General features: G+C 57.5%; 52 protein-coding genes and 4 pseudogenes (1 of these 56 only partly in view). 42 read left to right on the top strand and 14 right to left on the bottom strand.

The features are described from left to right. Nucleotides 1-464: 464 nt before the first annotated feature. Complete coding sequence (locus tag RHM59_RS05950) at nt 465-806, bottom strand: FKBP-type peptidyl-prolyl cis-trans isomerase (RefSeq protein ID WP_322169621.1); 342 nt, start codon at nt 804-806, stop codon at nt 465-467. Nucleotides 807-929: 123 nt separating this feature from the next. Between RHM59_RS05950 and RHM59_RS05945 the strand changes: the two genes are divergently transcribed. The 4 genes from RHM59_RS05945 to mnmH all read left to right on the top strand — a co-directional run bounded on the left by RHM59_RS05945 (nt 930) and on the right by mnmH (nt 5,343). Continuing rightward, the gene (locus RHM59_RS05945; RefSeq protein ID WP_322286177.1) at nt 930-2,120 is read left to right on the top strand and encodes a DUF2252 family protein; all 1,191 of its coding nucleotides are present in this window, start codon (nt 930-932) and stop codon (nt 2,118-2,120) included. 105 nt (nt 2,121-2,225) lie between these two features. Beyond that, nucleotides 2,226-3,131 carry a bifunctional Delta(1)-pyrroline-2-carboxylate/Delta(1)-piperideine-2-carboxylate reductase gene (gene lhpI / locus RHM59_RS05940; RefSeq protein WP_322286176.1) on the top strand — a complete coding sequence of 302 codons (906 nt, stop codon included), beginning with the start codon at nt 2,226-2,228 and terminating at the stop codon, nt 3,129-3,131. Nucleotides 3,132-3,202: 71 nt separating this feature from the next. After that, nucleotides 3,203-4,237: a selenide, water dikinase SelD gene (gene selD, locus RHM59_RS05935; protein ID WP_322169629.1), complete on the top strand. Its 1,035-nt coding sequence runs from the start codon at nt 3,203-3,205 to the stop codon at nt 4,235-4,237. Beyond that, entirely contained in the window at nt 4,237-5,343 is a 1,107-nt protein-coding gene (gene mnmH, locus RHM59_RS05930; RefSeq protein WP_322286175.1) for a tRNA 2-selenouridine(34) synthase MnmH, read from the top strand. The genes selD and mnmH overlap by 1 nt, the downstream gene beginning before the upstream one ends. A 114-nt stretch (nt 5,344-5,457) precedes the next feature. Here mnmH and RHM59_RS05925 read toward each other — a convergent pair whose 3' ends face one another. Then, nucleotides 5,458-6,513, bottom strand: a complete 1,056-nt coding sequence (locus RHM59_RS05925) for a permease (RefSeq protein ID WP_322286174.1) — start codon at nt 6,511-6,513, stop codon at nt 5,458-5,460. 200 nt (nt 6,514-6,713) lie between these two features. On the opposite strand from RHM59_RS05925, the gene RHM59_RS05920 reads away from it, so the two are divergent. From RHM59_RS05920 to RHM59_RS05895, 6 genes are all read left to right on the top strand, one after another. Continuing rightward, nucleotides 6,714-8,210, top strand: coding sequence for a helix-turn-helix transcriptional regulator (locus RHM59_RS05920; protein WP_322169638.1), 1,497 nt, complete (start codon nt 6,714-6,716; stop codon nt 8,208-8,210). 152 nt (nt 8,211-8,362) lie between these two features. Beyond that, nucleotides 8,363-8,614 carry a DUF1652 domain-containing protein gene (locus RHM59_RS05915; protein WP_322169641.1) on the top strand — a complete coding sequence of 84 codons (252 nt, stop codon included), beginning with the start codon at nt 8,363-8,365 and terminating at the stop codon, nt 8,612-8,614. Between the two features lie 84 nt (nt 8,615-8,698). Next, nucleotides 8,699-10,510, top strand: a complete 1,812-nt coding sequence (locus tag RHM59_RS05910) for an ABC transporter ATP-binding protein (RefSeq protein ID WP_322169643.1) — start codon at nt 8,699-8,701, stop codon at nt 10,508-10,510. Nucleotides 10,511-10,933: 423 nt separating this feature from the next. Further along, complete coding sequence (gene rbsK, locus RHM59_RS05905) at nt 10,934-11,872, top strand: ribokinase (RefSeq protein ID WP_322183938.1); 939 nt, start codon at nt 10,934-10,936, stop codon at nt 11,870-11,872. Nucleotides 11,873-11,911: 39 nt separating this feature from the next. Further along, nucleotides 11,912-13,243: an L-fucose:H+ symporter permease gene (fucP, locus tag RHM59_RS05900; protein ID WP_322286173.1), complete on the top strand. Its 1,332-nt coding sequence runs from the start codon at nt 11,912-11,914 to the stop codon at nt 13,241-13,243. 11 nt (nt 13,244-13,254) lie between these two features. Beyond that, entirely contained in the window at nt 13,255-14,322 is a 1,068-nt protein-coding gene (locus tag RHM59_RS05895; RefSeq protein ID WP_322286672.1) for an aldose 1-epimerase family protein, read from the top strand. Between the two features lie 129 nt (nt 14,323-14,451). On the opposite strand, the gene deoR is transcribed toward RHM59_RS05895, so the two are convergent. Next, on the bottom strand, nt 14,452-15,216 hold the full coding sequence (gene deoR, locus RHM59_RS05890) for a DNA-binding transcriptional repressor DeoR (protein ID WP_322169649.1): 765 nt from the start codon (nt 15,214-15,216) through the stop codon (nt 14,452-14,454). A gap of 105 nt (nt 15,217-15,321) precedes the next feature. Beyond that, nucleotides 15,322-16,083, bottom strand: a complete 762-nt coding sequence (locus RHM59_RS05885; protein WP_322169652.1) for a thioredoxin family protein — start codon at nt 16,081-16,083, stop codon at nt 15,322-15,324. A gap of 186 nt (nt 16,084-16,269) precedes the next feature. Here RHM59_RS05885 and RHM59_RS05880 point away from each other — a divergent pair. Then, nucleotides 16,270-16,980: pseudogene (locus RHM59_RS05880) on the top strand (CatB-related O-acetyltransferase); the annotation flags it as partial. A 23-nt stretch (nt 16,981-17,003) separates the two neighbouring features. Here the strand turns inward: RHM59_RS05880 and RHM59_RS05875 are convergent. Further along, nucleotides 17,004-17,966, bottom strand: a complete 963-nt coding sequence (locus RHM59_RS05875; RefSeq protein WP_322286172.1) for an alpha/beta hydrolase — start codon at nt 17,964-17,966, stop codon at nt 17,004-17,006. Nucleotides 17,967-18,252: 286 nt separating this feature from the next. On the opposite strand from RHM59_RS05875, the gene RHM59_RS05870 reads away from it, so the two are divergent. The 3 genes from RHM59_RS05870 to RHM59_RS05860 are packed head-to-tail and all read left to right on the top strand — an operon-like array spanning nt 18,253 to nt 20,444. Continuing rightward, nucleotides 18,253-18,603 carry a metalloregulator ArsR/SmtB family transcription factor gene (locus tag RHM59_RS05870; RefSeq protein ID WP_322169656.1) on the top strand — a complete coding sequence of 117 codons (351 nt, stop codon included), beginning with the start codon at nt 18,253-18,255 and terminating at the stop codon, nt 18,601-18,603. Between the two features lie 28 nt (nt 18,604-18,631). Next, complete coding sequence (locus RHM59_RS05865; protein ID WP_322286171.1) at nt 18,632-19,927, top strand: arsenic transporter; 1,296 nt, start codon at nt 18,632-18,634, stop codon at nt 19,925-19,927. A gap of 46 nt (nt 19,928-19,973) precedes the next feature. Further along, the gene (locus RHM59_RS05860) at nt 19,974-20,444 is read left to right on the top strand and encodes an arsenate reductase ArsC (protein ID WP_322286170.1); all 471 of its coding nucleotides are present in this window, start codon (nt 19,974-19,976) and stop codon (nt 20,442-20,444) included. A gap of 4 nt (nt 20,445-20,448) precedes the next feature. Here RHM59_RS05860 and RHM59_RS05855 read toward each other — a convergent pair whose 3' ends face one another. After that, nucleotides 20,449-21,318 carry a LysR family transcriptional regulator gene (locus RHM59_RS05855; protein WP_322286169.1) on the bottom strand — a complete coding sequence of 290 codons (870 nt, stop codon included), beginning with the start codon at nt 21,316-21,318 and terminating at the stop codon, nt 20,449-20,451. A 98-nt stretch (nt 21,319-21,416) separates the two neighbouring features. On the opposite strand from RHM59_RS05855, the gene RHM59_RS05850 reads away from it, so the two are divergent. After that, the gene (locus tag RHM59_RS05850; protein WP_322286168.1) at nt 21,417-22,352 is read left to right on the top strand and encodes a DMT family transporter; all 936 of its coding nucleotides are present in this window, start codon (nt 21,417-21,419) and stop codon (nt 22,350-22,352) included. A 361-nt stretch (nt 22,353-22,713) separates the two neighbouring features. After that, the gene (locus tag RHM59_RS05845) at nt 22,714-22,962 is read left to right on the top strand and encodes a hypothetical protein (RefSeq protein ID WP_322286167.1); all 249 of its coding nucleotides are present in this window, start codon (nt 22,714-22,716) and stop codon (nt 22,960-22,962) included. Nucleotides 22,963-23,140: 178 nt separating this feature from the next. On the opposite strand, the gene RHM59_RS05840 is transcribed toward RHM59_RS05845, so the two are convergent. Next, a complete protein-coding gene (locus tag RHM59_RS05840; protein ID WP_322169669.1) occupies nt 23,141-23,698 on the bottom strand; it encodes a recombinase family protein in 558 nt (185 codons plus the stop codon). Beyond that, a pseudogene (locus RHM59_RS05835) lies at nt 23,692-23,913 on the bottom strand (DUF86 domain-containing protein); the annotation flags it as partial. The pseudogene RHM59_RS05835 and the gene RHM59_RS05840, both read right to left, overlap by 7 nt. Here RHM59_RS05835 and RHM59_RS05830 point away from each other — a divergent pair. After that, a pseudogene (locus RHM59_RS05830) lies at nt 23,913-24,215 on the top strand (Tn3 family transposase); the annotation flags it as partial. The pseudogenes RHM59_RS05835 and RHM59_RS05830 sit on opposite strands and share 1 nt — an antisense overlap. 377 nt (nt 24,216-24,592) lie before the next feature. Here RHM59_RS05830 and msrA read toward each other — a convergent pair. The 3 genes from msrA to msrB are packed head-to-tail and all read right to left on the bottom strand — an operon-like array spanning nt 24,593 to nt 27,716. Beyond that, nucleotides 24,593-25,312, bottom strand: a complete 720-nt coding sequence (gene msrA, locus RHM59_RS05825) for a peptide-methionine (S)-S-oxide reductase MsrA (RefSeq protein WP_322286166.1) — start codon at nt 25,310-25,312, stop codon at nt 24,593-24,595. 33 nt (nt 25,313-25,345) lie between these two features. Beyond that, entirely contained in the window at nt 25,346-27,142 is a 1,797-nt protein-coding gene (locus RHM59_RS05820; RefSeq protein ID WP_322286165.1) for a cytochrome c biogenesis protein DipZ, read from the bottom strand. A gap of 52 nt (nt 27,143-27,194) precedes the next feature. Next, a complete protein-coding gene (gene msrB, locus RHM59_RS05815; protein ID WP_322286164.1) occupies nt 27,195-27,716 on the bottom strand; it encodes a peptide-methionine (R)-S-oxide reductase MsrB in 522 nt (173 codons plus the stop codon). A gap of 169 nt (nt 27,717-27,885) precedes the next feature. On the opposite strand from msrB, the gene RHM59_RS05810 reads away from it, so the two are divergent. After that, on the top strand, nt 27,886-28,608 hold the full coding sequence (locus RHM59_RS05810) for a response regulator transcription factor (protein WP_322169679.1): 723 nt from the start codon (nt 27,886-27,888) through the stop codon (nt 28,606-28,608). Next, nucleotides 28,605-30,071, top strand: a complete 1,467-nt coding sequence (locus RHM59_RS05805) for a HAMP domain-containing sensor histidine kinase (protein WP_322286163.1) — start codon at nt 28,605-28,607, stop codon at nt 30,069-30,071. Before RHM59_RS05810 ends, RHM59_RS05805 begins: the two co-directional genes overlap by 4 nt. Before the next feature lie 78 nt (nt 30,072-30,149). Here RHM59_RS05805 and RHM59_RS05800 read toward each other — a convergent pair whose 3' ends face one another. Next, nucleotides 30,150-31,097: a LysR family transcriptional regulator gene (locus RHM59_RS05800; protein WP_322169683.1), complete on the bottom strand. Its 948-nt coding sequence runs from the start codon at nt 31,095-31,097 to the stop codon at nt 30,150-30,152. A gap of 137 nt (nt 31,098-31,234) precedes the next feature. Between RHM59_RS05800 and RHM59_RS05795 the strand changes: the two genes are divergently transcribed. The 8 genes from RHM59_RS05795 to dctM all read left to right on the top strand — a co-directional run bounded on the left by RHM59_RS05795 (nt 31,235) and on the right by dctM (nt 40,125). Beyond that, a complete protein-coding gene (locus RHM59_RS05795; protein ID WP_322286162.1) occupies nt 31,235-32,062 on the top strand; it encodes an FAS1-like dehydratase domain-containing protein in 828 nt (275 codons plus the stop codon). 32 nt (nt 32,063-32,094) lie between these two features. Further along, nucleotides 32,095-33,258, top strand: a complete 1,164-nt coding sequence (locus tag RHM59_RS05790; RefSeq protein WP_322286161.1) for an acyl-CoA dehydrogenase family protein — start codon at nt 32,095-32,097, stop codon at nt 33,256-33,258. Nucleotides 33,259-33,268: 10 nt separating this feature from the next. Continuing rightward, nucleotides 33,269-34,618, top strand: coding sequence for an MmgE/PrpD family protein (locus RHM59_RS05785; protein WP_322286160.1), 1,350 nt, complete (start codon nt 33,269-33,271; stop codon nt 34,616-34,618). Nucleotides 34,619-34,723: 105 nt separating this feature from the next. Then, nucleotides 34,724-35,926, top strand: coding sequence for a CaiB/BaiF CoA-transferase family protein (locus RHM59_RS05780; protein WP_322286159.1), 1,203 nt, complete (start codon nt 34,724-34,726; stop codon nt 35,924-35,926). Nucleotides 35,927-36,171: 245 nt separating this feature from the next. Beyond that, entirely contained in the window at nt 36,172-36,999 is an 828-nt protein-coding gene (locus RHM59_RS05775; protein WP_322286158.1) for a CoA ester lyase, read from the top strand. Between the two features lie 143 nt (nt 37,000-37,142). After that, nucleotides 37,143-38,135 (top strand): TRAP transporter substrate-binding protein, encoded by a 993-nt coding sequence (locus RHM59_RS05770; RefSeq protein WP_322169699.1) that lies wholly within the window; start codon nt 37,143-37,145, stop codon nt 38,133-38,135. A 74-nt stretch (nt 38,136-38,209) separates the two neighbouring features. Next, nucleotides 38,210-38,842 (top strand): TRAP transporter small permease, encoded by a 633-nt coding sequence (locus RHM59_RS05765; protein ID WP_322169701.1) that lies wholly within the window; start codon nt 38,210-38,212, stop codon nt 38,840-38,842. Beyond that, complete coding sequence (gene dctM, locus RHM59_RS05760) at nt 38,842-40,125, top strand: C4-dicarboxylate TRAP transporter large permease protein DctM (RefSeq protein ID WP_322169703.1); 1,284 nt, start codon at nt 38,842-38,844, stop codon at nt 40,123-40,125. The genes RHM59_RS05765 and dctM overlap by 1 nt, the downstream gene beginning before the upstream one ends. Before the next feature lie 30 nt (nt 40,126-40,155). Here dctM and RHM59_RS05755 read toward each other — a convergent pair whose 3' ends face one another. Continuing rightward, complete coding sequence (locus RHM59_RS05755; RefSeq protein WP_322286157.1) at nt 40,156-40,944, bottom strand: response regulator; 789 nt, start codon at nt 40,942-40,944, stop codon at nt 40,156-40,158. Between the two features lie 353 nt (nt 40,945-41,297). Between RHM59_RS05755 and RHM59_RS05750 the strand changes: the two genes are divergently transcribed. From RHM59_RS05750 to RHM59_RS05740, 3 genes are read left to right on the top strand one after another with little or no spacing between them, the layout of a single operon-like run. Next, nucleotides 41,298-41,798, top strand: a complete 501-nt coding sequence (locus RHM59_RS05750) for an Hcp family type VI secretion system effector (protein WP_322286156.1) — start codon at nt 41,298-41,300, stop codon at nt 41,796-41,798. Nucleotides 41,799-41,852: 54 nt separating this feature from the next. Then, nucleotides 41,853-42,380, top strand: a complete 528-nt coding sequence (locus RHM59_RS05745; RefSeq protein WP_322169708.1) for a hypothetical protein — start codon at nt 41,853-41,855, stop codon at nt 42,378-42,380. After that, a complete protein-coding gene (locus RHM59_RS05740) occupies nt 42,377-43,180 on the top strand; it encodes a hypothetical protein (RefSeq protein ID WP_322169709.1) in 804 nt (267 codons plus the stop codon). Before RHM59_RS05745 ends, RHM59_RS05740 begins: the two co-directional genes overlap by 4 nt. A 1,061-nt stretch (nt 43,181-44,241) precedes the next feature. Here RHM59_RS05740 and RHM59_RS05735 read toward each other — a convergent pair. Further along, nucleotides 44,242-45,215: pseudogene (locus RHM59_RS05735) on the bottom strand (hypothetical protein). A 405-nt stretch (nt 45,216-45,620) separates the two neighbouring features. Between RHM59_RS05735 and RHM59_RS05730 the strand changes: the two are divergent. The 12 genes from RHM59_RS05730 to RHM59_RS05675 form a co-directional block, all read left to right on the top strand. Next, on the top strand, nt 45,621-46,118 hold the full coding sequence (locus RHM59_RS05730; RefSeq protein WP_322286155.1) for a GNAT family N-acetyltransferase: 498 nt from the start codon (nt 45,621-45,623) through the stop codon (nt 46,116-46,118). Nucleotides 46,119-46,445: 327 nt separating this feature from the next. Beyond that, the gene (locus tag RHM59_RS05725) at nt 46,446-46,718 is read left to right on the top strand and encodes a DUF1652 domain-containing protein (protein ID WP_322169715.1); all 273 of its coding nucleotides are present in this window, start codon (nt 46,446-46,448) and stop codon (nt 46,716-46,718) included. A 413-nt stretch (nt 46,719-47,131) separates the two neighbouring features. Then, nucleotides 47,132-47,788, top strand: a complete 657-nt coding sequence (locus tag RHM59_RS05720) for a cytochrome c3 family protein (RefSeq protein WP_322169717.1) — start codon at nt 47,132-47,134, stop codon at nt 47,786-47,788. Then, complete coding sequence (locus RHM59_RS05715; protein WP_322286154.1) at nt 47,785-50,751, top strand: TAT-variant-translocated molybdopterin oxidoreductase; 2,967 nt, start codon at nt 47,785-47,787, stop codon at nt 50,749-50,751. The genes RHM59_RS05720 and RHM59_RS05715 overlap by 4 nt, the downstream gene beginning before the upstream one ends. After that, nucleotides 50,705-52,120 carry an NrfD/PsrC family molybdoenzyme membrane anchor subunit gene (nrfD, locus tag RHM59_RS05710; protein ID WP_322286153.1) on the top strand — a complete coding sequence of 472 codons (1,416 nt, stop codon included), beginning with the start codon at nt 50,705-50,707 and terminating at the stop codon, nt 52,118-52,120. Before RHM59_RS05715 ends, nrfD begins: the two co-directional genes overlap by 47 nt. Beyond that, nucleotides 52,113-52,646 carry a DUF3341 domain-containing protein gene (locus RHM59_RS05705; protein WP_322286152.1) on the top strand — a complete coding sequence of 178 codons (534 nt, stop codon included), beginning with the start codon at nt 52,113-52,115 and terminating at the stop codon, nt 52,644-52,646. The genes nrfD and RHM59_RS05705 overlap by 8 nt, the downstream gene beginning before the upstream one ends. After that, nucleotides 52,643-53,164, top strand: a complete 522-nt coding sequence (locus tag RHM59_RS05700; RefSeq protein ID WP_322286151.1) for a cytochrome c — start codon at nt 52,643-52,645, stop codon at nt 53,162-53,164. Before RHM59_RS05705 ends, RHM59_RS05700 begins: the two co-directional genes overlap by 4 nt. Then, nucleotides 53,161-54,186 carry a hypothetical protein gene (locus tag RHM59_RS05695; protein WP_322286150.1) on the top strand — a complete coding sequence of 342 codons (1,026 nt, stop codon included), beginning with the start codon at nt 53,161-53,163 and terminating at the stop codon, nt 54,184-54,186. Before RHM59_RS05700 ends, RHM59_RS05695 begins: the two co-directional genes overlap by 4 nt. Further along, entirely contained in the window at nt 54,179-54,598 is a 420-nt protein-coding gene (locus RHM59_RS05690) for a hypothetical protein (protein ID WP_322169730.1), read from the top strand. The genes RHM59_RS05695 and RHM59_RS05690 overlap by 8 nt, the downstream gene beginning before the upstream one ends. Continuing rightward, the gene (locus RHM59_RS05685; RefSeq protein ID WP_322169732.1) at nt 54,588-55,427 is read left to right on the top strand and encodes an SCO family protein; all 840 of its coding nucleotides are present in this window, start codon (nt 54,588-54,590) and stop codon (nt 55,425-55,427) included. Before RHM59_RS05690 ends, RHM59_RS05685 begins: the two co-directional genes overlap by 11 nt. Next, nucleotides 55,420-56,379 carry a cytochrome c oxidase subunit II gene (gene coxB / locus RHM59_RS05680; RefSeq protein WP_322169734.1) on the top strand — a complete coding sequence of 320 codons (960 nt, stop codon included), beginning with the start codon at nt 55,420-55,422 and terminating at the stop codon, nt 56,377-56,379. Before RHM59_RS05685 ends, coxB begins: the two co-directional genes overlap by 8 nt. After that, nucleotides 56,376-57,278, top strand: partial view of a cytochrome c oxidase subunit I gene (locus RHM59_RS05675; RefSeq protein ID WP_322286149.1) — the 5' portion only. 717 nt of this gene lie beyond the right edge of the window; the window shows 903 of its 1,620 coding nt (coding positions 1-903); the start codon lies at nt 56,376-56,378; its stop codon lies beyond the right edge, outside the window. Before coxB ends, RHM59_RS05675 begins: the two co-directional genes overlap by 4 nt.

The raw sequence follows: 57,278 nt of genomic DNA, 5'->3' as shown, positions 1-57,278 counted from the left end.
CCACGTGATGTTCTTCGCCAAAACACTTTTTAATCTTTTAAAAACAATGGATTTTGAGTGTATATCCGGCCTTTGTGGTTGCTGAAATTATGGTTTCGCTTTTACAGCGAGTCACCTTTTTCAAACGTCGGAACGCCGAACCGCAAAAAGGTAACCCAAAACGCTTGCCCCACCATGCAGGCCTTCGCTTAGGCTCGGTCGTCCCTCACTCCGGCGTTGCTCCGGGGGTCGCCGTGAGCGGCCGTCCCTGGCCGCGCACGGCTTTCTCGGCATCCTTGCCTCGTTACCCCCTACGCAACGCCTGCGTTCGGCCGCATGGTTTCACGGGGCCTCTTTCCGCAATTCGGCATTCGATTCACAGGAGACGGATGGGCGGGCAGCCATCTGTAGCCAGCTTGTTGGCGAAGGTCCTTCGGCCCTTATCGCTGCCTTCGCAGCTCCTAAGGAGGTCTGTAACAATGCCTTCAATCATCCCGCGTCAGCACTTCCAACAGTTCGATCTCAAAGGTCAGGTCGGAGTTCGGTTTGATGTGCGCGCCCATGTGTCGTTCGCCGTACGCCAGGTGGGCGGGCACTGACAGCTTGCGCTTGCCGCCGACTTTCATGCCCATCAGTCCTTGATCCCAGCCTTTGATCACCCGTCCGGTGCCGATCACGCATTGGAAGGGTTTGCCGCGTTCGTGGGATGAATCGAATACCGTGCCGTCTTTTAGATACCCGGTGTACTGGGTGGTGATCAGTGCACCTTTGACCACCTCCTTGCCATCACCCAGCTGGATGTCGATGACCTCTAATTCAATGCTCATGGGGTGTTTTTGTCCTTCTGGAAAGCGTGATGAGGCCCTTATGGCACTTGTCGATAGCAAAATGAAACCAATGCTTGAACGTTTCAGTCTATTGAATTCAAGACCACTCAGAAAGAAGCCGCCATGAAACTACCGCGCCCCCAGGATCGGCTTGAGCTACTCGACAGCCGTCGTAATGAAAAAATGGCCCGCTCGGCCCATGCCTACGTGCGCGGCAATACGGTTCAGTTTTATGAATGGCTGCACAGCCAACGCGGAAGACGCTTGCCCCACGGGCCGAATGTGTGGATTTGTGGCGATTGTCACGTGGGTAATCTGGGGCCGACCGGGGATATCCACGGCCGTATAGACATCAATATTCGCGACCTGGACCAGACGGTGATTGGCAACCCGACCCATGACCTGGTCCGGTTGGCGTTGTCGCTGGCCATGGCCGCCCGTGGTTCGGACCTGCCGGGTGTGACTACCGCGCGCATGCTCAAAGAAATGATGCGCGGCTACGCACAGGCGTTCATCAAAGGGCCGGGCGAGGATCCGGAACGTCCAAGCCAAGTAAAAGGTGGCATGCGCACCGCCGTGCAGCGCACCTGGAAGCATTTGGCGCGTGAACGTATCGAAAACGAACGCCCGACGATTCCGCTGGGCAAAAGTTTTTGGCCATTGTCCCGCGCTGAAAAAGCCGAAATAAAACTGCTATGCGCCACACCCGACATTCATAAATTAGTGACGTCCCTTAAAGGCCGACCTAATGATGCAAGTGTCGAGTTGCTCGATTCGGCGTATTGGGTCAAGGGCTGCAGCTCCTTGGGGTTAATGCGCTATGCGGTACTCCTCGGGGTTGGCGGTGACGAGGAGCAGGATTACTGCCTGATTGATGTCAAAGAAGCCATCGCTGCCGCAGCGCCCCGGGCCCCCCGCGCTCATATGCCACGGGACAATGCCCGCCGGGTCGTCGAAGGGGCGCGTCAGTTGTCTCCGGCCTTGGGCGAGCGGATGCTGGCAACCCGTTTTCTCGACCACGGTGTGTTCATTCGCGAACTGCTGCCGCAAGACATGAAGCTGGAGCTGGACACGCTGAATGAAACCGACGCCATGCGTGCGGCGGGTTATCTGGCGCGAATAGTCGGTATCGCCCATGCCCGGCAGATGGACGATGACCTGCGCAAAAGCTGGCTGGCTGATTTGCAGCTCAACCGCTCCAAGAACCTGGATGCGCCGTCATGGCTGTGGACCAGCGTGGTGCAGTTGGTGGGCAGCCATGAGGAGGGCTATCTCGAACATTGCCGTCGCTACGCGCTGGAAACCGGGCGCTAACCACTGGTGTTATTCAAACTCCAGCAATCGATTGACGGCATACAGGGGCAGGCGTAAAAAAGCCCCTGCTAACGGCCCAGGGTGCAGTCAAGGTGCAGTCACGACATGAAAGTATTCAACGAAACTGAAACAGCCGCACTTTTGCCCATCCGTGAATTGATCGCGGCATTACGCGTTGCCGCGCAGCAAGTCGTCGATGGCGACATTGTGAGTCCCGAACGCTTGGTGGTGGCGCTCAAAGACGGCGGCGTGATGCTGTCGATGCCTGCCACGTCGGATGACATCGCCATTCATAAGCTGGTGAACGTCAATCCCCGCAACCGCAACGAAGGGCTGCCAACGATTCACGGGCAAGTGGTTGCCTGTGATGCGTTGAGCGGTGTCATGTTGTTCCAAGTGGATGGCCCGACCGTCACCGGCAGAAGAACCGCCGCTGTGACCCTGCTCGGCATCAGTTGCCTGTTGCCACAGGCGCCGCGTTCGGTGCTGATCATTGGCGGCGGCACGCAAGCGGGCAACCACGTGCAAGCAATTGCCGAGGTCTACCCCTACGCGGTGATTCGGGTGCGTGGCAGTTCGGTGCAGAGTGCCCAGGCGTTCGTTGAACGGTTCAAAGCCAGCGCGCCCAACTTGGTCGTTGAAGACCCCGCCCATCCATCGGACACAGAGGTGGTCATCACGGTGACTACCAGTAAAACCCCGGTTCACTTCGAGCCGGCCCGCCCCGATTGTTTGGTCATCGGCGTCGGCGCGTTCACCCCGGACGCGGCCGAAATCTGCGCTGACGTGATCAACGCCAGCACGGTTTATGTGGATGACCCTTTGGGCGCCACCCACGAAGCGGGTGACTTGATCTTGGCCAACATCGAATGGGCGCGGGTGAAATCCTTGGCCTCTGCATTGATCAACAAGCCTGACTTCTCCCGGCCCATTGTCTTCAAAACCGTGGGCACCGGGGCCTGGGATCTGGCGGCCTGCCGAGTGATCAAAGCCAATCTCGAAAAGCGCTGACCGGCGCCAAGTCGGCACTCGTCTCGGCCCGCTCTGGTAGTATCGGCGCATTTGAAATTCAGAGGTGCACCATGAGCGAGCCGATCCGCCTTACCCAATACAGTCATGGCGCCGGTTGTGGCTGCAAAATCTCTCCCGAAGTATTGGAAGTGATCCTTGCCGGCAGCGGCGCGCAGAACCTCGATCCAAAGCTCTGGGTTGGCAATGCCTCGCGTGACGATGCGGCGGTGTATGCCATCGACGAAGAGCGCGGCGTGGTCTCGACCACCGATTTTTTCATGCCCATCGTCGATGACCCGTTCGATTTCGGTCGCATCGCGGCTACCAACGCCATCAGCGACATTTATGCGATGGGCGGCGATCCGATCATGGCGATTGCCATCCTGGGTTGGCCGGTCAACCTGCTGGCGCCGGAAGTGGCCCGTGAAGTGATTCGCGGCGGCCGAGCCGTGTGTGATGCGGCAGGTATTGCGCTGGCGGGCGGGCATTCGATTGATGCGCCTGAGCCAATTTTCGGTCTGGCGGTCACCGGCTTGGTGGAAAAGCGCTTCATGAAGCGTAACGACACCGCCACCGAAGGCTGCAAGCTGTACCTGACCAAGCCGCTGGGCATTGGCATCCTTACCACTGCCGAAAAGAAAGGCTTGCTGAGGGCCGAGGACCAAGGCGTCGCCCGGGACTTGATGTGTACGCTGAACAAGCCCGGCAGTCGTTTCGCCCGGCTTGAAGGGGTCAAGGCCATGACCGATGTCACCGGGTTTGGTCTGCTAGGGCATCTGGTTGAAATGGCCGACGGCGCCAAGCTGACCGCGCGTATCGATTTCGCGGCCGTGCCGCGTTTGCCCAGTGTTGAGTTCTACCTGGAGAAAAACTGCGTGCCCGGTGGCACACACCGTAATTTCGACAGCTACAGCGCTCGCCTCACGCCGCTGGCCCCGATGCAAAAACTCCTGCTGTGTGACCCACAAACCAGCGGTGGGTTATTAGTGGCCGTCGAGCCTGCGGGACAGGAAGCGTTCTTGGCTATGGCTGAAGAGCTGGGCCTGAATTTGTCGGTGATTGGCGAATTCATCGGCCGACAGAGCCACGCGGTAGAGGTGTTCTGATGCGGGACAACAGCGCCGACTACCGCCACATCTTTCTTAACGACATCCCGCTGATGGACGTCCGCGCCCCGGTCGAATTCGACAAGGGCGCTTTTCCGTTGGCGCGCAATCTGCCGCTAATGAACGATCTAGAGCGGGAGAAGGTTGGCACCTGTTACAAGCAACAAGGCCAACAGGCGGCCATCGAGCTGGGCCATCAATTGGTCTCTGGCCAGACTAAACAAGACCGGATCGACGCGTGGGCCGCGTTCGTCCGCTCTCAGCCGCAGGGTTTTTTGTATTGCTTCCGAGGCGGACTGCGCTCGCAACTGACCCAACAATGGCTCAAAAACGAGGCCGGGATTGAATACCCACGGGTGCTCAACGGTTACAAGGCCCTGCGGACGTACCTGATGGAGGTCACTGAAAGCGCGGTGTTGGAGTGCGATTTCATATTGGTGGGCGGGCTGACCGGGTCGGGCAAGACGGAGGTGCTGACCAAACTGAGCAACGCCCTGGACCTGGAGGGCCACGCGAACCATCGTGGATCCAGCTTTGGCAAGCATGCGACCGGGCAACCGGCGCAAATCAGCTTTGAAAACGCGTTGTCTATCGACATCCTCAAGAAGCGCGCCGCGGGCGTGAAGCAATTCGTGATCGAAGACGAAGGCCGTGCTGTAGGCAGTCGCGCGGTTCCGTTGACCTTGTTTCAGGGCATGCAGCACTACCCGCTGGTATGGCTTGAAGAGCCGTTTGAGAACCGGGTCGAACGGATTTTGAAAGACTACGTGGTCGACCTGTGCGCCGAGTTTATTGGGGTGCATGGGCTTGAGCAGGGTTTTGGTATGTTTGCCGCACAACTGCGCCAGAGCCTCGCCAGCATCGTCAAACGCTTGGGCGGCGAACGCTATCAGCGTCTCTCAGCGGTGATGGACAGCGCGCTGGCCGAGCAGGAAAAATCCGGTGCGGTGGACCTGCATCGCGAGTGGATAAGCGGGATGTTGGGCGAGTATTACGACCCCATGTACGCCTACCAACGCGACAGCAAAGGGCCGCGCATCGAGTTTTCCGGCGAACATGCGGCGGTGATTGAGTATTTGAAAGACCGTCAGCATCGGCAGGGCTGAGGCAGCGTGTAGGCGGGCGCCTGTCTGCAGAGCCAACTTGTTGGCGAAGGGCGTGGCGCGGTGTATCAGGCCCGCCGCCTTGCCAACATGTTGGTCCCTACACAGGTTTTGATCTTACAAAACCGCCACGCCCACCAACCCGCTGATAACCCCGACTAACATCGTTAATACACCCACGGTCACCAGCACCTTGGTGTCGAACGACTTACGCAGCATCAGCAACGACGGCAAGCTCACGCTCGGCAAGGTCATCAGCAGCGCGACGGCGGGGCCGGTGCCCAGGCCCAACGACAGCATGGTTTGCACGATTGGAATCTCGGCAGCGGTCGGAATCACGAACAGCGTACCCACCACCGCCAGCGCCGCGATCCAAATCAGGCTGTTGCCCATGGACGGGTCGACGTGGGGAAACAGCCAAACCCGGGCTGCGCCCAAAACCAGCACCGCTACAACGTAAACCGGAATCGTGCTCCAAAACAGCTGCCACAGGGTCTGGCCCCAGCGAGTGAAAAAATTGCTCCGGTCAGTCGAGCTTGCGTCGGCAACGGCTTCCAGCGCCTGTTCAGGCACTTGCTCCGGGCTGGCGATATGTTGAGCGATCAACGAAACACCCATCACCAATATCACCCCGGCTACCAAGCGCAGCGCGGTGAATTCCCAACCCAGCACAAACCCCATGAACACCAGTGTCGCAGGGTTCAATACCGGGTTAGCGATCCAGAACGCCAGCGCCGCGCCGACCGAGACCTGTTGCCGGCGCATGCCCGCAGCCACTGGAGCGGCGCAGCAACTGCACATCATTCCCGGCAATGCGAACAACCCACCGCGCAACGTCGAACCAAAACCGGCGCGACCGAACACGTTCAACAGCCAGTCACGCGGGATCAACACCTGCAGCAGCGAACCGAGAATCACCGCCAGAACAGCGGCTTTCCAAATGGCCAGAAAATACACTTGGGCATAGGCCAGTGCGGCGCTGAAAGGGCTGTCTTGTGGGGCGCCGAGGATTGAGGCGCCAATGCTGTGATTGTCGGCAGCGATGAACGACTTGAGGTAGTAGGGCGACCACTTGACGTAGTAGAGGCCGATGACCGCCACCAACAAAAACAAAAGAGGCTTCCACCAGAACGACAAGCCCCGTGGTTGGGCGACGGTAGGCATTGTGGACATGAGCAGTTTCCGGGGAGTTGGGGGAATTGGCGCATGATAACCCAGCTTGTCTCGAACTTGAGCTTTAGCACAGGCGATCAGTTTTGCCGTTGTTCATTAAAGAGGGTAACGCTGCGGTCTGCACAACAGCGGCACGATGACATTCACTCGCTGTCGTAATCCCAAGGCGCACCCTGTGGCGCTGCATTTTGGGTGAAGCGATGAGCCAGGACGTATTTGCCACCGACACCAACAGACTCCAGTTGCAGCAGATTATTTCAGGTCTGTCGGACGGTGTGATTCTGATTGACGTAGACCAAACCATCGCGTGGGCTAACGAAGCCGCATTAACTATGCATGGGGTCAGTAAAGTCAGTGAATTAGGCGAAAACGCGAAGGCATATGCCGAGCGATTCACGCTGCGTTATCGCAACAATCACCCGTTGTCTGAGGAAAGCTACCCCATTAGCCGAGCGGCGGCCGGGGAGGCGTTCAGTGATGTGGTGGTTGAAGTCAGGTCGGCCAATGATGAAGCACGAAGCTGGGTCCACCGCGTTCGCAGCATGACGCTCACCGATCTTTCGGGCGAACCGGAGTCGTTGGTGCTTATTCTGGCCGATGCCACTGAGTGGGCCAGTGCTGAGCAGCGCTTTGAAAAGACGTTTAGTGCCAACCCGGCACCGGCCGTGATTTGCCGGCTGAGCGATTTGCGCTACATCAAAGTGAATGCAGGCTTTCTGGAAATGACCGGCTATGCAAGGGAGCAGGTTATTGGCCGTTCGGTCTATGAAGTAGACGTGCTGGAGGGCGCCGATAACAAGGAGTTGGCGATTAAGCGACTGGGTGAAGGCGTGACCGTCCCACAGATGCACGCGGAGCTTAAACTTCCTGAGGGCGGCAGCAAGTTGGTGATCGTTGCGGGTCAGCCGCTCAGTATCAACGACGAAGATTGCATGCTGTTCTCCTTTGTTGATCTAGAACGGCGTCGCAAAGCCGAGGTTGCGTTGCGCCAGAGTGAAGAGCGTTTTGCCAAAACCTTCCGCTTGAATCCAGTGCCAACGCTGATGTGCAGCGCACAGAGCCAGCAGGTAGTAGACGTCAATGAGGCGTTCTTCAAGGTGACCGGATTTACCGCTGAAGAAGTGCTCGGCAAGACTGCGGCTGAAATCGGCTTTATCGATGGCACCGGCGTCTGCAATCAGTTATTCGCCACGCTGGAGAAGGCCGGCAGGGTTGAGGAGCTGGACCTTAAAATCCGCAAAAAAGATGATGAGCTTATCGACTGTGTAGTGTCGGCGGACACGCTCAATATTCAGGATGCTCCCTGCTATCTGCTGGTATTGATGAACATCACTGAGCGCAAGCGATCCGAGCTGGAATTGATTGCGGCCATTGAAGAAGTGATGCGCGACGCGTCTTGGTTCAGTCAAACCTTGATCGAAAAACTGGCCAACGTAAAAAACGCGAAGGCGCTTAATCGGCCCAATGCCTCTTTTACCGAGCTGACGGCCCGGGAGCGTGACGTACTGGGGTTGATTTGCGAAGGGCTGGCAGACAAGGAAATCGCCGCGCGACTGAAGCTTGCGCCCAATACGGTGCGCAATCATGTGGCGACGGTATATTCAAAGCTTGATGTTCATAGCCGCAGCGAAGCCATCGTCTGGGCCCGAGAGCGTGGACTATTCAGCGGTGAACGTAGACCCAACGGTAACGCATAAGGTGCAAATGCACTAAATCATCCAGTGCAAATTCGGGTTTTGTCTGCGGGCGCCATTTCTTATTCTCTGGCCCATAGCAACACGACGATTGCATGCATGGATGCCATTCCACTTGCGAGTCCCTAAACCTCCTTTCAAGAGGAGCACGCCCCGTGTTTGCTCTGTCCTATTTGCGCCGCTGCCTGGAAAAAAGCTTTATGCCCTTGGCTTGTGAATGCACGCTGGGTGCCGATGCATCCCTTACCGTTAAGATTTTTGACCGCAAGACCGGGCGGGTCGATCTGGTCGTGACCGGGATTGTCATGGAGAAGCTCAAAAACGCAGACGCCATTGCCCGGATGATCGAGGAACTGCACGACGAGATGCAGAGCAACACATTCAGGAGGGTTCAGGTGAGCGATTAGACGGATCGGCTCTGTGTTGCGCGACTGGATGTCCCCGCGCAATGACGACACAATGCTCCACGTCTTCCCGGAGCTCTATGCCACATGCCAGTTGTTAGCCGCTTCGCCTCATTTTTCGACCAAGCGAAGCGTGCCTTGGATCTGGTCTGGAGCACCTCACGCGGGCTGTTTATCGGTCTAGTCGTGGCAACCCTGGTCGCCGGGATATTACCCGCCTTGGCAGCATGGCTCGGGCAGCGGATCGTCGATGCGGTGGTTGCGGCCATGCAGTTGCACGCGAGCCAAGGCAGCGCGCCGCTCTGGCCGGTGTTACGTTACGTGTTGTTCGAAGCAGGGGTGTTGGCGATATTGGCGGGTGCGCAACGGAGTCTTTCCGTTCAACAGTCGTTGCTGCGGGTGCAGTTGGGGCAGAAGGTTAACACCCTGATCCTGGAAAAGGCCCAAACCCTTTCGCTGGTGCAGTTCGAGAATTCCGAGTTTTACGACAAATTGGTCCGCGTGCGCCGTGAAGCCTCCACTCGGCCACTGGCCTTGGTCACCAAATCCCTGGGCTTGATTCAAAATCTCATTTCGCTGATCAGCTTCGCCGTGCTGCTGGTGCATTTCTCACCGTGGGCGCTGGCGATATTGATTCTCGGCGCATTGCCCGTGTTCTTCGCCGAGGCGCATTTCTCCGGCGATGCCTTCCGTTTGTTTAGCCGCCGCGCCCCGGAAACCCGCCACCAAAACTATATTGAAACCTTGCTCTCCCACGAGACCTACATCAAGGAGGTCAAGTTGTTCGGCTTTGCGCCGCTCCTGCTGCAGCGTTATCGAGATACCTTCACCAAGCTCTACAGCGAAGACCGTCGAATGACCCTGCGCCGCGATGGTTGGGGCTTTCTCCTCGGTTTGCTGGGCACCAGCGCGTTTTATCTAGCCTACGCCTGGGTCGTGATTGATACGGTGGACGGTTTGATCAGTCTCGGGCAAATGACCATGTACCTGGTGTTGTTCAAACAAGGGCAAAGTGCAGTGAGCAGCAGCCTCAGTGCCATCAGCGGTTTATACGAAGACGGGCTTTACCTGTCCAATCTCTATGAGTACTTGGCGCAACCGGTGATCGTAGAAGCCGGCGGTCTTACTCAGGGCTTATTGCCGGGCGACGGGCTGCGTTGCGAAGGTGTGGGCTTCACTTATCCAGACGCCCAACTCGCTACCCTGGAGAACATTGACCTGCATTTGCGGCCGGGCCTCAGCGTGGCGCTGGTGGGAGAAAACGGCTCGGGCAAAACCACCTTGATCAAGCTGTTAACACGCCTTTATCGCCCCGACCAAGGCCGCATCCTGCTCGATGGCAGCGACCTTAACGACTGGAGCGAGGACGCATTACGCCGGCGCATCGGGGTAATATTCCAAGATTACATTCGCTATCAACTGACCGTCGGCGAAAACCTTGGGGTCGGCGACATTGACGCGTTTGGCGATGAGGCCCGCTGGCGCGAAGCCGCGACCCAAGGCATGGCCGCGCAATTCATCGACGCGCTGGACGGTGGCTTTGGCACTCAGCTCGGCCGCTGGTTTGCCGGAGGTCAAGAGTTGTCGGGCGGTCAGTGGCAGAAAATAGCCCTGTCCCGGGCGTACATGCGCCGCAACGCTGACATCCTAATCCTCGACGAACCCACTGCAGCCCTCGACGCCGCTGCCGAAGCAGCGGTGTTTGAGCACTTTCGAGAACATGCAAAAGGCCGGATGACGCTGTTGATTTCGCATCGGTTCTCCAGCGTGCGCAACGCGGATCAGATCGTCGTGCTGGATCAGGGCAGAGTGCTTGAACGCGGCGACCACGCCAGCCTGGTGGCGGCGGGCGGTCGCTACGCGCAGTTGTTTGACTTACAGGCGCGGGGGTATCGGTAGGCGATGCCGCAACAGCTCTGCGCTTCATCGGCGCACAAAGCTCATGCGTGGGAGCAGGCTTGCCTGCGAAGAGGCCCGTAATCGCGCCGCTGATGTTGACCTGAAACCTGGGTCGTCTGCCTTGACGCTTTCGTTGGCAAGCCCACAGAGATTTTGGCCAGGCACTGAACATCTGATCGCAGCCTTCGGCAGATCCTACAGAAGTCTGTGCATCGCCAAAACCGTGGGACCGAATTCATTCGGGAAGCATCCTAACTGACACCCCACAAAAATCGCCGCCTCCGGCATCTCACTGGGATTGCAGCCAGCGTTGATCGCCCAACTCAAAAAAAAGATTGGATAATCACAAAATATGTTATTAAAGTAACAAAAATAATAGCGCATCGGGTGATTGCCCCCGGCGTAAACAAGGTAGCCAGAACAATGAGCAAGATCGCGGTCATTGGCAGCAATATGGTGGATCTGATCACCTACATCGATCGAATGCCCTTGCAGGGCGAGACCCTCGAAGCGCCTGGTTTTGCCATGGGCTGTGGCGGTAAAGGCGCCAACCAAGCGGTGGCTGCTGCCAAGTTGGGCGCCGACGTGGTGATGGTGAGTAAAGTCGGTGACGATGTTTTTGCTGACAACACCCTGGCCAATTTCCAGCTGTATGGCGTCAATACCCAGCACGTGACCCGTGTCCAGGGGGTGTCCAGTGGCGTTGCGCCGATCTTCGTCAAAAGTGATTCCCATAACAGCATCCTGATCATCAAAGGCGCCAACGCGCACCTCAAACCTGCCGATATCGACGCCGCCCACGCGGCCTTGCGTGATTGTGCGTTGATCGTCGTGCAGCTGGAAATTGAACTGGAAACGGTTTATCACGCCATCGCGTTCGGCAAGCAGCAGGGCATTCCGGTGTTGCTCAATCCGGCCCCGGCGCTGGCAGGGCTTGACCGTTTACAGCTGGCGCAACTCGACTTCCTGATTCCTAACGAAACCGAACTGGCGCTCATCAGCGGTCAGCCCGTGACCTCGCCCGAATCCGCCTTGATCGCGGCACGGTTGCTGGTGGCGGACGGGATTCGCCATGTCATCGTGACCCTGGGTGAACAGGGCGCGTTGTATGTCGGTGAAGACGGCGAGTTCCGGGTCAACGGGCATGCGGTCTGCGCAGTCGACACCACCGGCGCTGGTGATGCATTCATCGGTTGTTTCGCCCATCACTGGACACAAACCCGCGATATCAAACACGCCATGACCTTGGCCGTGGCCTATTCCGCCTGTTCTGTCACCGGGCTGGGCACCCAGACTTCTTACCCTGACGCGTTGAAGTTCGCCGAATTCCTGCAAAACCACCTGTCGGAACGCCACGCCTGAATGGGCTGTTTCGATCCCTGCTTTTTACGGAGAACAATAATGATTAAGCCTGCGCTCCAACAGACGTCTGACGGGTTTTACCTCAACCGAACGCCCTGGTTTGCCTTCCTGCTGTTGTGCAGCATTTTTGCCCTGTGGGCGGCAGCCGCCAGCATGAACGACGTGTTGATTGCTCAGTTCAAAAAGGCTTTTTTACTCAGTGATTTCCAGACTGCCTTCGTCCAGTCGGCATTTTATCTGGGCTATTTTTTTGTTGCGATCCCGGCCGCTTTGGTGGTTCGGCGGTTCAGTTACAAAACCACGATTCTCGTCGGGTTGCTGCTGTACATGTTTGGCTGCTTGCTGTTTTTTCCGGCTGCATCCACCGCCAAGTACGGAATGTTTTTGCTGGCGTTGTTTGTGATCGCGGCCGGCCTGTCGTTCCTGGAAACCGCCTGCAACACCTACTCCACCTTGATGGGACCACGTGAAACCGGTACCCGGCGTTTGAACATTTCCCAGACCTTTCACCCGTTCGGCGCCATGGCCGGGGTGTACGTCGGCAGCTTCGTGATGTTCAAGGATACCGACGCCAGCCATGCGCAACTGTTGCAAATGAGCCCCGCCGACGCGGCAGTCCAACAGCTGCAGATGATTCAGTCGACCTTGCTTCCTTACAAATGGATGATCGCTGTTCTGGTACTGATGTTCATTCTGGTCGCAGTCACTAAATTCCCGGCCTGCAAGGGCATCATCAAAGCCAAAGTCAAACAGAGCAGCCTGGGCCAAAGCCTGTCGCGCTTGCGCCGTAATCCGCGCTTTGTGTTCGGTGTGCTAGCGCAGTTCCTGTACGTCGGCGCGCAAGTGGGGGTTTGGAGTTTCACCATTCGCCTGGCGATGCAGATGGGCGGGATGAACGAGCGCAGCGCGTCGTGGTTCTTGCTCACCACCTTCGCCGCTTATTTCGTCGGTAAAGTGATTGCTAACTTACTCATGCGCAAACTGCACCCAGCCAAGGTCTTGGCGTTGTACGGCGTGCTGTGCATTGTGTTGCTGGCGTACACGATTCTGGTGCCAAACATTTCTGCGGTGTACGCCGCCGTGGGCGTCAGTATTTTCCTTGGCCCGTGCTGGCCGACCATCTATGGCCTCACCATCGACGGCTTGGGCGAAGACACCGGCGTCGGCGGTTCGCTGTTGGTGATGAGCATCGTCGGCGGCGGGGTCATTCCGATCTTCCAGGGCCTGCTGTCCGACTACACCGGCGGCAATATGCAACTGGCCTATAGCGTGCCGTTGGTGTGTTTCGTGGTGATCGTCGGCTATGCGATGCACTGCCTGCGTCATTCGAAAAGCGAACACCTGCCAGTCGGCGCAGTGGCGGTCTCATGACTGCCGGTTCGATGAAAAAAACGACCATTGCGCTGTTTCCGGCGCTGTTCGCCGGGGCTGAGAAGACCTTGCTGGCGTCAGCTGATTTCAACGTCAGCGCTTGGACTTACCCATCCGGCGTGTTGGCCTTGGCCTTGGATAACAGCCGTGGGCGAGTGGTGGTGTTGCCGTATCAGGGGCAGATGATTTGGTCAGCGGTGTTCGATGGGTGCGATCTGACCATGCGCAATATGTTCAGCCAGCCGCGACCAAGCCCCACCGTGATCGGCACCTATGGCTGCTTTATGTTCCACAGCGGTCTGCTGCGCAACGGCTGCCCCGGCCCGGAAGACGATCACCCGCTGCACGGCGAAATGCCTTGTGCGCCGATGGACAGCGCGTGGCTGGAAGTCGGTGAAGACAGCGCAGGAACCTTCCTTCGGCTTGGCGGCGAGTATGAATACGTGCAAGGGTTTGGTGACCACTACCAGGCACGTCCCAGCGTCACCTTGCGCGCGGATTCGGCACTCTTCGATATCGGCATGCAGGTCACCAACCTGGCGGGTGTGCCGATGGAGTTGATGTACATGGCGCACATGAATTACGCCTACGTGGAAGGTGCGCGCTTTGTCGAACCGTTGGGTGTTGAGCAGACGAGGGTGCGCAGCAGTGTGCCAGCGCATGTCCGTCCGACACCGGCGTGGACGCGCTATATGGCGCAACTGACGGCAGAACCGTCGCGCTTGCAGGTGCTTCATTCCCCCGAGCTGTACGACCCGGAGATCGTCTGTTTTTTCGACGGCGCGCGGGCGGACAGCCAGGGTGATGCGCATTTTTTACTGGTACACCCAGAGGGTCCGGCGTTTTACACCCGCTATCGACCCGAGCAGTTCGAACATGCGGCCCGCTGGATACTGCACAACGCCGATCAGCAAGTCGCGGCCTTCATATTACCCGCGACCTGCGAGCCGGAGGGTTATAAAGCGGAATCTGCCAAGGGCAATATTCGCTCATTGGCAGCCGGGGAGAGCGCCCAATTCAGTGTCACCACCGGGTATCTGACTGAGGCTGAGCGGCGGCAGCTTGAGAGCGAACTCTGATTCCCGAAATGTAGAGGGTGCCTACAGAAATCTGTGCATCGCTAAAATCTGCGGGACCGAATTTATTCGGGAAGGCTTCAGTCCTGACACCCTGCGATCTCAAATCACACAGGTGCCGCCCTTCACCCCTCACACCACCAGCTGCATGCCGCTGCTGCTTACCAAGTCGCGGTAAAGCTTGGGGATTTTTTTGTCGCTGATGACGTAATGAAAATCTTCCAGCGAGGCGAAGTGCGCGGTACGTACGGCGTCGAACTTGGAATGGTCGGCCAGCAGCATGCATTGTTGGGCTTGGCGCAAGACCTTTTGTTTGACCTCGACTTCGTTGAGGTTAAAGCAGGTCACGCCGAATTCCTGACTGACCCCGGCGGCGGAAAGGAAGGCCCAGGTCAGCCGAACGCTGTCGAGGATTCCGCTTTCGGCACGGTTTTCAAACACCTGGTTTTTACGGTGATACGTGCCGCCGCACAGGACGATGTTGCAATTGGGTTTTTGTTGCAGCTTGAGCAGGACGTTCAGTGAGTTGCACACCGCCGTGAACTCCAACTCGTCAGGAATGAAGTCCACCACAAACGGAATGGTGGTACCGCAGTCGAAAAATACCGTGTCGCCCGGCAGGATAAAGGCGGCGGCCAATTTGCCGATTCGGCGTTTTTCCTCCACGTGCCGAGTGTCTTGTTCGGTGACCCTATAATCGCTGGCCTCGTTGGTGTCGAACACCCGGGTAATGTGGCCGCCTAACAAGCGAAATTCGTCGGTGTGACGACCGAGGTCGCGGCGCAGGGTCATTTCCGACACGTCCAGCAAGGCCGCCATTTCTCGCAAGTGGATGGCTTTTTGATCCTGTAGCGCTTGTTGAATCAGTTTGATGCGGTCGGATTTTTTAGTGTCCACGGGTGTACCGGCAAAGAATGAGAGTGTCACTAGTACAACATGCTTTGTTAGCAATCGTGACATTTTGATTTGCCGGTAGTTACCCGTCGCCGCATTTCTTCGGTATTAACGGTTCGATGTTTCAGCACAGCTACTTGATGCTTCTTTCACGGGCGCACCGTCATAGCGGTCGTGATGGCGAACCCATCCCATCGTGCTTTGTTCATCCCGGCCTTTGGGCGTGAGGTCAAGCAAGTTGTGGGTGCCGAGCAATATGTCCATTCCCCGTGCATACGTCGAATAGGTATGAAAAACCTCACCCGCTGGGTTTTTGTAAAACACGCTCAATCCGGGCATTTCCTCAGCGGGATCCTGGCTAAGTTCGTAGTTGTAAATGACGTCGCCAGCCTCGATGTGCTCGGGCGTGGCCGACACCTGATAGTCCTCGTTGAAGTCACTGCCCGCCGAAGACACCCAGTCGAAATCCCAGCCCATGCGCTGTTTGAACGGTAGAAATTCCGCGAGCGGGGCGTGGGAGACTACCACCAGCGAAACGTCATGATGGGGCAGATGCAGGTTGGCGCCGTCGAAGTGGTCGGCCACGAATGAGCAGCCCTTGCAGCCTTCCTTCCAGCCAGCCCCAAACATGAAGTGATAGATCAACAACTGACTGTTGCTGCCGAATAAGTCGCAGAGGGTCTGGGTGCCTTGGGGTCCTTTGAATCGGTAGGTTTTCTCGACCTTGACCCACGGCAAACCGCGACGCTCGGCGTTGAGTTGGTCGCGTTGCTGGGTGAGGGCTTTTTCATGCTGAAGGTGCTGCATGCGCGCTGTAAGCCACTCTTCGCGTGACACGATCTTGGGTGGTGCAACCAGGTAGGTCTTCATGGGGGGTGTTCTCCCAGGGTGAAGTTATTACTGAAACTTACGTATCAGTAATAGTCGCTTGGACTAAGTCCAGATCGACAGCACGTCGAAATAATCTTAGTGAGGCGACGGCGGTTTTTTTTTACGAACTCTTGTTAGTTGTAATGTGCCAGTATTGGGCCACTTATGAGGCGAGTGGATTTCAGGATGAATCTCTTCAAACGAGCGCTGCTGGATAGAAAACTAAAAAAGACGCTCTGGAAAAACAAATGCCGATTTGACAGTGGCACCCGTGGTTTACGTTGCGACACTGAGTTGACGCTGGAGGAGGGGGTAAAACTTCATCAGGTCAACGTGCGGTCGAGCAAGCTGAGGATCGGCGCCTACACCGATATTGTCAGCGGCTCGGAACTGCATCATGTGTCGAGCATTGGGCGCTACTGCTCCGTGGCCAAGAACGTCACCATCGGCCAAGACCGCAAGTCCCATCCGTTGAGTTGGTTGACCTCGCACACGGGGCTGGTTGGTCTTCGTCAGAAATTCGGCGGCGCGGCGCCCCATCATTCAGGCGCGGCGCAAACCACGATTGGACACGATGTGTGGATCGGCATGGACGTGCTGATTCTCGAAGGTGTGACTATTGGCACCGGCGCGGTGATTGGTGCGCAATCGCTGGTCAGCAAAGATGTGCCCCCTTACGCCATAGTGGCCGGCTCACCGGCCAAGGTCATTCGCTATCGTTTCGACCAACCGACCATCGACGGTCTGTTGGCCAGTCAATGGTGGAATATGCCGTTGAAAGAGTTGGCCGAGCTACCCATCGAAACGCCTGACGGTGTGATTAAGCACCTGCAAGGGCGCGTCGTTTCCGACTGCAATCCCGGCACGGTCGTGATTCGCAGCAAACCGTTTAGTGTGACTCAGACGCAGCCGTCGTTTAGTCAGCCCGAGACGCTGCTTTCTGCAGGCTCCGCTGGTTTTGCGGTCGGTATCACTGCGTGGACTGCCGTATTGTCTGATTTCAACAGCGCCTTGATTGCTTGGCTGTAGGCCTCTCGCCCCAAGCTCATGCTGTTGTTATGCGTACCGCCCTGAACCAGCAGCAAGTTTTTCGGTTCCTGCGCGGCGTGGTAAAGCTCCTCGCTGAAGCGCGACGGCACAAACGGGTCGGCAGTACCGTGGACAATCAGCACCGGCATATGGATGTCGGCGATTTTGTCGATGGAGTCGAACTTCTGCGACAGCAGCCAACGCACTGGCAGCGATGTCTTGGCGACGGCGGTTGCCACGTCGGCCAGTGAGGTGAAGGTGGATTCAATAATCAACCCACGCGCCTGCTTACCGCTGCCGTCGCTCTTTACGTCATTGCCCAGTTCTTTCGCCAAATCAATCGCCACCGCACCGCCCAATGAATGACCGTAAATCAGACGTTTGTTGGCGTCAGGCTGCAAGATTTTAAAGCGCGCCCACGCGATGCGTGCGTCTTCATAGACCGTACTTTCCGATGGCAGCGCACCTTGGCTTTGGCCAAAACCACGGTAGTCGATGGCCAGAATGGAAAAGCCCATGGCGTGCAGTTGTTCGATGCGGAACAACTGGCCCGTCAGGTTCCAGCGTGTGCCGTGCAAATACAGGATAGAGGGCGCCCCGGCCTGTGCCGCAGGCCACCACCACGCGTGAATATTTTGCGATGTGCCAAAGGCCGAGGTTTTGAGCTCCAGCTCCTGAACGTCGGCGGGCAAGCCGTGATACCAACTGGCGGTACCGGGCTCGATCTGGAACAGCAATTTGCGTTCCTCATGCTTGAGCAGCGCACAGCTCGCGGGCAGACCGACGACCAGCAACGCCATGAGCAACAGGATCAAACGGCGTGCCTTGACGCGGGAAAGAAATGAAGTGGGCATGTCTGCTCTCCGCGCAGCGGGTCGTGAGTCAATGGATCGGGCATGTTACGCGGGCTCTACGTGTTTTGCGCCGGTAGAGACGGCGCAGGGGGGTTGTCTGTTGAGTGAGTAGCGCTTCGACGCAGGCCTTGGCACTCGGAGCCTTCACCGCCAGTCTGCCGGTCGCAACCCATTTAATGCAAAGCTTCTCATCGGTTTTCTGTCAGGCATCAAAAATGGGTTCTGTTTTATCGTTCATATATCTGTATATTCGAATATCCATATATAAAGAGAAGGCCGCAGGTGTATGAACATCGAGCCCCCTGTGTTTTTCAAGTGCCTGGGTGATGAAACCCGTGTACGGATCATGCTGTTGTTGTGCCGTGAAAACGAGTTGTGCGTGTGCGAACTGATCTGCGCCCTTGACGACAGCCAGCCAAAAATTTCTCGTCACCTGGCGCAGTTACGCGCATGTGGCCTGCTGGAAGACCGTCGTCAGGGTCAATGGATTTATTACCGCCTGCACACCGCGCTGCCCGAATGGGCGCGTGAGGTGCTGCGGGTAACGCAAGAAGCCAACACGCCCTGGATCGCCAGCGACAGCAAACGTCTGGCCGCTATGGGCGAGCGACCTGTTCGTATAGCGGCGTGCTGCTGATCTTCAACCCCTTGTTTGAGTGCCTCGGATGTTATTGGCTGCATTGATTTTTGTGTTCACGTTGGTATTGGTCATCTGGCAACCCAAAGGCCTTGGTGTCGGCTGGAGCGCCGCTGCCGGAGCGGTGTTGGCGTTGTTGACCGGGGTGGTCCATTTAGGGGATATCCCAACGGTATGGGCCATTGTCTGGAATGCGACGGCGACGTTTATTGCGGTGATCATCATCAGTTTGCTGCTGGATGACGCGGGATTTTTCAGATGGGCCGCATTGCACGTTGCCCGTTGGGGCCGGGGCAGCGGTGTTCGGCTGTTTGCCTTGATGGTGTTGCTGGGAGCGTTGGTTTCCGCGCTGTTCGCTAACGACGGTGCGGCCTTGATCCTGACGCCAATCGTCGTTGCCATGCTGACGGCGTTGCGCTTTTCTCCTGCTGCGACCTTGGCGTTCGTCATGGCTGCGGGGTTTATCGCAGACACCGCGAGCCTGCCGTTGGTGGTGTCAAACCTGGTCAACATTGTCTCGGCGGACATTTTCAACCTGGGTTTCGGTGAATACGCGTCCGTGATGTGGCCGGTCAATGTGGTCAGCGTCGCGGCGACGTTGCTGATGCTGTGGCTGTATTTTCGCAAAGACATCCCCGGTAACTACGACCCCGAGCAGCTAGAAGACCCCGCCGCAGCGATTCGTGATCGGGCCACATTCCGTGCTGGCGGTTGGGTATTGGGTTTATTGCTGATAGGGCTGTTTGCCTTGGAACCGCTGGGGATACCCATCAGCGCGGTAGCAGCGGCCTGTGCGGTTTTACTGTTGATGATTGCTGCACGTGGGCAGGTGATCTCGGTGCGCAAGGTGATCAAAAATGCCCCGTGGCAAATCGTCGTGTTCTCCTTGGGGATGTATTTGGTGGTTTACGGCCTGCACAACGCCGGGCTGACCCACGCCCTGACTGCATTGCTTGGGCGTTTTGCTGAACACGGGGTTTGGGGCGCGGCGATGGGCACAGGAATAACCTCGGCACTGCTGTCCTCGATCATGAACAACATGCCGACGGTACTTATCGGGGCGCTGTCGATTCAGGGTACGGAAACCACCGCAGTGGTTCAGCAGGCGATGATTTACGCCAACATCATCGGCAGTGACCTCGGCCCAAAAATCACACCTATTGGCAGTCTGGCAACGCTGTTGTGGCTGCACGTCCTGGCCGGCAAAAACATCCGCATCAGTTGGGGCTACTACTTCAAAGTCGGCAGCCTCCTGACTGTGCCGATTCTCATCGTCACATTGGCCGCGCTGGCGCTTCGCTTGAGCTTTCCCGTGGCGTTATAGAGGCGGCATCTCCTTTAGTTGTTGTCATAAAATTCATGAGGCTCCGATGAAAATCCTGTTCATGTGTACCGCCAATAGTTGCCGCAGCGTGCTGTCCGAAGCGTTGTTCAATCATATGGCCCCAGCGGGTTTTCAGGCGGTTAGCGCTGGCAGCTTTCCCAGCGGGCAGCTGAATCTTCGCGCGCTGGCGACGTTGGAAAAAGCGGGGGTTTCAGTCCACGGGCTGTACAGCAAAGGCTCAGAAGTGTATGCCGATTCGCCGCCCGATATTGTAATCACGGTCTGTGACCAAGCGGCTGGCGAGCCGTGTCCGGTGTACTTTGGCCCGGCGATTAAAAGCCACTGGGGACTGGCCGATCCGTCGGATGTCCAAGGCAGCCTAGACGCCATCCAAGCGGCGTTTGATGCGACCTTGGAAATAATAAAGCGTCGCTTCACGGCATTATTCGCAGCGGAAATCCAACAGCGTTCACCACCCGAGCAGAAAGTGGTACTGGATGAAATTGGGCGTCTGTAGCCGCTTACAGCCGGAAGTGTTCGCTTATCAACTGAACCATTACTTCAACGGCCGCACTGGCGTTTCCCGGTGCTTTCATCAGCTTCAATTCGTGCAGCGGCAGTTCTGGGAAACCATCGTCAAGTGTCAGTTCGCGCATATCAGTGCCGATCCGGGCGCGGTCGATGATGCCGATGGCGAGCCCAGCGCTAATGGTCATCTCCAGCGCCATTCCCCCCGCACTCATGACCACCGTGCGCCATCGCCGCTGGGCGTGTGCCAAAGCATCAATAGCCACTGCGCGATAGGGGCAACCTTTACCGTGCAGCGCCAACGGCACGGGTCGGGTGCTGTCGATCCGGTACTGATGCGCCGCGACCCATATCGGTTGGGTCGTGCCAAAGGTTCGTGCGGGTTGGTGGTCGGGCGAGGGCACGCCCATAGGTTCAACGACCAGCGCCAGATCCAGTTGGCCCCGGGTCAATCGTGTCCGCAAACGCCCGCTGGAACCGGTCTCGATTTCCAATTCAATGTGCGGAAAATGCGTGGTCAGCGACGGCAACGTGCAGTGCAGCAAAGCCCCGGCGTACTCCTCCGATATCCCCAAACGCACCCGGCCGCTGGCAACCGGATGGCTAAAGCTGTCGAGCACCTGATCATGCAGCCTTAGCAGTTGCGCCGTGTGCAGCGCGAAACGGCGCCCCAGCGGGGTCAACGCCACGGTCTGGTTGTCGCGCTCAAATAATTGCCCACCGACTACATCCTCCAGACGCCGCACATGCAGACTCACCGCCGACGGGCTGCGATTGAGAAAAGCCGACGCCGCCAGAAACTGCCCGAACCGGACAACGGCGTGGAAGGTTCGCAAAAGATCGATGTCCAGGGTGTTGGCCATGGTTGAGGATTCCTGCATCACTGCTGCTAATCGTATCGTTTGATTGCATTACCGCTCTATTCATACCCTGTTGCAGACACCCTGCACAGGTATTGCCCATGATTCTCCGACAAACCGTCCCCTTGGCGACGCCCTGCGCCCGGCGACCTATCAATCTGCTGAGGTTTACCCCCGTTCTGCTGCTGGCAGCCATGGTGCTCAGCTGGAGTTCGGGTTTCATTGGCTACCGCTATGTGGCTGAGCAAAGTGGGGTATTTTTGGCGACCTTCTGGCGCTTTGTACTGGCTGCGCTGGTGTTGCTGCCGTTTGTGATGGGCGAATTACGGCGGCTGGAGTGGCGAGATGGTGTGCGCCAAGCGCTGATGGGCCTGTTTGCGATCGCCGGTTATATCGCACCCATCGCCAAAGCGATTGAGTGCGGAGTGGCACCGGGGATGACTGCGCTGATTGCCAACCTGTTGCCGTTGATGATCGTGCTGATGGCCGCGTTTTACCCCGATCAACGCACTCGCGGGTGGCAATGGTGCGGGCTGGGTATCTGCGTGCTGGGGATGATCATTGCCAGTGGCACAGGCCTTGAACTCGGAACCGCAGCGGTCTGGGCTTATAGTTTGCCGTTAATCGGCGTGCTGTCATTGGCTGCCGTGACCCATTACCAGAAGCAACGCCCCAGTCAAATGCCGCGACTGCTGGCGCTGTTTATTCAGGTGTGTGCGTCGTTGCCCGTATTTGCGCTGTTGGCACTGTACGAAGGCAGCCTGCGGCCGATTGCTTCCCTCAGCTTCGGGTTAGGCGTGGGTTGGTTGGTCATCCTGTCGACACTGGGCGGGTATGGATTTTATTGGCTGTGCTTACAACGCTACAGCCTGCAACGCGTCAGCAGCGCCCTGTTCCTGACACCGCCGGTCACCATGCTCTGGGCTTATCTGCAATTTGGTGATGCCCTGACGTCACTAAGCGTGGCAGGCATCGGCCTGACCTTGGTGGGGTTGTGGGTGTTTAATCGACGGGTGCGCTTACGCCAGGCAACTTGATTCTCTGTGGAATGAATTCATTCATGCCCTGGGGCGAAGCCGGGACGGCCCTGGGATTTGATGGGCCAGTCTCAGAAAACGGAATTTAAAGCACGCTAAGCGTGCACAGTGACGGGCAGCCGGAACCTCCGATTTTTCCGGCGATGCCACAAACCTCGTAAAGGAGGGGCCAACGGTGGGGCCGTTGTAAAAGATTGTTTACTGACGGAGTTTTCGGCATACCTCTCACGACCGCCGATCAAAAAATAGCCCTACCTGTTTTGCTACCGGTGGACGGTTGTGGGGGGGATGGCCTACTGTTAGTAAGGGCACGCGTTCTTTGAGCGATGTGGCTATTACTTAATTCAATGGATGAGGTGTAATGATGGCTGCTAAGGAAATCCGTATTTCAATTGAAGATCTTGACCGTGATGGTAGTCCTGAAGTTCTGCTCGAATTCTACTCTGGAAAAGAACTTGAATTTTCTACCTCCGTGTCTTCTTCAGGGAAGAATGGAAATTACGACAAGGTAGACGTAAAAGGAGATGCTGACGGCGATGGCGATTTTGATGCGCAGGATGACGAGTTGTTCATTAGTCTTGCTCAAGCAGCAGTGAAACTTCTAAAGTAACTCATTGTTTGACAAGTAAGATTTTTTAAATTTTATTCACCCTGAATCAATTTTGATTCAGGGCTTTTTATTTCTGTGTATTATTAGTTTCCATCTATTTTTCTCAGGAAAGCCGTGAGCTTTCTGTTAAAAGCCCAATCAAGGACGGTAGTTATGATAGTTTCATAAAAAAGAACTCTTAAGCATGTTCTGACGCTGGAATCCAACGGTATAACGTAGAAACTGAAACCCCGAGGTTCTTGGCTACATCCTTGGGCGGAACGCCACTTGCCAGCAACTTTTTGGCGGACTCGATTTTGCTTTCGGTCATCTTGGGCTTGCGGCCACCTTTACGGCCAAGTTGGCGGGCAACGTCAACCCCCGCACGGGTTCGCTCAACGACCAGCTCACGCTCCATTTCAGCGAGACTGGCCATTACATGAAAAAAGAACCGACCTGATGAGGTGCCGGTATCGATGGCGTCGGTCAGGCTCTTGAACTGGACACCTTGTTTGTGCAGCTCGCCGACCAGGTCGACCAACTGCTTGACGCTACGCCCCAGGCGATCCAGCTTCCAGACCACCAGGGTGTCGCCCTCACGCAGTATTTCTTGCGCCTTACCCAGGCCTGGCCGGTCTGCCCTCGTACCACTTACCTTGTCCTCGAAGACCTTCTGACACCCTGCCAGGGTCAAGGCTTCACGTTGTAGTTCCAGGTTCTGATCTTGCGTCGAGACACGTGCATAGCCGATTAACATGGCGTGTCTCTTGTTGGATTGTTTCTTTTATCGTCGGCGTCCTGGAGAACGGTGGAGAGCTGCGTCAACAACTCTGGCAACGCCGTTTTAACCGTCTCCCACACGACATCCAGGTTGATATCGAAGTAACCGTGAGCAATGCGGTTGCGCATCCCACGCATGCTGCGCCATGGCACTTGCGTGTGTACCTGGATGAACTCGGCGTAACCGTCCATTGGCTCGGGCTGTATTCTTTAACCGGCTAGGAGAGATCCGCGACCGTAGCTTCGAGCAACAGCGCTACCGGGCCAGCGGCCTCAATCTGGTGACGGCGGCTATTGTGCTGTGGAATACCGTCTATCTGGAACGAGCCGTGAACGCCTTGCGCAATCACGGCAAAAGCATTGACGCGCTGTTGCAATACCTATCCCCGCTGGGCTGGGAGCACATCAATTTGACGGGCGACTACCTGTGGCGCAACCGCACCAAGGTCGGTGCGGGGAAGTGCAGGCCATTACGAGCGCTGCCACCCGCTTAACGTGCTTTAAATTCCGTTTTCTGAAGCGACCCCTTGATTGATACGGTTGATAGCAAGTAACCGCAGATACTGTGGGAGTAGGCTTGCCTGCGAAGAGGTCCGTAGTCACGCCGCTGATGTCGACCTGAAGCTTGGGTGGCCTGGATTGACGCTTTCGTTGGCGAGCCAACTCCCACAGAGACTTTCGGCAGACACGGAATAGTAGGCACTGAACATCTGAATCGCAGCCTTTGGCAGCACCTACAGAAATGTGTGCATCGCCAGAAACCGTGGGACCGAATTCATTCGGGAAGGCAACAATACGGTCTTTCAGGCCGCTTCCCGATTGAATTCGGTCCCACCGATGTGTTATCTGCCGATTGTCTCGGTGTGACCAATTAAAGCTTCCCCACCAACACCGGATTGGCCCGATAAAGCGTTGGCACCAGTTCTTTCAAACTCTGCACTTTGGGTAAATCGTTCATGGCGATGTACGGGCTGGTCGGGTGCAAGGTCAGGTAGTTCTGGTGATAACCCTCCGCCGGGAAGAAGTTCTTGTGGTCTTCGATCTTGGTCACAATCGGCGCGCTGAACGCTTTCGATCCCTCCAACTGCGCAATGTATGCCTGAGCGACTTTTTCCTGCTCTGGATTCTGCGGGAAGATCGCCGAGCGGTATTGTGTGCCGCGATCAGGGCCTTGGCGGTTCAGCTCGGTCGGGTTATGTGCTACCGAGAAAAACACCTGAAGCAATCGCCCATACGTCACCTTCGTCGGGTCATACGTCACCTGCACAGATTCCGCGTGCCCGGTGTCGCCGGAGCCGACCTGCTCGTACTCGGCGGTGTTCGCCGCGCCGCCGGCATAACCGGACAGCGCATTGTCGACGCCGATCACGTGCTGAAACACGCCTTGAACGCCCCAGAAACAACCGCCAGCAAATACCGCGACTTCGCTGTGGGACGTGCCGACGGCTTCATCCAGTGTCGGTGGGGCGAGGGCCACCACCGGTTCGGCAGAGTTGGCCGATTGCACGGACAAGCCCAATATCAACGCCACAGCACCTGCGCAACTCAGTGCCAGGGTTGCTTTCTGTTTGGCAAAACTGAACATACTCATAGGTAATCCTCACGTGTTAAGGACAGGCTGTGATCAACCAAAGGTGAACGCATACGCCTGTACGCCGGGGTCAAGAAATTCAATAGAGAAAAGGTGATCGGTCACTGGACCGTTTTGTCGCACCAACTGATAAAGCCGTTGCGCGGTCACCGTGCCGCTACCGTCGGCGGCAATGTCGGTGCCGTGATTGTCGCCCGGCGCTGCGCCATCGACGCTGACTCGGAAACGCACGGGTTTGCCGTCTGCGCCAGGCCCGAGCACCAAGTGCAAGTCCCGCGCATGAAAGCGATAGACGATGCGGCCGGGTGCGTGTTCAAGCACGACTTGCTCGGGTTTTGCAGTCCAGTTACCCGTTAGCCCCCACTGGTTGAGGCGTGGCTGCAGCGGTGCTGCGTAGGTATGCGCTTTGTTCATCACTTGCTCACTGGCCGAGGCGAAGTTTTCAGTGCGGTCATAACCGAGGTAGGTCTCAGGCGACTGCATTTGGGCATCGTCTGCGCCCTTCTGCACGCCTTGGGCGTCCGCCACCACCACATCGCTTGAGACGTTTTTCTGACCGGCCTCGTTCAACAGTTGCTGAATAACCTGTTCAGATTGCGCGTAATCACCTTCGCCAAAATGGTGATAACGAATTTGCCCTTTGGCATCGACAAAGTAATGCGCGGGCCAGTATTGATTGTTGAACCCCTTCCAAATAGCGAAGTCGTTATCCAGCGCTACCGGGTAGTTGATGCCCAAATCGTGGACCGCTTTTTTGACGTTATTAACGTCACGCTCGAAGGCAAACTCCGGGGCGTGCACCCCGATGACCACCAAGCCTTGGTCGTGGTATTTCTTCGCCCAGGCGTTGACGTAAGGCAGGCTGCGCAGGCAGTTTATGCAGGAGTAGGTCCAGAAATCGATGACCACCACCTTGCCTTTCAATTGCTCGGCGGTCAGTGGTGCGGAGTTCAGCCAGGTCACCGCGCCGGAGAGATCGGGCAACATGCCTTCTACCGGTAACGACAACGGTGTAGTGGCGGTGTTCTGCAAGCCGACGTTGAGCATGCCATTACCCTGTGCTTCAGGCGATGGCGATGGCGATGGCGATGAAGAGGCGACCCGCGAGGGCGACAGCGTATCCAACAACTTTTGTTCGATCCCCGCAGTGGCCACGGTAGAGACCTTGGTCAGCAAACCGGTGTCCAGCCCCAACGCAATGGCGGCCACGCCGCACAACATGGCAACGCCCAAACCCCGACGCAGCCATTCCCCAGCGCCCAACGAGCGTTTCATTGCGGTGAACAGCTTGCCGCCGATCAACAACGCCAACGCCAACGAAGTGGCCGCACCGGCGGCATAAGCCAACAGCAGAAAACTGGTGCCGACACTGGCACCGTGCAATGCAGCGCCGGTCAAAACCAGGCCGAGAATCGGGCCGGCACACGGCGCCCATAACAACCCTGTCGCAACCCCCAACACAAACGAGGATTTGACGCTGGATTTACCGGGCTCAGTGCGGGCCGAATTGGACAGCCGGTCCCCCATGGACACCAGTGGGCGGGTCAGGCGATCGGCCAAATGCGGAAACAACAAGGTCACGCCGAAAAAAGCCATCAGCGCGATGGCCAGCCAGCGCCCATATTGGTTGGCTTGCACCACCCAGCCACCGCCGACAGCGGCCAAGGTGGCGACCAGCGCGAAGGTCAACGCCATGCCGCACAACAACGGCAAACCACTGCGACGGAACGGCTCACCGGAGCGGGCGAAGACGAACGGCAGTACCGGGAGGATGCAGGGGCTGAGGATCGTTAGCACGCCGCCCAGGTACGACAAAATGATCAGTAACATCGCTTCAATTCCTTATAAGTGACCGTTCAGTTGCCGCAAGTCATGGGCTGACTCACGCCTGCCCTGGTGTAAAAGTCATGGCCACACCGTTCATGCAATAACGCAAGCCGGTGGGTTCGGGGCCATCATCGAAGACGTGGCCCAAGTGACAGCCGCAACGCCGGCAATGCACTTCGGTGCGCTCGACGCCGAACGAAGTGTCACGGTTTTCCGCGACGGCGTTGGCCAGCGGCGAAGTGAAACTCGGCCAGCCGGTGTGGCTCTCAAATTTGGTGCTGGAAGAAAACGCCTCTAACTGACACCCGGCGCAGGCAAACCGACCTGTGCGGTGTTCATTGTTTAGCGGACTGCTACCAGGCCTTTCAGTGCCGCTGTTACGCAGTACGTCATATTGAGTTGGGGTCAGCAGTGTGTGCCATTCAGCGTCGCTGTGGGTCACGTCGAACACTTGCGTGGCGCGGGCCGTTGTTGCTGGCAGCGGCGACGCAGCGAAGGCACGTAAACCGAGTACACCGCTGGCGGCGAGGGCTACGCCGGCGCTGCCGTATAAAAGAAACCACCGTCTGGATTGCATAACGTTCACTTGGAGGGAGTGGGTGTGCTGCTATTCTTTGGCGCAGACGGTCCCCAAGTCTTCACGCAAAGTTAAATTAATTGTGAAGATTGGCCCCGCCAGAATCTTGCACAATGGCTGTCCTGTCGCATGCCCCGTGCGCCAAGCCACTGACCCCTGAAGGCTGACAATGGATGTGCCCAAGCGCGTATTAATCGTCGAAGATGACCTGCACATTGCCGGCCTGCTGCGCCTGCATTTGCAAGACGAAGGCTATGCCGTGACCCATTGCGCCGACGGCGATGCCGGTCTGGCGCACCTGGAACAAGGCGGCTGGGATGCGCTGATCCTCGATTTAATGCTGCCGGGCGTAGACGGCTTAGAGATTTGCCGCCAAGCCAGGGCCATGGCGCGTTACACGCCGATCATCATCACCAGCGCCCGCTCCAGCGAAATGCACCGGGTACTTGGCCTCGAACTCGGCGCCGATGATTACCTCGCCAAACCCTTTTCGATGCTGGAGCTTGGTGCTCGGGTCAAAGCGTTGCTGCGCCGGGTGGACGCGCTGGAAAAGAACCTGCGTACCGTCGCGGGCAAAGTCGAGCTCAACGGCTTGGCCCTAGACCCGGTGACCCGCCAGGCAGAGGTTGACGGCAAATACATTGAGCTCACGCCGCGTGAGTTCGATTTGCTGTACTTCTTCGTCAAGAACCCCGGCAAGGTCTTCTCGCGTATGGACCTGCTCAATCAGGTTTGGGGCTACAAACACGACGGGTACGAGCACACGGTCAATACCCACATCAATCGCCTGCGTTCCAAAGTCGAAGCCGACCCGGCCGAACCCACACGGATCCTGACGGTGTGGGGCAAAGGCTATCGGTTCTCCCCGGACCGTGCGAGGTCGGCGGGATGAACCTGACGCTGCTACAGCGCCTGTCGGTTGCATTCGCCATCCTGTTGCTCGCCTGTTGCGGTGCCTCGGCCTGGCTGCAAATTCGCGCCAACGACCTGCATGAAAAAGAAGTGGTGCAAGGCCTGTCCCTCGGTTTGGCGCAAACCATCGCCCGGGACAACAACATGATCGGCGCCAAGGCTGACGTGGTTCGTGGGTTGTTCAGCAAACTGATGAACGTTAACCCCAGCGTCGAAGTGTATCTGCTCGACAGCACCGGGCATGTCACCGGTGATGACGCCCCAGCCGGTCACCTGAAACGTGATCACGTGGACCTCGCGCCGTTGCATCGGCTGTTGGCCGGACAACCCTTGCCGATTCTGGGCGACGACCCGCGCAGCCTCGATGGCGAAAAAGTCTTCAGCGTCGCCGCGCTGCACGTGGGTGATCAGGATCTTGGGTACATCTACGTGGTGCTGTTGGGCGAGGCTCATGATCAGCTGTCCGCCCAGGTCGCTGCCAGTTCGGTGTTGCGCACCACGTTGTGGTCCATGGGCCTGGTCTCACTGTTAGGGCTCGTGGCGGGGTTGATGGCCTTCCGTTTGATCACCCGACCACTGCGCCGGTTGACCGACACCATGCGCGATTTCGACACTGAGGCAGAGCCGGTTTTGCTGCCGGTGCTGGATCACTCCGGCGTCAGTCGCCGGGATGAAATAGCGGTGTTGGAAGCCAGCTTTGTGCAAATGGCGACGCGAATCGCTGAGCAATGGCGGACGTTAGTGGAATTGGATCAGGACCGCCGCGAGGTGGTGGCCAATATTTCCCACGACCTGCGCACGCCGTTGGCCTCAATGCACGGCTACCTGGAAATGCTCTCGGTTAAAGGCGCAACCCTCAGCGAAGTCGAGCGACAACGCTACTTGGCAGTGGCGCTGGCCCAGAGCAATAAAGTGCGGCAACTGGCGCAGGCCTTGTTCGAACTGGCCCGGCTTGAACACGGCGGCGTGCAGCCGGTGATCGAAGATTTCTCGCTGACCGACTTGATCCAGGACGTGTTCCAGAAATTCGAATTAATGGCCGAAGAGAAAAACTCGCGGTTGGTGGCGGTGTTGCCGCGCTCGTCGTCGATGGTTTCAGCGGACTTGGGCTTGATCGAGCGTGTGCTGACCAACTTGATCGACAACGCCATTCGCCATACCCCACCGGGCGGCACCATTGAGGTCGAAGTCCGGCACCAAGCGGCGAACGTCATCGTAATGGTCAGCGACAGCGGCCCCGGTATTCCCGAAGAATTGCTGGAAAGCCTGTTCCGCCGTCCGTTCAGCCAAACCGGTGATCGGCGCACAGGTGGCCTTGGGTTATTAATCGTGCGGCGGATTTTGCAACTGCATGGGTGCGAGATACACCTGCTGTCGACACCGGGGAAGGGTGCATCGTTCTGCTTTGAATTGCCGACGATGAGCAGCAAAACCGGGGTGTGAACCCCGCACGGCCGCGTTGTGGCCTTCGCAGGCAAGCCTGCTCCCATAGGGAACTGCTTACACAATTAGCAGCAACTGTTAAAGCTGAGGAAGTTGGCTTGCCAACGAAGGGGCCGGCACGGACAAGTCAGCCTCCACAGCAACCTCCGGCATCAACGTGGCGATCAACGCGCGCACGGTCCCCGGCAATGCATCCAGCTCCCGCACCAGAATGCTGCGCTCACGAATCGCCCAGGGTTCATCCAGCTCGATAATCGCCAATTCCATTGTGCGACTGTGCCGAAGTGCCGCAGATTCAGGAATAATCCCGATCCCCACGCCCGCTTCAACCATCCGGCAGATCGCTTCGAAACTCGACACCTGTATCCGCAACGACAGGTTTTGCCCCAGCCGCTCCACGTGATCGCGCAAGAAACTCAGCAGCGTGCTGCCCTCGTGCAAACCAATGTGCTGGAACGTTAGGGTCTGTTTCAGCGTCACCGGCGTCGGCCCGGCCAGCGCATGCCCCACGGCCACCACCAACACCAGCCGATCGGTGCTGAAATGCATCACTTGCAGTCCGGCTGCCTCCACCGGCCCGGCAATAATCCCCATGTCAGTGCTGCCGTCCAACACCCCCCGGACGATGTCTCGCGACAAGCGCTCCTGCAGATCCACCGACACGCCAGGCCGTTTCGCTAGAAAACCCGCCAGCACCTCCGGGAGAAATTCAGTCACCGCTGTGGTGTTGGCGAAGATGCGGATGTGTCCGGCCGAATCCGCCCCGTAACGGGTGAACTCCGATTTCAGGTAATCCACCTGACGCATGATCAGCCGCGCGTGTTTGAGCAAGCGCTGCCCGGCCGGGGTTAGCTCAACCCCACGGCTGTCGCGGTACAGCAGGCGGGTGTCCAATTGGCTCTCCAACGCCTTGATTCGGGCGCTGGCGGCAGCCGGCGACAAAAACGCACGACGGGCGCCTTGGGTCAGGCTCGGCGACTCGCCAATGTGGATGAACAGGCGCAAGTCGGCCAAATCAAAATGCATGGTCGTCTCCTGAAAAAGCGGCGGGCGTTCAGCATATACGAACGCCGGGTTACGCAAATGCAAATTCTCAGAATGCCCAGCACCTTGCATGATCCTTCCCCAGAACAATAGCTGGCCCAAAAGAAGAGGGACCCCGCATGAGTGCTGCAGATTTCACCGCGTGGCTGGGACGTACCGAAGAGGCCCAAGACCAGTTCAGCCGCAACCTGATCAAGCGTATTGCTGCCACCTTCGGTGAAGACGCGCCTGTCCAGGGTGCCGCTTTGCCGCTGCTGTGGCAGTGGTGTTTTTTCCAGGAGCCGCTGGCAGAGTCTCAGTTGGGCAGCGACGGCCATCCCGCGCGGGGTGGGTTTTTGCCCCCGGCTGAAAACCGCAACCGGATGTGGGCCGGTGGCCGCATCGAGTTTATCGAACCATTGCGCGTGGGTGCCAACGCCCAACGCCTGTCGACCATCGCTCATATCGAAGAAAAGATCGGCCGCACGGGCGCGTTGTTGTTCGTCACCGTGCGCCACGACTATTCCCAGGACGGTCGCCTGGCGATCCGCGAAGAACAAGACATTGTTTACCGTGAGCCTAACCCGCCCAAACAGAGCAGCGGCCAAGCGTTGGAGGACGGTGACTGGCGCGAAAGCATCGAGCCCACCCCAACCCTGCTGTTTCGTTATTCGGCCGTGACCTTCAACGGCCATCGGATCCATTACGACTACCCCTACGTCACGGGCATCGAAGGCTACGCCGGCCTGGTGGTTCACGGCCCGATGATCGCCACCCTGAGTTTGCGCGCGTTTTGTCGGGCCAATCCGAGTGCACGTGTACGGCATTTTTCCTATCGCGGCGAGCGGCCATTGATTGCGCCGCAACCGTTCAGCGTTGGCGGACGAATCCTTGAAACCGGAAAGGCGCAACTCTGGGCCGGCAATGACGCCGGTATCGCCCAAAGCGCTGAAGTGCTGTTCGACTAACCCGCCGTTGCGGACCCCAGGAGAGCCGATTGATGAACCCTAATAACAACGAAGAATTGAATGCCATCCGCGAAGGCGTGCGCGCTTTGTGTGCCGAATTTGACGCCGCTTACTGGCGCAAGATCGACGAAGAAAAAGGCTTCCCGGAGGCTTTCGTCAAAGCCCTGACCGACGCCGGATGGTTGTCGGCGATGATCCCCGAGCAATACGGCGGCTCAGGCTTGGGCTTGGCCGAAGCCTCGGTGATCCTCGAAGAAGTGAACCGCTGCGGTGGTAACTCGGGCACGGTTCACGGCCAGATGTACAACATGTTCACCTTGCTGCGTCACGGCAGCGACGCACAAAAAAGTTATTACCTGCCGAAGCTGGCCAGCGGCGAGTTGCGCCTGCAATCCATGGCCGTGACCGAACCCAGCACCGGCACCGACACCACTAAGATCAAAACCACTGCCGTGAAACAAGGCGACAAATACGTGATCAATGGTCAGAAGGTCTGGATCTCCCGCGTCCAGCATTCCGACCTGATGATCCTGCTGGCGCGCACCACGCCACTGGCCGAGGTGAAGAAAAAATCCGAAGGTATGTCGATCTTCCTGGTGGACCTGCGCAAGGCGATTGGTAACGGGATGACGGTTCAGCCCATTGCCAACATGGTCAATCACGAGACCAACGAGCTGTTTTTCGACAACTTGGAACTGCCCCTCGACAGCTTGATCGGTGAAGAAGGCAAAGGCTTTAAATACATCCTTGATGGCCTGAACGCCGAACGTACCTTGATCGCCGCCGAGTGCATTGGCGATGGCCGCTGGTTCATCGAAAAAGCCAGTGCCTATGCCCGTGACCGGGTGGTGTTTGGTCGGCCTATCGGGCAGAACCAAGGCGTGCAATTCCCCATTGCCCAAGCGCACATCGAGATTGAAGCGGCAGACCTGATGCGCTGGCGGGCGTGCGAGGAATACGACAGCGGCGTCAACGCCGGGGCCAGCGCCAACATGTCCAAGTACCTCGCCGCCAAAGCCTCGTGGGAAGCAGCCAATGCCTGCCTGCAAACCCATGGTGGTTTTGGTTTCGCCTGCGAATACGACGTCGAGCGCAAGTTCCGCGAAACCCGGCTTTACCAAGTCGCGCCGATCTCCACCAACCTGATTCTTTCGTACGTCGCCGAGCACCTGCTCGAACTGCCGCGTAGCTTCTGAGGAACCGATCATGAGCCATACCCAAGCGCTGGCAGGTTTCCTGGCTGAGCTGAAATACGATGACATTCCGGATGCAGTCCTCGACCGTACCGAAGATTTTTTTCTTGATTGGATCGGCTCCGCGCTGGCCAGCCAGGGCTCACACCCGATCCCGCTGTTTGAACGTTACGCCCAGCGCATGGGGCCGAGTGATGGCCCGGCGAAAATTCTGGTCAATGGCCGGGGCACCTCGGCCTATTTCGCTGCGTTGGTGAATGCCGCGTCATCGCACCTGGTTGAGCAAGACGACCTGCACAACAGTTCCGTGTTACACCCGGCCACCGTGGTGTTTCCGGCCGTGCTGGCGGCGGCTCAAGACCTGGGTAAATCCGGGCGTGATGTGCTGCTGGCCTCGGTGGCCGGTTACGAAGCCGGGATTCGTATCGGCGAATTCATGGGCCGCTCGCACTACACCGTGTTCCACACCACGGCGACGGTCGGCACCTTGGCGGCAGCGGTTGCCGTCGGCAAATTACTCGGCTTCGATAAAGAACAGTTCATCAACGTATTGGGCAACGCTGGCACCCAGGCCGCTGGGCTGTGGGAATTTCTGCGCGACGCTGCCGACTCGAAACAATTGCACACCGCCAAAGCCGCCGCCGATGGTTTGCTCGCGGCCTATATGACCCTCGACGGCCTGACCGGTGCGCGCAATATCCTAGAAGGCGACCAAGGCCTGGCGGCGGGAATGTCCAGTGACTCGGACCCGAGCAAGTTATCGGATCGTTTGGGCACTCGTTGGGCGTTGGCAGAAACCTCGTTCAAGTTCCACGCATCGTGCCGCCATACCCATCCAGCGGCCGATGCGTTGCTGCACTTGATGCAGCGCGAAGGTTTGCACCATGAACAGGTTTCCAGCGTTAGAACCCTGGTGCATCAAGCCGCCATCGATGTGTTGGGCCGGGTGGTGGTGCCACAAACCGTGCACCAAGCCAAATTCTCCATGGGCGCGGTGCTGGGGTTGATTGCAGTCCACGGCAGTGCGCAGTTGATTGAGTTTCAGCAGTTGGCATTGACTGATCCCAACGTGGCGGCGTTTCGCGAAAAAGTCAGCATGGAACTCGACAGCGAAGTTGACGGCGCCTACCCCGCGCGCTGGCTGGGCCGGGTCGTGGTCACCACCACCGACGGTCGCAGCTTGACGGCGGCCATCGACGAGCCAAAAGGCGATCCGGGCAACACGCTTTCGCGGCCGGAACTGGAAGACAAATTCCAGCGCCTGTTGGCCTTCTCTGGGGCGCGGACGGTGGAGCAGGGCAAGGCGCTGATCGAGAAAGTCTGGCAGCTGCGCGATGCCCAATCATTGAATAACTTGATCTGACACAGACCTCTGTAGCCAACTTGTTGGCGAAGCGAGGGTCCTGCTTACGGGCCTCTCGCCAACGAGTTGGCTCCTACAGATTGGTGTCATCTGAGGTACAGAAACATGACCACCCAACACCCCTCGCGTCCATTGGACGGCATCACCGTCATCAGCCTTGAACACGCAATTGCCGCGCCGTTTTGCACCCGCCAATTGGCCGATCTCGGCGCCAGGGTGGTGAAAATCGAGCGTCCCGGTAGCGGTGATTTCGCCCGTGGTTACGATGAGCGAGTAAACGGCTTGGCCTCGCATTTTGTCTGGACCAATCGCTCCAAAGAAAGCCTGACCCTGGACCTGAAACAGGACGAAGCCGGCGATATTCTCATGGGCTTGCTCGGCAAGGCCGACGTGCTGGTGCAAAACCTGGCACCCGGTGCGGCGGCGCGCATGGGCTTGTCGTTTGAAGCACTGCATGAGCGTTTTCCACGGTTGATCGTGTGTGACATTTCCGGCTACGGCGAAGGCGGTCCGTATGAAAAGAAGAAGGCCTACGACCTGTTGATTCAGAGCGAAGGCGGTTTTCTGTCCGTCACCGGTGGGCCGGGTGAAGAGCAAATGGCCAAGGCCGGTTGCTCCATCGCCGATATCGCCGCCGGCATGTACGCCTACAGCGGGATTTTGTCAGCGCTGATGCTGCGCGATAAGTCGGGCGTTGGCAGTCGGATCGATGTCAGCATGCTGGAAAGCCTCGTCGAGTGGATGGGCTACCCGATGTATTACGCCTTCGACGGTGCCGCGCCACCCCCTCGGGCGGGCGCGGCTCACTCAACGATTTACCCTTACGGCCCGTTTCCCACCAAGGGCGGCGACACGGTCATGCTGGGTCTGCAGAACGAGCGTGAATGGGCGCTGTTTTGCGAAAAAGTTTTGCTGGATCCGGCGCTGGTCACTGACGAACGCTTCTCGGCGAATTTCAAACGCTCGGAGAACCGTGTGCAGTTGCGACAGATCATTGTTGACGGCTTCGCCCAATTGACCGCCGATGAAGTGGTGGCCCGTCTGGAAGTTGCGCAAATTGCCAGCGCTCGGGTCAACGACATGCAAGGCGTATGGGACCACCCGCAACTCAAGGCTCGCGACAGTTGGCGTGAAGTCGACAGCCCAGCCGGCAAGTTGCCTGCGCTATTGCCGCCGGGGCGCAATAGCGCTTTCACTCCGCGCATGGATGCCGTGCCGGGGTTGGGTGAACACACCGTGGGGATACTGGCCGAACTGGGATTCTCCACCGAAGACCACGCGCGATTGCAGGCTAACGGCGTGATTTGAAGACAGCGAGCAGTTGTAGATCCTGAAACCTGGGTCGCTTGCAATGACGCTTTCGTTGGCAGGCCAGCTCCCACAGGGACATCGCCAAAATCTGTGGGACCGAATTTATTCGGGAAGCGGTTGACGGAGTTTTTTCTGACCTACCGCGTCGGGGCCTTTCGCGAATGAATTCGTTCCCACAGGGGACCGGGCTTGGCCTTTAGATTTTTGTGAATTGAATACCGAATAATAACGAGGAACCCCCCATGTCCGGCTCCACTATTCGCTCCGCGCTGTTCGTGCCCGGTAGCCGACCCGAGCGTTTTGCCAAGGCGTTGGCGGCGGGCGCCGATGCCGTGATCGTCGATTTTGAAGACGCGGTAGAAGAACCCCTCAAGCGCCAGGCCCGGGACAACCTCGCGGCATTTCTGCACGCCACGCCCTCGGCATCGGTCTGGGTGCGGATCAACGCACCCGAGCACGCGCAACATGGCGCCGATATCCTGTTCTGCCAACAGCAAGCGGGCGTGGCCGGTGTACTGCTGCCGAAAGTCGAAAGCGCTGCTCAGGTCGCTGCCGTAGCCGCTGCGGGCAAACCCATTTGGCCGATCATCGAAAGTGCTCGCGGGCTTTTGGCACTGGCAGACATTGCCGCCGCTCTAGGGGTTCAGCGTTTGTCATTCGGTGCATTGGATTTGGCGCTCGACCTGAACTTGCACAGCGGCTCTCACGCGGCGCAGTTTGTCCTTGATCAGGCCCGCGTTGCCTTACTACTGCATTCGCGCAGTGCACATTTGTTGCCGCCACTGGACGGCGTACACCCCGCCATTAATGACCCGCAAGGCTTGCACGACTCCATTCGCCACGCCTACGAAATGGGTTTCGCTGGCGCTTTGTGCATTCACCCAAAACAAATCGCAGTGATCCATCAGGCATTGGCCCCGGATGCTCCAACTTTGGCTTGGGCCCAGCGGGTGGTCGACGCCAGCGCACACGGTGTTGGCGCGTTTCAAATTGATGGCCAAATGGTCGATGCGCCAGTGTTATTGCGCGCCCAGCGATTGCTGGCGTTGGTGGTAACGCCCTCGCGTTAACCAAAGCCGAATGCTGGCTTACGAAAATGCGGATTCCATAAACGCTCGGTTTTGTGCATGGTGCTCCCACCGCAACCCAGTTTCAGACCACATGCCGCACCGTTTCTCAGAAGAATAATCACAACAATAAAAAGGTGAATTCGATGTTCAAGGTGTCTCGGGCGCTGCTATGCGCCGCCGCAATGACCATGGCCAGCCTGACCCAGGCAGCCGACCCCATCGTCATCAAGTTTTCCCACGTCGTGGCGGAAAATACCCCTAAAGGGCACGGCGCTTTGCTCTTCAAAAAGCTTGTCGAAGAACGTCTGGCGGGCAAAGTGAAAGTCGAGGTCTACCCCAACTCCTCATTGTTCGGTGACGGCAAAGAAATGGAAGCGCTGTTGCTGGGCGACGTGCAAATGCTGGCGCCGTCCTTGGCCAAGTTCGAGCAATACACCAAAAAAACCCAAGTTTTTGATCTGCCCTTCCTGTTCACCGATCTGGCCGCTGTCGACCGTTTTCAACACGGTCCTCAAGGTGTCGCCTTGCTCAGCTCAATGGACGACAAGGGTATTCACGGCCTGGCGTATTGGCACAACGGCTTGAAGCAACTGTCTGCCAACAAACCGCTGCATGATCCCAAAGATGCCCGTGGTTTGAAGTTCCGTGTTCAGGCGTCCAGTGTATTGGAAGCGCAGTTTGTCGCATTGCACGCCAACCCGCGAAAAATGGGTTTCAACGAGGTTTATCAGGGCTTGCAGACCGGCACGGTCAATGGCACCGAGAACACTTGGTCGAACTATGAAAGCCAGAAGGTCAATGAAGTGCAGAAGTACTTCACTGAATCCAACCACGGTTTGATCGACTACATGGTGATCACCAACGTCAAGTTCTGGAACGGCCTGCCACCGGACATTCGTACCGAACTTGAAAAAATCATGGCTGAGGTCACCGTCGAGGTGAACAAGCAGGCGGAAGCGCTGAACCAAACCGCCAAGCAAAAAATCATCGACGCCCACACCAGCGAAATCATTCAGCTGACCCCAGAACAACGGACCGCCTGGCGCGAAGCCATGCGCCCAGTGTGGGACAAGTTCTCGGCGGAAATCGGCCCGGATCTGATCAAGGCTGCCGACGATTCCAACAAAGCGCCGTAAGCCTCATCAGGGAGTGATGTCTGCGCGGCCGCTCGGATCAGAGTGGCCGCCTTCTCTACGTTCGGAGCACTTTTATGCAATCACTGATGCGACTCTGGGAGCACCTGGAGGAAGCCTTTATCGCCTTCCTGCTGGCCGCCATGACGCTGGTGACATTCGTTTACGTGATGCTCAACAACGTCTACACGCTGTTTTACGCGTTGAGCGACAAGTGGGCCTTCAGCCGCGATTTCTTCGCCAGCGCCGGCGATCACATGATGGGTTACGCCCAGGATATGACCTGGAGCGTGGCACTGACCAAAGCGATGTTTGGCTGGCTGATTTTCTTTGGCATGTCCTATGGCGTGCGCACGGCCGGGCATTTGGGCTTGGACGCATTGGTCAAACTGACCCCGCACCGGGTTCAACGCTGGCTGGCGATGATTGCCTGCCTGTGCTGCCTGGCTTATTCCGGTTTGTTCGTGGTGGCCAGTTTCAAATGGTTGAACGCCTTGTTTATCGCCAGTATCGGTGCCGAAGACCTTGATCAATTCGGGGTCAAACTGTCCGATATCGCAGTCATAGTGCCCATCGGTTTTGCCATGGTAGTGATCCGCTATCTGGAGATATTTTGGCGCCTGTTCACCCATCGCCAAATCGGTCTTGGACTCGCAGATGAGGCCGCAGAAGCCAGCAAACTGGCCAGTCCTGACCAGGAGCAACACTGATGACGATCCTCTGCCTATTCCTGCTTCTGTTTGTATTCATGTTTCTCGGCGTACCCATTGCTATTTCGTTGGGTTTGTCCGGGGCACTGTCGATCCTGCTGTTCAGCCCTGACTCCTTGAGTTCACTGGCGATCAAGCTGTTCGAAACGTCTGACGCTTACACCCTATTGGCTATCCCATTCTTCCTGCTTTCCGGTGCGTTCATGACCACCGGCGGTGTGGCACAACGGCTGATCGATTTTGCCAATGCCTGTGTCGGGCACATTCGTGGCGGGCTGGCGATTGCTGCCGTGCTGGCGTGCATGTTGTTCGCCGCGTTATCCGGTTCTTCGCCAGCCACCGTGGCGGCAGTCGGTTCCATCGCCGTCGCAGGTATGGTCCGGTCCGGGTACCCGAAAGCGTTCGGCGCCGGGATTATTTGCAACGCCGGTACCCTGGGCATTCTGATCCCGCCTTCAATTGTGATGGTGGTCTACGCGTCTGCCACCCAAACCTCGGTCGGCAAGCTGTTCATCGCCGGTATCGTTCCCGGCATCCTCCTCGGCTTAGCCTTGATCGTGGTGATCTACATCGTCGCGCGGGTCAAGAAGTTGCCGGCCCAGCCACGGGTAACCTTCCGCGAATGGCTGCGCACTGCGCGACGGGCGTTCTGGGGATTGCTGTTGCTGGTGATCATCCTTGGCGGTATCTACAGCGGCATGTTCACCCCCACCGAAGCGGCCGCGGTGGCAGCGGTGTATTCGGCGTTCGTCTCGTTGTTTATTTACAAAGACATGAAAATTCGCGACTGCCCACGGGTGCTGGTTGAGTCAGGGCGGCTGACGCTGATGCTGATGTTTATCATCGCCAACGCCATGCTCTTCGCCCACGTACTGACCACCGAACAGATCCCCCAGCAAATTACCAATTGGGTGGTGTCCGAAGGTCTGACGCCGGTTGGCTTCCTGATCATGGTCAACATCGTGCTGCTGGTCGCAGGCAGCTTCATGGAACCGTCGGCCATCGTGCTGATCCTCGCGCCGATCTTCTTCCCCATCGCCATGAAACTCGGCATCGACCCCATCCACCTTGGCATTGTCATGGTGGTGAACATGGAGATCGGTTTGGTCCACCCACCCGTGGGGCTCAACCTGTTCGTGACCTCGGCGGTGACTGGCCTGACCCTGGGCGAAACCATCCGCGCGGCGTTGCCGTGGTTGACGATCTTGTTGGCGTTCCTGGTGCTGGTGACCTACGTACCGTTTATATCGCTGGCGTTGCCGAATTGGTTGGGGATGCCTTGATAATGAAGGCCCTGCGGTCCAGCGGGTTTACTAGCTAGGATCAAAAGCAGTTGTGCGTCCAGGCGGCTGTGTTGGTCGCCTGTCTGTTTCTGGCCGAAGGCCGTGGGACCGAACTTGTTCGGGAAAGCAGCGCCGCTCAATCGTTGATACCGCGCCGAATCCTTCGCAGGCAAGCCTGGCTCCCACAGGTCTCGCCGTGGCAAAGAACTTGGATTGATCCAAACCTGTAGGAGCCAACTTGTTGGCTATTTCAGCAGCACAGCGGTGCTTCGGATGTACCGCGTCGCCTGCGTCGCCGACGAGTTGGTTCCTACAGAAAAATTTCCGGCGGTAAATAGGGATACGGTGGGAGATCCTATGTTTGGGGGCAACCCCAGACCAAATTTTGGGAGTGTATTTCGTTTCGTTTTTCATCAGGGAAAACATCCCCCGCGCTGACTGCAATATCCGCGCAGTACGCAGGTGTGAGGCGACGCGGGCCAAGACTTCGTTGCATTCGATGGGTTTGGTCACGTAATCGATGGCGCCAGCTTCGAAGCCTTTGACCACGTGCTTGCTGTGGGTCAAGGCAGTCATGAACGGCACCGGGATGTTGGCGCTGTCAGGTTGGGATTTAATCTGTCGGCAGGTCTCGAAGCCGTCCAGCCCCGGCATCATTGCGTCGAGCAGAATCAAGTCCGGGCGGCGGCGTTGGATGCGGTTTAACGCGCTGCTGCCGTCCAGCGCCACCAGCACCAGGTAGCCGGCGTCTTCCAGGGCATCGGACAACAACGCAAGGTTCTCCGGCGTGTCGTCGACGAATTCATCCGCATCGACCATAACTTTCTGGTGCCTATCATCCTCGCAGTAGTGGGTTCAGTGTATGTGATCAATTGTGAGCGGTGATGAGTTTGACGTCGGGGTACACGGCGGGTTCTTCGGTGTGTAAGTGATTGAACGAGTTGGCAACGCTTGCGGCGTTAAACTTTCACACACGAAACAATCGTACTGCTTGAAATGGCCTAAAAAAACCGAAGAATATAAAGTATATCAATAGGAAACATTTAGAAAAATAAAATTCATTGAGCAGAAAAACTTGAAAAGTTATGGTCTCCACTTGCAATGAGCACACTCGCATTTAGTACCTTGATTGCAAACAAACAGAATATAAACATACCGTTTACATTAAACAAATGCCTACACCCGCTTACCTGACTATCAAAGGAACAAGCCAAGGTTTAATCACTGCTGGAGCATTGAGCAAAGAGTCGGTTGGTAATACTCACCAATCCAGCCATAACGATAAAATTTTGGTGCAGGCGCTGCACCACGGCGTGTACATACCTCCGGACGGGAGTTATCGCATGCACAAGCCACTCGTCATCACCAAAATGGTCGATAAATCTTCACCCCTGATTAACAGCGCGCTGGTGAACGCGGAACATTTGGAAGTGTGCCGATTGGACTTTTATCGGACAGCAGCACAGGGTGTACAAGAACACTATTACACCATGGAATTGGAGGACGCACTGATCATTGCCGCAGACATAAACATGCCGCATTGCAACGACCCAAGCAAAGCGTATTTAGGTCATACGGAAGAGGTCCACATCACGTATCGAAAAATCATTTGGACGCACCATATCGCGGGGACTGAATCTGCTGATCAATGGCGTGTCAGTAAAAACACTTGAATCCAACACGAGTCCGAAGAGTTTGGACACATTCAGCTATACGAGGCTTTGGTTATGAAATTGGTTCCTCGGCAGGAGCTGTCTCAATGGGATCAACCCCATGCTTATCCAGCAGAAATTGCAGCACGCCGGGTAAAGAGAGCACTTGATCGAGGAGTCGATATTAAGGGCCTAGAAAGGATGCGTGCGGCCCTGAGCGTAGATATGGAGCATAAAAATCTCGACCAACTGAAAACCGGACAATGGCTACTTATTAAACAAGACACTGATGTTTTTCAATGCCCACTATTTGAAACTGCTGCCGCCCGAATCCGAATACCTTCCGCACCGGTCAATATGACCCAAGTTCATGACGATCCTGATCAGTACAAGCCTAAGGTGACTGCACAGACGCATGATCAATACCTCGTGTTCAAAGATCAGGACGACAACCCGCTGCAGAACATCCGCTACCTGCTTAAGACCATGGAGGGTCAAAACGTCGAGGGCAGGAGTGATTTTGCCGGCAGAACGAGAACGGTATCTGGAAACAGCGGCGAAAGCCTACGCTGCGTTATTGCCTATGATGGAGAGTCGCTGTGAATTTGGAGACACTAGCTGTTTTAGAGACGGGTCCTGTGGCATTGACCCCCACCTCTGAAACCAAAGGACGTGAAGTCAAATTGAAGGTGTTCTGGAAGACTGTGCGACATTGGACTGACGCATTCATTTCCGACTTCCAGACCAGCACCCCGAAAATCATTCAAAAACTGGAGGAGGAGGGGTACTGGAGTAAAGACGGTGCCATAAAAAATCATGTCTTTACGTGTGAAGACTTTGCGATTCGTATTTTGTGCGAATTCGCAACGCCTCGGGGTTTACCGGTCAAGCTTCGCACAGGTGTACGCACTTACCGAAACATGGAGCTCTATACGCCGCAAGAGCACGATCGATACTTGAGTCATATGTATGGATTCTCGGAGATGGTGATGCTGACCTTTGGTGCCCCCGACATGCAGCGAGTCGAAGAAAACACGCTGTCTGTTGTCAATGTCGACAATTTACTCCAAGGGGATATCTTAGCCCAGGCTCATGACAGAACAACCGGCATCGCCCACCACATCCAAATCGTGACAGAGCGCGCAGATAATACGATAAGCATCAAACAAGGCAACACCAGCGGCGCCAGTTTCAGGCCCGTAACCACCATCAAAAGAATGCTCGGATCAAATATGGCTGACCCTCAGAGCGACGGATATGCAGGAATGTCGATCGAGAGCGGGCATTATGAAAAACTTGAGGACGGCTGGCGATACCACAACACGACAAAAGGCACCTCAACTAATGACTTTCTGAAAATATTTCAGTTCTACAGATGGAATTTCATGGAATTCAATAAATGATAGAACTTCCAATGTACCTTATGCACTTGGCCGACAGCGACCTCTTTGGAACCTTTGCCATTATCTGCTTCATCATGGCAATGACAGGACTTCTGGACCAGATGCGAAATACGAAAACTCACAAAGCAGTGAGCTTTTGTTGCCTTATGTTTGTCCCTCTTCTACATGGCGTAGGCAGTTATCTCTTAAACCAATCAGTTGTATAACGATAAATCCGAAGTATTGAGCATTGCAGATTCGCGAACACGCACAGCAAATTCTCACGCGGATCAGAGAAGTGGCCCGCCAGAAGCGAGGCTACGACCGGCGAACAGCTGCTGGCGGCAATTCGCAATTTTTTGGATCAGTCGAAACAGCTACGGGACCAGGCGGGACCCTTGGGGCAGCAAATTCAGGCACGGAGCGATATGTCCTGCAGACCCGATGCATGGTTCAGGAATCACTAGGAAATGGCCTCACCGCAATCCCGCCAACTTCCGCCATCGCCGCCATCGCCACAGACGTCGCCGCCATCTGCGTCTCCACCCCCAATTTGTCACCTTGTGGCTGCCCACCGAGATCTTCCAGTTCGATATCAACCCCAACGCCAACGGCCCGACCCGCTTCCTTGACGGCAGCATCGACTTGCCGATTGCCCACGATTTGAAACGGTAACCCCCATCCTGTAGGAGGGCCACGTCTTCGACGCCGCGCTGTCGCGCAGCAAACTGGGTGGCACTTTGTGTGGTTTGAGGTGCAGGGTGTCAGGACTGAAGCCTTCCCGAATAAATTCGGTCCCACGGTTTGGCGCTGCACAGATTCTGTAGGAGCTGCCGAAGGCTGCGATAGGTCCGAAGGACCTTCGCTAACACGTTGGCTACAGATGGCCGCCTGCCCGCAGATCGTCTGTAATCGCGCAATAAAGCCGCTTCCGTGTTCAGCAGAAGCGGCCTTGAGTGTTCAGCCTGACATATCAGTGCATGAACAGCGCAATCAAAATGATGATAGGGATCGGTACACCGAGAAAGAGCAGAAGTAATGAACGCATGGTGATTCTCCTTGGCTAGAAAGTATCCAGTCGCTTAACGAACCGGTGGCATGTTGGTGGGTGAGGTATAGGCTTCGCGATCCAGTGTTGAGGCGTCGTTCAGGTACACCACAGCGTCCCGGCGGCGGCCACCCATGGTTGCGGCGAAGCTGGCGAAGAACGCACCGCACAGCAGCGCAACGAACATCCACAGCGACGTCCAGGCGGCAACTTTCGCGGCGGTGTCGGCCGCATTTTTCGCAGCGGTTTTAGCATCTTCTACCGCTTGACGAGCCCGGCCGTAAACCTGATCAACCCGTGCCTGAGCATCGGCCTGGCTCAGGTTGGTACGTTGCGCAATTAATTGCGCCAAGTACGTGCGGTCGTCAGCACTGAGTTGGCCGTCCTTGCTGTTCAGGGTTTTGGCGAAAATGCGAAACACCACGCCATGTGCAGCATCATCACTGACCCCGGCGGGGCGATCATCGCGGAACAGGCTGTCGATAAAGTAGCCGGAATCCTCACTGCCGCCGCTGTTACTGGCAGCACTGCCTGCGGCTTGAGTCGCCGCACCCGCAACCCCCGACACGGCACTTGCACCGGCCTGCACGCCGCCACTGACCATGCTCCCCACTGATGAGGCGATCAATGTCGCGGCGACCAAGGTTGCCACGGCCCAAGCGAGAAATCCGTGGGCAGTATCGCGAAAGTAGACCTCATCGCCGTGCATATTTGCCCATTTCACGCGCAAACGGCCGGCGATATAGCCACCCATGCCCGAGGCGATGATTTGAGTGACTGCGAGCCAGACAATCGTTGAAATACCAATCCCCTTGGCGCTCATCCCGCTGTCTGACCACGGCGATACGGCTGAAAAACCGAGGCCAAACCCAAGAATGACCAGAATCAGCGACAGCGCCGCAGCGCCGCAGCGCCTGCCGCGCCGGCGAATATGGCGCCCCAAGACACGCCTGAAACACTTGCCGACTCCTGTGAGCCCGATGCGAAATTACCTGAAGATAAGGTCATTGTTGTTCTCTTCCATGCGTGAATAAGATTGTTACAACTTTCCAAAAAAGGAAATGCAGCCGTCGTGCCAGCCCTGAAATTAAAAATAATTCCTTACTTATCAGTTGGTTAAAAAAATAAACGAATTGTTTGGTCATGCATTTTGCAATGAAGAGGCTATTGCTGCGGGCGATATGCATTGCTCAAAGTTTGGGCCACTTAAGAAAGGCACGATTTTTGATATCTTTTAATAAGACTGCTATGAATTCTCTGGGCTGAGCCCTGTCCGATCTTAAGTCGCTGAAGCGCATTGACCCGAAGGCCGCCGTGCACGGCGCGAAGCGAGTCTGAGACAGCGCTTTTTTTGATCTTTCGCATATAGTTTCCGTTAGCATCCGCTCCTGATCTTCAAGAGGTTCCTCGCTCATGTTTCTTCATCGCCCCCTAGAAGAAAAAGACATCGCTGTGATCTGCGATTTTCCGCAGAGCGCCGACGAGTTGTTTTACATGTTCTCCAAGGCCCGTTATCCATTGACGCCTGCCCAGCTCAGCGATGCCATCGAAAGCCGCTCCGATTCCACGGTTATCGAGATGGACGGCCAGGTGGTCGGCTTTGCCAATCTCTCACGCTGGGAATTCCGTGGGCGCTGCTCGTTGGGCAACGTGATCATCAAGCCGGGTAATCGATCCCGCGGGGTCGGCAGTTACTTGATTGGCTGCATGATGGACATTGCGTTTGATAAACATGAAGCGCATGAACTGACCGCCTCATGCTTCAATCACAACGTTCCGGGGCTGTTGTTTTACCCCAAGCTGGGTTTTCGACCGTTCTCCATTGAAGAGCGAGTCGATAAACACGGCGCACGGGTAGCGCTAATAAATCTGCGCGTTGAGAAGCCCGAATTCTTGTCGGAACAACAGTAAGTTTTCTCGACGAATGGAGAGAGGAAAGAGCGTTTGCTCTTTCCAGCTCCCAAACAAAACACATCCAAAAAGATAGGGTTTATAAGGATCACGCACGGAACGGTAGGAGAAACGTTTCTTCAATGTATTCTATACATCAGTGCTGTCAATTTGATAAATATCCCGTCAGTTGTGTCCGTTGCATCACCTAAGGGGGTGGGGTATAAGATTTAAACACGTTCATTTAAAAGGCGCCGATTAATTGGCGGCATTTGGACGTTATCACGAAAATTATAATTAGAGGTTGGCGAGTGAGTACTATTAACTGCCTTTTTAAAGGAGGAAGTGATGATTGCATACAGGCTTTCGACGTTGGAACTGCGCGGCATTATTGAGCGCGCTTTTTTGCCGTTACGCTGCACCTGTACTGTTGCGCCTGATTATTCAATGACGGTTCAGATATCTGATTATCACTCCGAACGAGTGGATTTGTGCGTAACAGGTATCTCATTGAATAGACTTAATACCAGCAGAGATATATCGGACCTCGTGGCCGAATTACGCTACGACTTGGCTCACAACAGCCAGCTGCCGATCTCCGTCCAAGCGACAGCGGGGTAAACCCGCGCAGTGTGGCCGATCCGCGTAGTACGGCCAATCTTGAACACCAATGGTGCTACTGCTGAAGGTCAAATACTTTTATTTCAGAGGGTGCGGCGAACGTCGCGGTAGGGCGTTAGAAAATAAGTTTTACAGTGAGCTGTGTCAGGTCGTCGCGTTCTGTTGTCGTCAAGCTTAAACGTTTCAACTCAGTGCCGGAACTCATGTTCCGCCTTGCCCATGCTGTTGTTTTGATTTTATAACTCCCTTTTGCTTTTACCGCGCCGAACAGTAGCGCACCGTTGTGCGCGCGTCCTTAATGTTTCCCATGGCCCTACTGCGATTGAGCACCTCACTAAAACATACCGTCATCGTTAGAACTATATGAGTGCGCTATAGACGAATGCTTAGGGGATTGAAAACGGAACCGCGTAATGACGCAGGTATTCAGCCGTTCTGCCGATACATGGCTGCGCCTGGGCTTACTCAGCGCGTTTGTCGGTCTTATAGGGGGGCTTGCCGTGGCCTTGATTATGGATCGTTCAGATTACCGGACTGACCGTGGGTGGGTGGTTGATCAGCCCATACCCTTTAGTCACGCCCACCATGCCGGTGAGTTAGGGATCGATTGTCGCTATTGCCATGCCTCGGTGGAAACCTCGGCCCAGGCTGGTTTTCCACCGACCTACACCTGCATGACCTGCCATTCGCAGATCTGGTCCGACAGTGACGTACTGGAACCACTGCGCAGAAGTTTGCGCGACCGGACTCCGCTGCACTGGCAACGCGTGGCCAAACTCCCGGATTACGTGTACTTCCACCACGCCGTGCATGTGCAGGCGGGCGTCGCCTGCGTTAGCTGTCATGGCCCAGTCGATCGCATGCCGCTGTTGAGCAAGTCCGAACCGCTGAACATGGGGCAGTGTCTGGCGTGTCACCGAGATCCGGCGCCGAATCTTCGTCCTCGGCAACAGGTGACCCAAATGGACTGGTCCACCGATGAAGACCGGCGCCAGATGGGTGAGCGATTGATGAAGGCCTATCACATCAACCCGGTCGGTCTGACGGACTGCGGGGTCTGTCACCGATGAGCGACGCCCTTGATTTCGCCGCCTTGCGTGAGCGACTGGCCGGGCTCGGTGGCCAGGCGTATTGGCAGGGGCTGGACGACCTGGCGCAAACCCCGCAAGCGAAGGCCTTGTTTGAGGCTGAGTTTCCCGGTGTTGCGCCACTGCTCGACCGTCGCCGGTTCCTGCAACTGATGGCGGCGTCGTTGGCCATGGCCGGACTTGCTGCGTGTGGTCGAACCCCGGAAGAAGCGGTGGCCAGAGTCGAGCAGCCGGAGCAAATGGTGCCCGGTAAAGCCTTGTGGTACGCCAGCGCCATTGCGTTTTGTGGTTACGCACAGCCGGTGTTAGGCAAGACACTGGCGGGGCGGCCGATCAAACTTGAGGGTAATCCAGAGCACCCCTTGTCGGGCGGCACCTGCGATGCGTTTACCCAAGCTGCGATTCTCCAGCTGTATGACCCGGATCGCTCCCAAGCGCCACGCTTCAAAGGCCGCGAAACTGCGTGGGCGAATGTTCAAACCAGGCTGGTCGAAATGGCATCGGCGCTGGATGCCAATGCCGGACGCGGCTTCCACATTGCCTGTGGCGCCAGCAGCTCACCGACCTTGGCCCGGCAACTTGGCGAGTTACGCCAGCGCTGGCCGCAGATAACGTTGTATCAGGCTGAACCCTTTGCTGACGATGCGCGTATCGAGGCCTCACGCCAGGCTTTTGGTCGAGCCTTGATCCCGCGTTTGCACTTGGAGCAAGCGCAGGTCATTGTCAGCCTCGACGACGATTTACTCGGTCCCGGTCCATTGCAAACGCTGCACCAGCGCGGTTGGGCGAGCCGACGCAGGGCGGCCGCTTCAGGACAGGGCAGCGCGTTGCTGTACGTGGCGCAAAGCGTACCCAGCTTGACCGGCGCCGCCGCCACCGAGCGCCTGCGAATAGCACCGTCGCGGATTGTTGACTTGGCGTTGGCGCTGGCCCGTGGTTTGAATCAAGCGCCGGGGGGTGACTCGCGCCTCGATTCCGCCCAGCAGGCGTGGGTTGCGCAAGCGGTGAATGCACTTAAAGCTCATCCGGGACACGGCTTGATCAGTGCAGGCAGCCACGCACCGATTGATGTACACGCCGCCGTGGCGCGCTTGAATCAGTCCCTCAACAGTCAGGCCGTCGAGTATCAAGCACCGGTGTTGCTGGGTTATGCCGACGATGACCGTTGGTTGACCTTGGGTGAGCTGGCGCAGTCATTGGCTGCCGGCAACGTTGAATGCCTGATGTTCCTCGACTGCAATCCGTTGTACACAGCCCCAGCGGAATGGGCATTGCTTGAGCGCATGCAACACGTGCCGCTACGGCTGCACGCCGGGCTTTATTACGACGAAAGCGCGGCGCAATGCCATTGGCATTTACCGCTGAATCACCCGTTGGACGGCTGGAGTGATGCCCGAAGCAGTGACGGCAGCGCCTGTATCGTGCAGCCGTTAATAGAACCGATGTACGCCACCCGGACCCTGCATCAACTTATCGGGCTGCTGCTGACGGGCAACGAAACAAACGCCCTGAACGAAGTGCTCGACAGTTGGAAGCAATTGGACGCGGCGCATTGGAATCAAGCGTTGTCCCAAGGCTGGATTGGCACGGCGGCACCCACGGTTAGCGTGCCCACGGCTCAGGCGGTCAACCTGCAATTGCAGGCCGACAGTGACGATTTGGAGGTAGTGGTAAAACCCGACGCTTGCGTCTGGGATGGCCGGTTTGCCAACCTTGGCTGGCTCCAGGAGTTGCCCAAGCCCATCAGCAAATTGACCTGGAGCAATGTAGTTGGCGTGTCTCCCGCGCTGGCTGAACGAATGGGCCTGAGCAACGGTGATGCACTTCAAATCGAGCTGCCGGGGCAATCGATCAAAGGCGCTGCCTGGGTCGAACCGGGGCAAGCTGATCAGGTGGTTGCGCTGTACGTTGGTTATGGGCGTAGCCGTGCAGGCCATGTGGGCAACGGGTTGGGCTATTGGGTTCGTCCCCAGGCACCCGGTTCATCATCGGCAGTCACCGTGCAAAAAGTCGACGGCCAGTTCGCGTTGGCCAGTACCCAGACTCACCACCGCTTGGCGCCGAACGACACGCCGCCGATCCTCAGCGTGCCGCGTCGGGCGGCGACGGTGCCGGTGCCGGTGAAGGAAGCGCCCGCCACGCTGTACCCTTCAACGGTTGATAGCCCGGCGCTCTTTCGCCCGGTAAAAGGCAGCGGTCCGCAGTGGGGCATGGTCATTGATCTGGACCTTTGTACCGGGTGCAACGCCTGTGTGGTGGCCTGTCAGGCGGAAAACAATATTGCCGTGGTGGGTGCCGAACAGGTGGCGAACGGGCGTGCCATGCACTGGCTGCGCATCGACCACTATTACCAGGGCGACATCGAGGCGCCGCGCTCGAAATTTCAGCCGCTGCCCTGCATGCACTGCGAACAGGCGCCCTGTGAAACCGGCTGCCCGGTGAACGCCACGGTGCACGGTAGCGATGGCCTGAATCAGATGGTTTACAACCGCTGCATCGGCACCCGCACCTGCGCGTCTTACTGCCCTTACAAAGTCCGGCGTTTCAATTGGTTCGACTGGAGCGCCGATGCCGCGCCATCGATTCAGGCGCAACGCAACCCACAAGTCACGGTGCGTGGCCGTGGGGTGATGGAAAAATGCACCTACTGCATCCAGCGCATCAGCGCCGCCCGAATTGACTCACGGATTGCCGCAGGGCAGGGCGGTGAAGATCATCAGGAATCGACGTTCGAGGTGGTCACGGCCTGCCAACAGACGTGCCCGAGCCAAGCCATCCAGTTTGGTGACATCAACGCCCCGGCCAGCGCCGTGAGTCAGGCCCGCCAATCCCCGCGCCATTACACGTTGCTTGAAGAACTGAACACCCGGCCGCGCACCACCTATCTGGCGCAGATCGATGATCGTGGCTCAGACCTTGATCGGGAACTTGAACATGGCCAATGAACCGCTGATGCCCGGCACCGCGCACTTTCTTGCGTTGGAATTGAGTGACCAAGAGGTTTCGCGCCGGGTGTTTGGGCCGTTGCAACAGGTCGTGCGCAAGAACGCTTGGTGGTGGTTGTTTGGTATCGGCCTGGCGCTGCTGATGCTGTATGTGGTTGCGGCGGGCACTTTGCTCTGGCGCGGGGTCGGCGTGTGGGGCAACAACCAGACGGTGAACTGGGGGTTCGGCATCATCAATTACATATGGTGGCTGGGCATCGGTCATGCCGGCACCTTTATTTCGGCGCTGTTGTTGCTGATTGAACGGCCATGGCGACACACGCTGAACCGGTTGGCGGAGCTCATGACCTTGATGGCAGTGATCTGCGCCGCGCTGTACCCGATTCTGCATCTGGGTCGGCCCTGGTTGTTTTACTGGACTATGCCCTATCCCAATGAAATGGGCCTGTGGCCGCAATACAAAAGCCCCACGGCGTGGGACATGTTCGCCGTAATCACCTATTTGTTGGTGTCGATGATGTTCCTGTTCGTCGGCGCGATCCCGGATTTCGCCACGGCCCGGGACCGTGCTCAACGGCGCGGCGCACAGGTCTTCTACGGCTTGCTGGCGCTGGGCTGGCGCGGCTCGCAACGGCATTGGGCATTGTGGCGACGCACCACTCGAGTGCTGGCGCTGCTGGCGATTCCCTTGGTGTTCGGGGTGTCCAGCGGTTACTCGTTCTTGATGACCATGGGTGTGCAGAGCGGCTGGCACTCGACGCTGTTCCCACCCTATTTCGTAGCCGGTGCGGTGTTTTCCGGCTTCTCGCTGGTGGCGTTAATTGCCATCGGCCTGCGTTGGCTGTTGGGCATCGAAGTGCTGATCACTGCGCATCACTTGGACATGCTCGGTCGGCTGATGTTGGCGACCGGGTGGATGACCGCTTACGGCTATCTGGTAGACCTGTTTATCCCGTTTTATTCCGGCGAAACCCATGAAATCGATGTGCTAATGGCGCGCATGACCGGCCCCGATGCCTGGAGTTTTTGGCTCGCCGTGGTGTGCAACGTCGGCGTGCTGCAAGCCTTGTGGTGGCGCCGGGTTCGGCAAAATCCCAAGGCGCTGGCGAGTGTCGCGCTGGCAGTATTGATTGGCATGTGGGCCGAACGCTACATGCTGTTGATACCGCCGCAGACCCGCGACCATCTGATCTCGGCCTGGGGCCAATACGCGCCGACTTTTTTTGACTGGTCACTGTTTGCCGGGAGCTTCGGCGTGTTCCTGGTGCCGTTCAGTTTGTTCATTCGTTGGCTGCCGATGGTTTCGGCGTTCGAGGTCAAGCAATCGTTGCACCGTGAGCGTGAGCAACGGGAGGCCGAGGATGACTGAGCGTCCACCAGCTCACGATGTGCTCGCGCAATTTGCCGATGCTCGACAACTGGTGGCCGCAACGCGCCTGGCCTGGGCGCTGGGCTATCGACACATGGAGGCCTACGCGCCGTTTCCTCTTGAAGAACTGGAACCGCTGTTGCCACAACCTGCCTCGCGGGTGCCGTGGACTGCGTGTGCGGGCGCGGTGTTCGGCGCGCTGCTGGGCTTGGGTTTGCAAGTGCTGCCCGCGCTGACTTACCCGCTGGACATTGGCGGTAGGCCATTGATCGTTGTGCCGTCCCTGATGGTGGTGACCTTTCTGATGAGCGTGTTGTTCGCCGCCTTCGCCGTGGTGCTTTCGTTCTTTTGGGGCTGCCGTTTGCCACGTTTGAACCATCCGATATTTGCGGCCGAGGCGTTCGAGCGTGCGGGGGACGATCGGTTTTTTTTATGTATTTACGCTGACGACCCGCAGTTCGAGGTACTCAGCACCGGCAACTGGCTGCGCGAACAGGCGTTGCAGGTCAGCGAGGTGCCGCGATGAAAACACTGCTGATGGTGGCGCTGCTGCTGTGTGGCGGCTGCGATGACATGTCCCATCAGCCCAAGGCACTGGACAATCGACCCACCCCCGGCCTGCGTGAACTGGCGCCGCCCGCTGGCACGGTGGCCCGCGGCCAATTGCAGGATCAGGCCACCTTGTCCAGCCGCCCACCCATAGACGCGGCCTTGCTGGCCCGAGGCGAGGAACGGTATGGCATCTACTGCACACCGTGCCACGGGCTGTCGGGACTGGGCGATGGGCGCATTGTGCAACGCGGCTTTTCTGCGCCACCGGCCTTCACCGATGAGCGCCTGCGAACGGCGCCGGATGACTACCTGCTGCAAGTCATCGCTCAAGGTCATGGCTTGATGTATGGCTACGGGGCCCGGGTCGCAGCGGCCGACCGCTGGGCAATTGTCGCGCACCTGCGGGTGCTGCAACTCAGCCAGCATGCTGATGTGTCGCAACTGCCGCCAGCACTACTGCAGTCGCTGGAGTCAGTGGGGCGGGCACGGTGAACCTGTCCCGTTTGCAGCGTTATTGCTCGGTCATCGGCGCAGTGTTGGTGCTGGTTTTATTACTGTGCGCGCTTTGGTGGCCGGCGAGTGTGGTGGTGGCTACCTTGCCCGCCGCGGTGGCCTGTATCAATTTGACCTTGGGTTGTTTGCTGCTGGCGATGGTCGTGCCGTTAGTCCGTGGTGCGTGGCAACCGTTGCTGCTTCCCGGTCTGAGGCTGGGGGCGAAGGGAGTGCCATTGATCGTACCCTTGCTGCTGCCGGTATTGTTCGGTGTCCGGTTGATTTATCCGTGGGCCGATGACACCGCGCCAGGGTTTCGTGGGGTCTGGTTATCGCCGCTGGGGTTTTCCTTGCGCAGCCTTATTTACGGCGTCATCTGGTGGGCCATGCAGCGCTGGGTGGTGCGCGGGCCGCAAGGTTTTTATCCGGTGGCGGTGATCGTGCAGGTGCTGATTGTCAGTCTGGCGGCGGTGGATTGGCTGATGTCGTTACAGCCTGATTTCTTCTCGAGCCTGTTCGGGCTGCTGCAAATCGCCCGGCAGATGCTCGACGGTCTGGCCTTCGCCGGCCTGATCGCGCTGCTGACCCAAGCCGGTTTGCGCCTGGATATTCTGCGCGGTGTGCTGGTGGCCGCATTGGCGTTTTGGTTGTATCTGCATGCCGTGCATTACCTAATCATCGCGTCGGTGAACCTGCCTCACGAAGCCCAGTGGTACTTGCTGCGGCAACAGGGTTCGTGGTCACCGCTGACCATTGGCTTGATGTCTGCGCAAGGGTTTTGCCTGCTGTGGCTGGCTTCACCGTTAGGGTTGTGGCGCCGTTCGTTGCAATGGGCCTGTGGGTTGATTTTGCTGCTGGGTGCGCTGGAAGCGCTGTGGATGTCGTTGCCTTCGTTGCCGGCCATGGCAGGAGTCGCGCCCTTGGCGTTGGCGCTGCTGGCGCAAGTGGCTTATTTCGCTCTGGTCGGCGGCTGGTTAGTGCGCGCATGGCGGCGCGGGTTGTCGGGAGGTATGCATGACTGACAACGCGCATCGGACGCAAAACGGTAAAGAGGAGGGTTACCAAGCCGATGCCGTGGACGTTCGTAAAGTCTGGGCAATGGTCGGTGTGCTGTTGCTGACGTTGATGGTCTGCTGCGGCGTGATCGCCTGGTTGATTCACTCACTCCAAGCACAGCACGCAGCGTTCAGCCCGCCCATGAGCGATCTGGAACGCGAGCGTTTGTTGCCACCGGAGCCGCGACTGGAGGTGATGCCGAGGCTCGATGGCATTCGTTATCGCCAGCAGGCGCAGCAACAGCTGAACAGTTATGGTTGGGTCACCCCGCAACAGGGCATCGCCCATATCCCGCTGAAAGAAGCACAGCAGTTGATCTTGCAGCGTGGCTGGCCGCAACCCTATGCCGGGCAGACGGGAGCGCGCGATGGTCCTTGAACTGCGCTTTTTTCGCGGGCTATTGATCGGGGTGTTGATTGCCTGCGGCCCGTGTCTGGCGTTTGGCGACACGCCGTTCGACCCGTTCGCCGCCGCCGGTATTGACATCCGGCAGGTGGGCGCTGCATTACCCCGTGACCTGGCCTTTATTGATCAGCAGGGTCGGTCGGTACGCGTGGGCGATTTGTTGGATAAACGACCGTTACTGTTGGTCCCGGTGTATTTCCGTTGCCCCAATGTGTGCGGCGCGGCGTTGTCGAACCTGTTCAGTCAGTTGGCCAACGTGCCTTACACATTGGGCGCGGATTATCAGGTCATCGCCTTCAGCTTCGACCCCCGTGAACACGACGATGCGGCGCGGGAAGAACTGGCCAAGCTGGTCAGCCACTGGCCCAAACTGGCGCATGACCCGGCGTTGCATCTGCTCACTGGAACCGCTGACAACAGCGCGGCGTTGGCCAGGGCATTGGGCTTTGGTTTCCGCTTCGATGATGTCCAACAGCAATACGCCCACAGTTCAGCGGTGGCGGCAATCACTGGCGATGGTCGCCTGTCGCGCTGGCTGTATGGCTTGGGTTATCAAGCCAGCGACGTGCGCCTGGCGTTGACCGAAGCCGGGCAGGGGCGGCTCGGTGCGGTTACAGAGCAGCTGTTGTTGCTGTGTTATCACTACGACCCGAGCAGTGGCCTGTACAGCAGCCGAATCATTTTTTTGCTGCAAATTGCCGGTAGCGGTCTGGTGCTGGTCATGGGGCTGTTCATTGGCGGCTCTTTGCTGGGCGAGCGTAAGCGCCGCCGTCTACAGCCAGAGGCGCGGCCCAATGATTAACGATCATTTCATGCGCCTGTGGCCGGAGCAGGCTTCGCTGTACGCCGGGCAGGTGGACCGGTTGGTGATCGCCTTTACCGTGATGATGGCGTTCTTCGTGCTGCCGGTACTGGTGGCGCTGTGGGTGTTTATCTATCGCTACCGCCGGGGCCGGCCAGCGGATCGCGATCATCGACCTGAAGGCAATCTGCGCATCGAAATGGCCTGGATCATCCTGCCGTTCATCGGTTCGATGGTGGTGTTTGGTTGGTCCGCGTACCTGTTTTTTCAGGCCCGCACGCCACCCGCCGGCGCACTGGAAGTGCAGGTGACGGCCAAGCAGTGGATGTGGAAATTTCAGCACGGAGGCGGTCAGCGCGAGATCAATACCTTGCACGTCCCGGCGCGGCGTCCCGTCAAGTTGACGATGATTTCCGAGGACGTGATCCATAGCCTGTTCTTCCCCAGCCTGCGGATCAAACAGGACGTGCTGCCCGGTCGCTACACCATGCTCTGGTTCGAGGCGCAGCACAGCGGAACCTACGACGTGTACTGCGCGCAGTTTTGCGGCGCCGATCACGCTTCAATGTTGGCGCGGCTGGTGGTGCTCGATCCGGCTGATTATCAGAACTGGCTCCAGAGCAGCGGTGGCCATGAGGACCTGGCGGCCCAGGGCAAGGCGTTATTTCGTCAGTTTGGTTGCAGCGGCTGCCACGCCAGTCAGAGCAATCCGCCAATTGCGCCACCGCTGGAAGGGCTGTTCGGCCGCCAAGTGGCGTTGAGCGATGGCAGCCATGTGCTGGCCGACGAAGGTTATGTGCGCGACAGTATTTTATTGCCGCAGAAACAGGTGGTGGCCGGCTACGCGCCGATCATGCCGACCTATTCAAACTTGCTCGATGAAGACGCTATCCAGCGCCTTGTGGCCTACGTCCGCTCCCTCGCCGATCTCGCGCCTCAGGAGGCCAAATGAACCCGTCCAGCGGCGTCGCACCGGTGAGTTATCTGAATGAAAAACAGGGCTTGTTGTCCTGGTTTTTGACCGTGGATCACAAGCGCATCGCGGTGTTGTACATGATTGCCGTGACCTTCTTTTTCTTCGTCGGTGGGATGGCCGCGAGCCTGATCCGCATCGAGCTGATTACCCCCGACGGCGACTTGTTGAGTTCCGATGGCTACAACCGCGCGTTTACCTTGCACGGGGTGATCATGGTCTGGTTTTTTCTGATTCCCTCGATCCCCAGCGTGTTCGGCAATTTTCTGATACCGATCATGATCGGCGCACGGGACATGGCCTTTCCGCGACTCAATCTGCTGAGCTGGTACCTGCTGGTCGGCGGCGGATTATTCACCTTGCTCGCGCTGCTGCTGGGCGGGGTCGACACTGGCTGGACCTTCTACACGCCGCTGTCGACGATGTTCAGCAATGGGCACGTGGTGTCGGTGATCTGTGGGGTGTTTGTCGCCGGTTTTTCGTCGATTTTCACCGGGATCAACATCATTGCCACCGTGCACACGTTGCGCGCGCCGGGCATGACCTGGATGCGTTTGCCGTTGTTCGTATGGTCGATGTACGCGACCTCGATCATCCTGGTATTGGCCACCCCGGTGCTGGCCGTGACCTTGCTGTTGTTGGCCGCTGAGCATCTGTTTGGAATTGGGGTGTTTGATCCTCGGTTGGGCGGCGATCCACTGCTGTTTCAGCACCTGTTCTGGTTCTACAGTCACCCTGCGGTGTACATCATGATCCTGCCGGCCATGGGTGTGGTCACTGAGTTGATCACCGCGTCCGGGCACAAGCGGATTTTCGGTTATAGCTTCGTGGCTTGGTCCAGTGTCGCGATTGCGGTGATTGGTTTTCTGGTATGGGGT

Source organism: Pseudomonas sp. MH10, assembly GCF_034353045.1.
GTDB lineage: Bacteria > Pseudomonadota > Gammaproteobacteria > Pseudomonadales > Pseudomonadaceae > Aquipseudomonas.
This window is presented reverse-complemented; position numbering and strand designations above follow the sequence as displayed.

Coding starts and splice junctions, on each gene's coding strand:
- RHM59_RS05950 (WP_322169621.1), bottom strand. CDS start 806: ATGAGCATTGAATTAGAGGTCATCGACATCCAGCTGGGTGATGGCAAG.
- RHM59_RS05945 (WP_322286177.1), top strand. CDS start 930: ATGAAACTACCGCGCCCCCAGGATCGGCTTGAGCTACTCGACAGCCGT.
- lhpI (WP_322286176.1), top strand. CDS start 2,226: ATGAAAGTATTCAACGAAACTGAAACAGCCGCACTTTTGCCCATCCGT.
- selD (WP_322169629.1), top strand. CDS start 3,203: ATGAGCGAGCCGATCCGCCTTACCCAATACAGTCATGGCGCCGGTTGT.
- mnmH (WP_322286175.1), top strand. CDS start 4,237: ATGCGGGACAACAGCGCCGACTACCGCCACATCTTTCTTAACGACATC.
- RHM59_RS05925 (WP_322286174.1), bottom strand. CDS start 6,513: ATGTCCACAATGCCTACCGTCGCCCAACCACGGGGCTTGTCGTTCTGG.
- RHM59_RS05920 (WP_322169638.1), top strand. CDS start 6,714: ATGAGCCAGGACGTATTTGCCACCGACACCAACAGACTCCAGTTGCAG.
- RHM59_RS05910 (WP_322169643.1), top strand. CDS start 8,699: ATGCCAGTTGTTAGCCGCTTCGCCTCATTTTTCGACCAAGCGAAGCGT.
- rbsK (WP_322183938.1), top strand. CDS start 10,934: ATGAGCAAGATCGCGGTCATTGGCAGCAATATGGTGGATCTGATCACC.
- fucP (WP_322286173.1), top strand. CDS start 11,912: ATGATTAAGCCTGCGCTCCAACAGACGTCTGACGGGTTTTACCTCAAC.
- RHM59_RS05895 (WP_322286672.1), top strand. CDS start 13,255: ATGAAAAAAACGACCATTGCGCTGTTTCCGGCGCTGTTCGCCGGGGCT.
- RHM59_RS05885 (WP_322169652.1), bottom strand. CDS start 16,083: ATGAAGACCTACCTGGTTGCACCACCCAAGATCGTGTCACGCGAAGAG.
- RHM59_RS05875 (WP_322286172.1), bottom strand. CDS start 17,966: ATGCCCACTTCATTTCTTTCCCGCGTCAAGGCACGCCGTTTGATCCTG.
- RHM59_RS05870 (WP_322169656.1), top strand. CDS start 18,253: ATGAACATCGAGCCCCCTGTGTTTTTCAAGTGCCTGGGTGATGAAACC.
- RHM59_RS05865 (WP_322286171.1), top strand. CDS start 18,632: ATGTTATTGGCTGCATTGATTTTTGTGTTCACGTTGGTATTGGTCATC.
- RHM59_RS05860 (WP_322286170.1), top strand. CDS start 19,974: ATGAAAATCCTGTTCATGTGTACCGCCAATAGTTGCCGCAGCGTGCTG.
- RHM59_RS05855 (WP_322286169.1), bottom strand. CDS start 21,318: ATGGCCAACACCCTGGACATCGATCTTTTGCGAACCTTCCACGCCGTT.
- RHM59_RS05850 (WP_322286168.1), top strand. CDS start 21,417: ATGATTCTCCGACAAACCGTCCCCTTGGCGACGCCCTGCGCCCGGCGA.
- RHM59_RS05845 (WP_322286167.1), top strand. CDS start 22,714: ATGATGGCTGCTAAGGAAATCCGTATTTCAATTGAAGATCTTGACCGT.
- RHM59_RS05840 (WP_322169669.1), bottom strand. CDS start 23,698: ATGTTAATCGGCTATGCACGTGTCTCGACGCAAGATCAGAACCTGGAA.
- msrA (WP_322286166.1), bottom strand. CDS start 25,312: ATGAGTATGTTCAGTTTTGCCAAACAGAAAGCAACCCTGGCACTGAGT.
- RHM59_RS05820 (WP_322286165.1), bottom strand. CDS start 27,142: ATGTTACTGATCATTTTGTCGTACCTGGGCGGCGTGCTAACGATCCTC.
- msrB (WP_322286164.1), bottom strand. CDS start 27,716: ATGCAATCCAGACGGTGGTTTCTTTTATACGGCAGCGCCGGCGTAGCC.
- RHM59_RS05810 (WP_322169679.1), top strand. CDS start 27,886: ATGGATGTGCCCAAGCGCGTATTAATCGTCGAAGATGACCTGCACATT.
- RHM59_RS05805 (WP_322286163.1), top strand. CDS start 28,605: ATGAACCTGACGCTGCTACAGCGCCTGTCGGTTGCATTCGCCATCCTG.
- RHM59_RS05800 (WP_322169683.1), bottom strand. CDS start 31,097: ATGCATTTTGATTTGGCCGACTTGCGCCTGTTCATCCACATTGGCGAG.
- RHM59_RS05795 (WP_322286162.1), top strand. CDS start 31,235: ATGAGTGCTGCAGATTTCACCGCGTGGCTGGGACGTACCGAAGAGGCC.
- RHM59_RS05790 (WP_322286161.1), top strand. CDS start 32,095: ATGAACCCTAATAACAACGAAGAATTGAATGCCATCCGCGAAGGCGTG.
- RHM59_RS05785 (WP_322286160.1), top strand. CDS start 33,269: ATGAGCCATACCCAAGCGCTGGCAGGTTTCCTGGCTGAGCTGAAATAC.
- RHM59_RS05780 (WP_322286159.1), top strand. CDS start 34,724: ATGACCACCCAACACCCCTCGCGTCCATTGGACGGCATCACCGTCATC.
- RHM59_RS05775 (WP_322286158.1), top strand. CDS start 36,172: ATGTCCGGCTCCACTATTCGCTCCGCGCTGTTCGTGCCCGGTAGCCGA.
- RHM59_RS05770 (WP_322169699.1), top strand. CDS start 37,143: ATGTTCAAGGTGTCTCGGGCGCTGCTATGCGCCGCCGCAATGACCATG.
- RHM59_RS05765 (WP_322169701.1), top strand. CDS start 38,210: ATGCAATCACTGATGCGACTCTGGGAGCACCTGGAGGAAGCCTTTATC.
- dctM (WP_322169703.1), top strand. CDS start 38,842: ATGACGATCCTCTGCCTATTCCTGCTTCTGTTTGTATTCATGTTTCTC.
- RHM59_RS05755 (WP_322286157.1), bottom strand. CDS start 40,944: ATGGTCGATGCGGATGAATTCGTCGACGACACGCCGGAGAACCTTGCG.
- RHM59_RS05750 (WP_322286156.1), top strand. CDS start 41,298: ATGCCTACACCCGCTTACCTGACTATCAAAGGAACAAGCCAAGGTTTA.
- RHM59_RS05745 (WP_322169708.1), top strand. CDS start 41,853: ATGAAATTGGTTCCTCGGCAGGAGCTGTCTCAATGGGATCAACCCCAT.
- RHM59_RS05730 (WP_322286155.1), top strand. CDS start 45,621: ATGTTTCTTCATCGCCCCCTAGAAGAAAAAGACATCGCTGTGATCTGC.
- RHM59_RS05725 (WP_322169715.1), top strand. CDS start 46,446: ATGATTGCATACAGGCTTTCGACGTTGGAACTGCGCGGCATTATTGAG.
- RHM59_RS05720 (WP_322169717.1), top strand. CDS start 47,132: ATGACGCAGGTATTCAGCCGTTCTGCCGATACATGGCTGCGCCTGGGC.
- RHM59_RS05715 (WP_322286154.1), top strand. CDS start 47,785: ATGAGCGACGCCCTTGATTTCGCCGCCTTGCGTGAGCGACTGGCCGGG.
- nrfD (WP_322286153.1), top strand. CDS start 50,705: ATGATCGTGGCTCAGACCTTGATCGGGAACTTGAACATGGCCAATGAA.
- RHM59_RS05705 (WP_322286152.1), top strand. CDS start 52,113: ATGACTGAGCGTCCACCAGCTCACGATGTGCTCGCGCAATTTGCCGAT.
- RHM59_RS05700 (WP_322286151.1), top strand. CDS start 52,643: ATGAAAACACTGCTGATGGTGGCGCTGCTGCTGTGTGGCGGCTGCGAT.
- RHM59_RS05690 (WP_322169730.1), top strand. CDS start 54,179: ATGACTGACAACGCGCATCGGACGCAAAACGGTAAAGAGGAGGGTTAC.
- RHM59_RS05685 (WP_322169732.1), top strand. CDS start 54,588: ATGGTCCTTGAACTGCGCTTTTTTCGCGGGCTATTGATCGGGGTGTTG.
- coxB (WP_322169734.1), top strand. CDS start 55,420: ATGATTAACGATCATTTCATGCGCCTGTGGCCGGAGCAGGCTTCGCTG.